At 71.9% G+C, this 47163-nt stretch carries 46 protein-coding genes and 1 tRNA gene (1 of these 47 only partly in view); 28 read left to right on the top strand and 19 right to left on the bottom strand.

Going from position 1 to position 47163, the window contains the following annotated elements:
- Nucleotides 1–315: 315 nt before the first annotated feature.
- The 6 genes from D9598_RS14420 to D9598_RS14395 all read right to left on the bottom strand — a co-directional run bounded on the left by D9598_RS14420 (nt 316) and on the right by D9598_RS14395 (nt 4546).
- Complete coding sequence (locus D9598_RS14420) at nt 316–1641, bottom strand: FAD/NAD(P)-binding protein (protein ID WP_198367218.1); 1326 nt, start codon at nt 1639–1641, stop codon at nt 316–318.
- The gene (locus tag D9598_RS14415) at nt 1638–2009 is read right to left on the bottom strand and encodes a gamma-butyrobetaine hydroxylase-like domain-containing protein (protein ID WP_198367217.1); all 372 of its coding nucleotides are present in this window, start codon (nt 2007–2009) and stop codon (nt 1638–1640) included. The genes D9598_RS14420 and D9598_RS14415 overlap by 4 nt, the downstream gene beginning before the upstream one ends.
- Entirely contained in the window at nt 2009–2236 is a 228-nt protein-coding gene (locus D9598_RS14410; protein ID WP_198367216.1) for a Trm112 family protein, read from the bottom strand. Before D9598_RS14410 ends, D9598_RS14415 begins: the two co-directional genes overlap by 1 nt.
- A gap of 51 nt (nt 2237–2287) precedes the next feature.
- Nucleotides 2288–2953, bottom strand: coding sequence for an LON peptidase substrate-binding domain-containing protein (locus tag D9598_RS14405; RefSeq protein ID WP_198367215.1), 666 nt, complete (start codon nt 2951–2953; stop codon nt 2288–2290).
- 17 nt (nt 2954–2970) lie between these two features.
- Nucleotides 2971–3909, bottom strand: a complete 939-nt coding sequence (locus D9598_RS14400; RefSeq protein ID WP_198367214.1) for a tetratricopeptide repeat protein — start codon at nt 3907–3909, stop codon at nt 2971–2973.
- A gap of 82 nt (nt 3910–3991) precedes the next feature.
- On the bottom strand, nt 3992–4546 hold the full coding sequence (locus D9598_RS14395) for a YbaK/EbsC family protein (RefSeq protein ID WP_198367213.1): 555 nt from the start codon (nt 4544–4546) through the stop codon (nt 3992–3994).
- A 168-nt stretch (nt 4547–4714) separates the two neighbouring features.
- On the opposite strand from D9598_RS14395, the gene D9598_RS14390 reads away from it, so the two are divergent.
- From D9598_RS14390 to D9598_RS14360, 7 genes are all read left to right on the top strand, one after another.
- A tRNA-Gly gene (locus tag D9598_RS14390) sits at nt 4715–4789 on the top strand.
- Between the two features lie 296 nt (nt 4790–5085).
- Nucleotides 5086–5274 (top strand): K(+)-transporting ATPase subunit F, encoded by a 189-nt coding sequence (kdpF, locus tag D9598_RS21655; protein WP_198367212.1) that lies wholly within the window; start codon nt 5086–5088, stop codon nt 5272–5274.
- Nucleotides 5275–5278: 4 nt separating this feature from the next.
- Nucleotides 5279–6976, top strand: a complete 1698-nt coding sequence (gene kdpA / locus D9598_RS14380; protein ID WP_198367211.1) for a potassium-transporting ATPase subunit KdpA — start codon at nt 5279–5281, stop codon at nt 6974–6976.
- Nucleotides 6977–6987: 11 nt separating this feature from the next.
- Nucleotides 6988–9012 carry a potassium-transporting ATPase subunit KdpB gene (kdpB, locus tag D9598_RS14375; protein WP_198367210.1) on the top strand — a complete coding sequence of 675 codons (2025 nt, stop codon included), beginning with the start codon at nt 6988–6990 and terminating at the stop codon, nt 9010–9012.
- A 3-nt stretch (nt 9013–9015) separates the two neighbouring features.
- Entirely contained in the window at nt 9016–9576 is a 561-nt protein-coding gene (gene kdpC / locus D9598_RS14370) for a potassium-transporting ATPase subunit KdpC (RefSeq protein WP_198367209.1), read from the top strand.
- A gap of 15 nt (nt 9577–9591) precedes the next feature.
- The gene (locus D9598_RS14365) at nt 9592–12246 is read left to right on the top strand and encodes a sensor histidine kinase KdpD (RefSeq protein WP_198367208.1); all 2655 of its coding nucleotides are present in this window, start codon (nt 9592–9594) and stop codon (nt 12244–12246) included.
- Entirely contained in the window at nt 12243–12935 is a 693-nt protein-coding gene (locus D9598_RS14360; RefSeq protein WP_198367207.1) for a response regulator, read from the top strand. Before D9598_RS14365 ends, D9598_RS14360 begins: the two co-directional genes overlap by 4 nt.
- A 10-nt stretch (nt 12936–12945) precedes the next feature.
- Here the strand turns inward: D9598_RS14360 and D9598_RS14355 are convergent, their stop codons facing one another.
- From D9598_RS14355 to D9598_RS14330, 6 genes are all read right to left on the bottom strand, one after another.
- Nucleotides 12946–14409 (bottom strand): GntP family permease, encoded by a 1464-nt coding sequence (locus D9598_RS14355; protein WP_198367206.1) that lies wholly within the window; start codon nt 14407–14409, stop codon nt 12946–12948.
- Between the two features lie 4 nt (nt 14410–14413).
- On the bottom strand, nt 14414–15535 hold the full coding sequence (locus D9598_RS14350; RefSeq protein WP_232477219.1) for a patatin-like phospholipase family protein: 1122 nt from the start codon (nt 15533–15535) through the stop codon (nt 14414–14416).
- Complete coding sequence (locus tag D9598_RS14345; protein ID WP_370592035.1) at nt 15532–18651, bottom strand: efflux RND transporter permease subunit; 3120 nt, start codon at nt 18649–18651, stop codon at nt 15532–15534. The genes D9598_RS14350 and D9598_RS14345 overlap by 4 nt, the downstream gene beginning before the upstream one ends.
- The gene (locus tag D9598_RS14340) at nt 18648–19790 is read right to left on the bottom strand and encodes an efflux RND transporter periplasmic adaptor subunit (protein WP_198367205.1); all 1143 of its coding nucleotides are present in this window, start codon (nt 19788–19790) and stop codon (nt 18648–18650) included. The genes D9598_RS14345 and D9598_RS14340 overlap by 4 nt, the downstream gene beginning before the upstream one ends.
- Before the next feature lie 346 nt (nt 19791–20136).
- Entirely contained in the window at nt 20137–20760 is a 624-nt protein-coding gene (locus D9598_RS14335; RefSeq protein ID WP_198367204.1) for an FMN-binding negative transcriptional regulator, read from the bottom strand.
- A 165-nt stretch (nt 20761–20925) separates the two neighbouring features.
- Complete coding sequence (locus tag D9598_RS14330) at nt 20926–21855, bottom strand: quinone oxidoreductase (protein WP_198367203.1); 930 nt, start codon at nt 21853–21855, stop codon at nt 20926–20928.
- 154 nt (nt 21856–22009) lie between these two features.
- Here D9598_RS14330 and D9598_RS14325 point away from each other — a divergent pair, with 154 nt between their 5' ends.
- Complete coding sequence (locus D9598_RS14325; protein WP_198367202.1) at nt 22010–22942, top strand: LysR family transcriptional regulator; 933 nt, start codon at nt 22010–22012, stop codon at nt 22940–22942.
- Nucleotides 22943–23054: 112 nt separating this feature from the next.
- Complete coding sequence (locus D9598_RS14320; RefSeq protein WP_198367201.1) at nt 23055–24059, top strand: aldo/keto reductase; 1005 nt, start codon at nt 23055–23057, stop codon at nt 24057–24059.
- Between the two features lie 81 nt (nt 24060–24140).
- Here the strand turns inward: D9598_RS14320 and D9598_RS14315 are convergent, their stop codons facing one another.
- On the bottom strand, nt 24141–24398 hold the full coding sequence (locus tag D9598_RS14315) for a hypothetical protein (RefSeq protein ID WP_198367200.1): 258 nt from the start codon (nt 24396–24398) through the stop codon (nt 24141–24143).
- A 272-nt stretch (nt 24399–24670) separates the two neighbouring features.
- On the opposite strand from D9598_RS14315, the gene D9598_RS14310 reads away from it, so the two are divergent.
- The 17 genes from D9598_RS14310 to ilvD all read left to right on the top strand — a co-directional run bounded on the left by D9598_RS14310 (nt 24671) and on the right by ilvD (nt 39105).
- Entirely contained in the window at nt 24671–24850 is a 180-nt protein-coding gene (locus D9598_RS14310; RefSeq protein ID WP_198367199.1) for a hypothetical protein, read from the top strand.
- 99 nt (nt 24851–24949) lie between these two features.
- Nucleotides 24950–25321, top strand: a complete 372-nt coding sequence (locus D9598_RS14305) for a hypothetical protein (RefSeq protein ID WP_198367198.1) — start codon at nt 24950–24952, stop codon at nt 25319–25321.
- 71 nt (nt 25322–25392) lie between these two features.
- A complete protein-coding gene (locus tag D9598_RS14300; protein WP_198367197.1) occupies nt 25393–25737 on the top strand; it encodes a DUF2934 domain-containing protein in 345 nt (114 codons plus the stop codon).
- A gap of 153 nt (nt 25738–25890) precedes the next feature.
- Entirely contained in the window at nt 25891–26316 is a 426-nt protein-coding gene (locus tag D9598_RS14295) for a Rap1a/Tai family immunity protein (protein WP_198367196.1), read from the top strand.
- Between the two features lie 19 nt (nt 26317–26335).
- Nucleotides 26336–26602, top strand: coding sequence for a glycine zipper domain-containing protein (locus D9598_RS14290; RefSeq protein WP_198367195.1), 267 nt, complete (start codon nt 26336–26338; stop codon nt 26600–26602).
- Between the two features lie 260 nt (nt 26603–26862).
- Entirely contained in the window at nt 26863–27771 is a 909-nt protein-coding gene (gene ltnD / locus D9598_RS14285; RefSeq protein ID WP_198367194.1) for an L-threonate dehydrogenase, read from the top strand.
- Nucleotides 27772–27773: 2 nt separating this feature from the next.
- Nucleotides 27774–29030: a 3-oxo-tetronate kinase gene (gene otnK / locus D9598_RS14280; protein WP_198367238.1), complete on the top strand. Its 1257-nt coding sequence runs from the start codon at nt 27774–27776 to the stop codon at nt 29028–29030.
- A gap of 18 nt (nt 29031–29048) precedes the next feature.
- Nucleotides 29049–29828, top strand: a complete 780-nt coding sequence (otnI, locus tag D9598_RS14275) for a 2-oxo-tetronate isomerase (protein WP_198367193.1) — start codon at nt 29049–29051, stop codon at nt 29826–29828.
- A gap of 10 nt (nt 29829–29838) precedes the next feature.
- Nucleotides 29839–30633 (top strand): DeoR/GlpR family DNA-binding transcription regulator, encoded by a 795-nt coding sequence (locus D9598_RS14270; RefSeq protein ID WP_198367192.1) that lies wholly within the window; start codon nt 29839–29841, stop codon nt 30631–30633.
- Nucleotides 30630–31586: a D-erythronate dehydrogenase gene (denD, locus tag D9598_RS14265; RefSeq protein ID WP_198367191.1), complete on the top strand. Its 957-nt coding sequence runs from the start codon at nt 30630–30632 to the stop codon at nt 31584–31586. Before D9598_RS14270 ends, denD begins: the two co-directional genes overlap by 4 nt.
- A gap of 53 nt (nt 31587–31639) precedes the next feature.
- Nucleotides 31640–33049: a GntP family permease gene (locus D9598_RS14260; RefSeq protein WP_198367190.1), complete on the top strand. Its 1410-nt coding sequence runs from the start codon at nt 31640–31642 to the stop codon at nt 33047–33049.
- Between the two features lie 71 nt (nt 33050–33120).
- Nucleotides 33121–33753, top strand: coding sequence for an aldolase (locus D9598_RS14255; RefSeq protein ID WP_198367189.1), 633 nt, complete (start codon nt 33121–33123; stop codon nt 33751–33753).
- Nucleotides 33754–33861: 108 nt separating this feature from the next.
- A complete protein-coding gene (locus D9598_RS14250; protein ID WP_232477217.1) occupies nt 33862–34392 on the top strand; it encodes a TIGR00645 family protein in 531 nt (176 codons plus the stop codon).
- A 17-nt stretch (nt 34393–34409) separates the two neighbouring features.
- On the top strand, nt 34410–34850 hold the full coding sequence (locus tag D9598_RS14245; protein ID WP_198367236.1) for a YqaA family protein: 441 nt from the start codon (nt 34410–34412) through the stop codon (nt 34848–34850).
- Nucleotides 34851–35014: 164 nt separating this feature from the next.
- Complete coding sequence (locus D9598_RS14240) at nt 35015–36025, top strand: NAD-dependent epimerase/dehydratase family protein (protein ID WP_232477216.1); 1011 nt, start codon at nt 35015–35017, stop codon at nt 36023–36025.
- Nucleotides 36026–36081: 56 nt separating this feature from the next.
- The gene (locus D9598_RS14235; protein WP_198367187.1) at nt 36082–37134 is read left to right on the top strand and encodes an alpha/beta fold hydrolase; all 1053 of its coding nucleotides are present in this window, start codon (nt 36082–36084) and stop codon (nt 37132–37134) included.
- 114 nt (nt 37135–37248) lie between these two features.
- The gene (gene ilvD / locus D9598_RS14230) at nt 37249–39105 is read left to right on the top strand and encodes a dihydroxy-acid dehydratase (RefSeq protein ID WP_198367186.1); all 1857 of its coding nucleotides are present in this window, start codon (nt 37249–37251) and stop codon (nt 39103–39105) included.
- A gap of 43 nt (nt 39106–39148) precedes the next feature.
- On the opposite strand, the gene D9598_RS14225 is transcribed toward ilvD, so the two are convergent.
- From D9598_RS14225 to D9598_RS14200, 6 genes are all read right to left on the bottom strand, one after another.
- The gene (locus tag D9598_RS14225; protein ID WP_198367185.1) at nt 39149–40120 is read right to left on the bottom strand and encodes a tripartite tricarboxylate transporter substrate binding protein; all 972 of its coding nucleotides are present in this window, start codon (nt 40118–40120) and stop codon (nt 39149–39151) included.
- A gap of 41 nt (nt 40121–40161) precedes the next feature.
- A complete protein-coding gene (locus D9598_RS14220; protein WP_198367184.1) occupies nt 40162–41127 on the bottom strand; it encodes a tripartite tricarboxylate transporter substrate binding protein in 966 nt (321 codons plus the stop codon).
- A gap of 74 nt (nt 41128–41201) precedes the next feature.
- Nucleotides 41202–42770: an acyl-CoA carboxylase subunit beta gene (locus tag D9598_RS14215; protein WP_198367183.1), complete on the bottom strand. Its 1569-nt coding sequence runs from the start codon at nt 42768–42770 to the stop codon at nt 41202–41204.
- Complete coding sequence (locus D9598_RS14210; protein WP_198367182.1) at nt 42767–43327, bottom strand: biotin transporter BioY; 561 nt, start codon at nt 43325–43327, stop codon at nt 42767–42769. Before D9598_RS14210 ends, D9598_RS14215 begins: the two co-directional genes overlap by 4 nt.
- A 14-nt stretch (nt 43328–43341) precedes the next feature.
- On the bottom strand, nt 43342–44778 hold the full coding sequence (locus D9598_RS14205; RefSeq protein WP_198367181.1) for a biotin carboxylase N-terminal domain-containing protein: 1437 nt from the start codon (nt 44776–44778) through the stop codon (nt 43342–43344).
- A gap of 1 nt (nt 44779) precedes the next feature.
- Nucleotides 44780–45001: a biotin/lipoyl-binding carrier protein gene (locus D9598_RS14200; RefSeq protein WP_198367235.1), complete on the bottom strand. Its 222-nt coding sequence runs from the start codon at nt 44999–45001 to the stop codon at nt 44780–44782.
- 97 nt (nt 45002–45098) lie between these two features.
- Here D9598_RS14200 and D9598_RS14195 point away from each other — a divergent pair, with 97 nt between their 5' ends.
- Both D9598_RS14195 and D9598_RS14190 read left to right on the top strand, forming a co-directional pair.
- Nucleotides 45099–45794: a GntR family transcriptional regulator gene (locus tag D9598_RS14195; RefSeq protein ID WP_198367180.1), complete on the top strand. Its 696-nt coding sequence runs from the start codon at nt 45099–45101 to the stop codon at nt 45792–45794.
- Between the two features lie 79 nt (nt 45795–45873).
- Nucleotides 45874–47163, top strand: partial view of a CoA transferase gene (locus D9598_RS14190; RefSeq protein ID WP_198367179.1) — the 5' portion only. Its footprint extends 1143 nt past the window's final position; 1290 of the gene's 2433 nt are visible here — the first part of the coding sequence; it begins with the start codon at nt 45874–45876; its stop codon lies beyond the right edge, outside the window.

The following is a 47163-nucleotide window of genomic DNA, read 5'->3' as shown; positions in this document are numbered from 1 at the left end:
TGACCTTAATAACCGGATCGACTTTCGAAGTAAAGCCGGTTTTTTCAGTCTTTCGCTTCGCCTTCCGAAACTTCGTCGGCGGTGAGTGCCTTCTAGCGAAATCTATTTCGCCGGTCAACACACCCGCCGAAGTTTTTCTTTCGGCGCCTCCCGCTGTCCCTCTGCTGTCACCAGCGCCGGGTCAGCGGCAGGGGGCGGCTTCTAGGCCCCGCCGCGAGGACTGTCAAACAGGATTCCGTGGCCAACGCGGATTCAGCCGCGCCTGCCGGACAGGGCTGCCATGACCGCTTCCGCTCCAGCGGAGCGGCAGGCTCTTCAGCTCGCCAGATGCCCGGCCAAAGCCAGGGCCTGCGCCCGGATCTCGGGCACGGCGGTGATCTCCCAAAGGGCGCCCCGCGTCAGCGGACCCATGGCGAACAGGCCGGGCACCGGCTGCCCCGACACCTCCAAAACCGCGCCGTCCGGCCGGACGGCCAGGCCCGCCCCCAGGGGGTCCAGCCGGGCCAGCCCCTGGCTCAGCAAAGCGGGGAAAGGGGCCGCCTCGCGCCAGGCATGGCTGCCCTCCGGGCCGGTGCAGAGGATGATCCGAGCCGCCCGGCGCGACACACCCTCCCCGCCACGCCGCCGAAGCCGGGCCACAACCTCTCCGCCCTCGACCTGCCAGCCCTCCAGGCGCGCCGCCTCGAAACGCAGGCGCCCCCGCCGCTCTTCCTCGGCCAGCCGCCGGGCCACCGCCGGCGCCAGGCGGTGCCGGTGCAGGTTCCAGACGGATCGGGCATGGCGCAGGAAGCGCGCCCGCTCTCCGGCATCCCAGCCCTGCCAGAGCGCCTGCACCTGCGGCCGGAGTCCGTCGATGACCGCCTGCCAGGGCTGGCCGGCCGCCGCGGCCCGGCGGACGTCCCGCCGCAGCAGGCGCATCACCTCCAGCACGCCGGCGCCCGCGGGAAGGCGCACGGGCCAGGGCGATGGAAAGGCGCCCGCGACATGCGATAGCGGGGGCCAGCCATGGCGTGACACGGCGGTTACCACCCCCTCATGCCCCCGGGCCCGCAGCGCCAGCACCATATCGGCCATGGTCAGGCCGGTGCCGAGCAGGAGCACGGGCGCATCCGGCGCCAATCCCTCCAGGGCCGCGGGGTCCCAGGGATTGCCATGGACATGCGGCGGCGCGCCGCCCCCGGAGGCGAAACCGCCCAGGGCCAGGACCAGCCGGTCCACCCTCTCCTCAAGGCCCGAGGCGCCGCGCAGCCGGAAGCCGCCCTTCTCCCCGGGCATCACCTCGGCCACCGCCTCGGAATGGTGGCGCAGCCGCCCCGCCGGATCGTCCAGGGCAGCGGTGAGGGCCTGCCGCAGATAGGCACCATAGAGGGCGCGAGGGGCGAAGACCGGCCCATCCTCCGTCCGGATCTCCGGCCGCCGCGCCGCCAGCCATTCGGAGAAGTCGCCCGGCCGGTCGGGGAACAGGCTCATCCCCGCCGCCGGCACGTTCAGCAGATGCTCCGGCTCCCGGGTTCCATAGGCCAGGCCGGGGCCGGGAGGGCCGGGCTCGAACAGCAGGACCTCGGGCGCCGGGCGCCGCGCCATCAGCTGGAGAGCCAGGGCCGTGCCCGAGAAGCCGGCGCCCAGGATGCCAATTCTCACGGTCCCCTCCGTCCCGGCGGATCGCGCGAGAGGCCACGCGCGGCCAGGGCCGCCTCATAGGCCGCCCACCGCGCGGCCTGCTCCTCGCCGAGCTGGCGCAGGTAGATCCAGGTGTAGATGCCGCTGTCATGCAGATCGTCGAAGACGAGCCGGATCGCGTAATGGCCGACAGGCTCCACGCTCAGGATACCGACGAACCGGCGCCCGGCGACGAGACGCTTCTCTTCCGGCCCGTGCCCCTGCACCTCGGCCGAGGGGCTCTCCACCCGGAGGTACTCGGCCGGAAGGGAGAAGGCGGCACCATCCCCGAACAGGATGTCCAGGCGCTTCTCCTCCCGGCGCAGCCGGATCTCGATGGGCGCCGCCATCAGGCGCCGAGCTGTCGTGCCTCGTCCGGCAGCATGATCGGAATGCCGTCGCGAATCGGGTAGGCCAGGCCGGCCTTCTCGCTGACCAGCTCGCCGCGCTCGCGGTCGTAGCGCAGCGGGCCCTTGGTCACCGGGCAGACCAGGATCTCCAGCAGGCGGGGATCGACGGGCCCGCCGGCGGGCTGGCCAGCGGGCGCGGAGGGGGCGGTGTCGTGCGCGTTGCTCATATCAGGCGATTCCTGCGCCGCGCCGCCGCCGCCGTCAACTCACGCCTCCACTCAGCTCGGCCGCGCGCCGGCGGCGGGGCCGGCCGCATCCATCCGCATCAGCGCCAGCAGCAGGGTGGCGCGCTCCCGCAGGTCCAGCGCCTCCAGCAGCGCCTGCTTCTCAGCGCCGCCGAAGGGGCAGATCATGCACAGCGTGGTGACGAGCACGGGCAGCGACAGGCCTTCCACCGCCTCCCAGTCCACCTCCATCCGCCGCGCCTGGAAATAGGTCCGCATCGCCGCCACCAGCCGTGGCCGGTCGATGCCCGCCGGCGATGCCTCCGCCGGGGCCAAATCGGCGGCATAGGCGCTGAAATCCGCGCTGACGGACCGGTAGCCGCGCGGGTGGACCGGCAGCTCCCGGCGGACCCGGAAGCGGATGAGGCCCAGCAGGGTGATCAGGTAGCGGCCATCCCCCGTCTCGGCGAAGGAGGCGATGCGCCCCAGGCAGCCGACGGAGAAGATCGTGGACTGCCCGTCGACGCGCGGATGCGCCGGGTCCGGCAGCATCATGCCGAAGAGACGCCCGCGGGCCAGGGCGGCCTCGGTCAGGGCCAGGAAGCGCGGCTCGAAGATGTTGAGCGGCAGGCGACCGCCCGGCAGCAGAAGGGCCCCGGCCAGGGGAAAGACCGGAAATTCCTCCGGCAGATCGGACAGCCGGGGATGGAAGGGATCCATGCCCCGGCTTTCCGGGTTCAGCGGAACAGCAGGGTCGAGAGCCCGCGCCGCGCCTTCACGGTGGCCGGGTCCATGGGCCCCCAGGCCTCGAAGAACTTCAGCAGCTGCTTGCGCGCCGCCTCCTCCCCCCAGGCGCGGTCGCGCCGGATCGCCTCCAGCAGGGCCTGCGCCGCCTCCGCCCGCTGCTCCATGGCATTCAGCGCCACGGCCAGCTCGATCCGCGCCGCGTGGTCGTCCGGATCGGCGGCCAGGCGGCTCTCGAACTCGGCGAGCCGCTCGCGCGCCTTGCGGCCCTCCGCCGCCAGCTCCAGCGCGCTCCTCACGCCGGCGATCTCGGCGTGGCCGCGCAGCTTCTCGGGCACGGCGTCGAGAACCTGAAGCGCACGCTCCTCCTCACCCATCGCCATCAGCGTGCGGGCCAGGCCGGCCAGGGCCTCGGCATTCTCCGGCTCCTGCTGCGCCAGGGCGGCGAAGAGTTCCAGCGCGGTTTGCTGATCGCCCGTCTCGGCCGCCTGCCTGGCCTCGGCCAGCAGATCCGCCGCCGGCATCTGGCCGCCGGCCAGCTTCAGCAGCGCCTCGATGAACTTCTTCAGCTCCGATTCGGGCAACGCACCCTGGAACAGGTCGGCGATCTGCCCCTGCCAGAAGGCCACCACCGTCGGCACCGACTGCAGCGGCAGCCCCATCTGGGACAGCTGCTGCACCAGGGCACGGTTCTGGTCGATGTCGATCTTGACCAGCCGCACCCGGCCCTGCGCGGCGCGCACCACCTTCTCCAGGGCGGGCGTCAGCTGCTTGCAGGGGCCGCACCAGGTGGCCCAGAAGTCCACCAGGACAGGCACCTCGCGGCTGGCATTGACCACGTCCTGCATGAAGGACTTGGAATCGCCATCCTTGATGACATCGCCACCCCCGCCGGGGGCAGGCGCCTTGTTGGGATCGAGGAAAGTATCCATGAGAGAGCACCAGTTCAGCAGTTCCTGCCCAGCATAGATGCGCCGGAAGCGGCGCGGCGCAAGGCGGCACGGACCCGGCCGGTCAATCCGGCGGCGGTTCCTGCCCATCCAGGGGCAGTTCCTCCGGCGCATGTCCCAGCGCGCGCAGGAAGCGCAGCAGGTCCGCCGCCGCCAGCGCCGTGGTGGCGGTGTTGGTCAGCGGATGCAGGTTCAGCGGCCCGTCGCCCCGCAGCAGGAGGGTGTCGATCGCGACCCGCACCCGGCCGGGCCGCGCATTGACCAGTCCCAGGGGCGAGACCGACCCGGGCGCCACCCCAAGTTCCGACCAGAGCTCGGCCGCCGTGGCGAAGCTCCCCCGCCCCGCCCCGAGCGCCCGCAGCAGGGCGTTGACCGAGACTTGGCGGTCCTCCTCCAGCACGAGGAGCAGGTAGGGGCCCGGCGCCCTCGGGCGCAGGAAGAGGTTCTTGACGTGAAGGCCCGGCAGGGCGCCGCGCAGCGCCTTGCTCTCGGCGACCGTGTGCAGCGGCGGATGCGTCACCGTCCGGGCCGGGATGCCCAGCCGGTCCAGGCGGGCGAGCAGTCCCTCCGGCGTCTCGGGCGCCAGGCCGGAGGAGAGAGGGGGGAGGGTTTCGGACATGCCAGGGCTTATGCCACAGCGCGCCGGTCCCGATGAGGCCCGCGCGCGGCCCCCCACCCTTCCCCGCGCGGCGGCGCACGCCATGCAGAATTTTTCTCGCCCGGCCGCGACGGGGACTTGCGGAGCCGCCGGACGCATGACATATCGCGCCCCACGCCGATACGGAGCGCGGGCGTAGCTCAGGGGTAGAGCACAACCTTGCCAAGGTTGGGGTCGAGGGTTCGAATCCCTTCGCCCGCTCCAGATTTCCTCAGGAAACACAGGCGTTTAGCAAGAGCTCGCTTCGGCGGGCCCTTTCTGCTTCCGGGGCCGCTGAGGCGGAACGCGCCACGAAGCCCCGTCGCGCGAACAGCGGCCCTTCCGGCCTTGCCCCCCGACACGATGGATCACCGGACTGGCTGACCATGCCCCGCGGCGATGCGGCAGACCGCCTGTGCGGACGGCGCGTCTTTATGCGTTCTTTATGTAGGGCGCCGCGAACCGGCATCGATCCTTTACGGTCCTCCCGCCTAGATCTGCGCTGACCCTTCGGTCGACGCATGAGGCACAAACGTGATCGATCTGCTCCTGCTGGCGCTGGGCGTCGGCATCCTCGCCCTGATGGCGGCCTACGCTGTCGCCTGCGAACGCGTCTAGCCGCCATGTCCGAGCTTCTCCTGGCAGGGATCGTCGCGGCTGGCCTGCTTCTCTATCTCGTATGGGCGCTGCTGCGCCCCGAGGACCTGTGATTCCATGACCTGGATCGGCTGGGCGCAGATCGCGCTCGTCCTCGCCTGCGTGATCGCCGCCGCGATCCCGCTCGGCCGCTACATCGACGCCGTCGCGGCCGGACGTGTCGCCTGGCTCGCGCCGCTGGAGCACGCCCTCTACCAAGCCGCCGGGATCGATCCCGCACGTGGCATGGGCTGGAAGGCCTATGTGCTGGCCATGCTGGCGGCGAATGCCGGCGGTTTCGTGCTGCTCTATGCGTTGTTGCGGCTGCAGGGCGCGCTGCCCCTGAACCCGCAGGGTTTCGGCGGGCTGTCGCCCTGGCTCGCCTTCAACACCGCGGTGAGCTTCGTGACCAACACCAACTGGCAGGCCTATAGCGGCGAGGCCGCGATGAGCCATCTCAGCCAGATGGCGGGGCTGACGGTGCAGAACTTCCTCTCCGCCGCCACCGGTATCGCGCTGGCGCTGGCGGTCTGCCGCGCCTTCGCGGCCGGTGGCGTGAAGAATCTCGGCAACTTCTGGGCCGATTTCCTCCGCATCACCCTGTATGTCCTGCTGCCCCTCAGCATCGTCGTCGGGCTTGTCTTTGTCGCCATGGGCATGCCGCAGACACTGGTCGGCGCGGCCGGGGCCACGACGCTGGAAGGCGGCACGCAGACCATCGCACTGGGGCCGGTGGCCTTCCAGGTCGCGATCAAGCACCTCGGCACCAATGGCGGCGGCTTCTTCGGGGTGAATGCGCTGCATCCCTTCGAAGGACCCTCGGCGCTGGCCACCGCGCTGCAGATCTGGGCGCAACAGGTGATCCCCTTCGCGCTGGCCCTCACCTTCGGCCATATCGTCGGCGACGTCCGCCAGGGCCGCGCGCTGCTCGGCGTGATGCTCGGCTACATCCTCATCGCCACGGCGCTGGTCTATGCGGCCGAGGCGGGCGGCAACCCGCTGCACCTGGCCGCCGGCGTCGATCCCGCCCAGGGCAACATGGAAGGCAAGGACCTGCGCTTCGGCATGGCGCTGGCGGCGCTGTTCACCGCTTCCACGACCGGCGCGTCCTGCGGCGCGGTCAACGCGATGCTCGACAGCTTCACGCCGCTCGGCGGCCTGGTGCCGATGGTCCTGATCCAGCTTGGCGAAGTGCTGCCGGGCGGCGTCGGCTCGGGCCTCTACGGCATGCTTGTCTTCGTGCTGCTCGCGGTGTTCGTGGCCGGGCTGATGGTCGGCCGGACGCCGGAATATCTCGGCAAAAAGGTGCAGGCGCGGGAGGTGAAGCTCGCCATGCTCGCCGTGCTGGTGCTGCCGGCCTCGATCCTGGGCTTCACCGCGGTGTCGCTGGTGCTGCCCTCGGCGGTCTCCTCCATCCAGGATGCCGGGCCGCATGGATTGAGCGAGATGCTCTACGCCTTCACCTCGGCCACTGGCAACAACGGCTCGGCCTTCGGCGGGCTGACCGCCGACACGCCCTGGCTGAACACCACGCTCGGCATCGCGATGCTGCTCGGCCGCTTCGCCTATGTCGTTCCCGTGATGGCGATCGCGGGATCGCTCGCCGCGAAGCCGAAGCTCGGAGCCTCCACCGGCACGTTCCCGACGCATGGTCCCCTCTTCGCCGGGCTGCTCGCCGGCGTGATCCTCATCCTGGGCGGGCTGCAGTTCATGCCCGCCCTCGCCCTTGGGCCGCTCGCCGAGCACTTCGTGCTGCTCGCCGGCAAGACCTTCTGAGGTCCCTGATCATGCAAACGACATCCGCCCTGGGCAGGCACGCGCTGCGGCGTGCCGGGACCGATGCCCTCCGCAAGCTCAATCCCCGCCATCTCGTGCGGAACCCGGTGATCTTCGTCACCGAGGTCATCTCCATCCTCGTGACGCTGCTGGCGATCCGCGCCGCCTTTCTCGGCGATGCCTGGAGCTTCCAGGCCGGCATCGCGCTCTGGCTCTGGCTCACCGCGCTGTTCGCGACCTTCGCCGAGGCGGTCGCCGAAGGCCGCGGCCGCGCCCGGGCGGAAAGCCTGCGCCGCGGCCGTGGCGAGGCGAGCGCCAGGGTGCTGCTGCGCGAGGACGACCGCAGCCTGTGGCAGAACCGACCGGCGACGGACCTCCGCGTCGGCGAGTTCGTGCTGGTCGAGGCCGGTGAGCTCATCCCCTCGGACGGGGAGGTCGTCCAGGGCATCGCCAGCGTGAACGAGGCCGCGATCACCGGCGAATCCGCGCCCGTCATCCGCGAGTCCGGCGGCGACCGCAGCGCGGTGACCGGCGGCACGCTGGTCGTCTCCGACTGGATCGTGGTGCGCATCACCGCCGCGGCGGGCGCCACCTTCCTCGACCGCATGATCGCCCTGGTGGAAGGCGCCAGCCGGCAGAAGACGCCGAACGAGATCGCACTCGACATCCTGCTGACCGGCATGACGATCATCTTCCTGATCGCCGTCGCCACGCTGGTCGGGCTGGCGAGCTGGAACGGCCGGCCGCCTTCCGTCGCCGTTCTGGCGGCGCTGCTCGTCACGCTGATTCCGACGACGATCGGCGGCCTGCTCTCGGCCATCGGCATCGCCGGCATGGACCGCCTGGTGCGCTTCAACGTGCTGGCGACCAGCGGCCGTGCGGTGGAGGCGGCGGGCGACGTGGATGTGCTGCTGCTCGACAAGACCGGCACCATCACGCTGGGCAACCGGCAAGCGGCCGCCTTCGTCCCGGCGCCCGGCGTGGGCGAGCACGAACTGGCCGAGGCCGCGATGCTGGCGAGCCTGGCGGATGAGACGCCGGAGGGGCGCTCCATCCTGGCCTTCGCGCGCGACCGCCACGGCGTTCTGGCCGATGGCCCGCCGCCCGGCGCCGTGGCCGTGCCCTTCACGGCGCAGACGCGCATCTCCGGCCTCGACCTGCCGCAGGGGCGCTACCGCAAGGGCGCGGTGGACGCGCTGGCGCGCAGCCTCGGCGTGGCGGTGCCGCCGCCGCTCGCCCAGGCGGTGGATCGCATCGCGCGCGCCGGCGGCACACCGCTGGCGGTGGCCCGGGACGCGACCCTGCTCGGCGCGATCGAGCTGAAGGACATCGTCAAGACCGGCATGCGGGAGCGCTTCGACGCGCTGCGCCGCATGGGCATCCGCACCGTCATGGTGACCGGCGACAACCGCCTGACGGCCGCCGCCATCGCCGCCGAAGCCGGGGTGGACGACTTCATCGCGGAGGCCACGCCGGAGGACAAGCTCACCTATATCCGCCGCGCGCAGGCGGAAGGCCGGCTCGTTGCGATGGCCGGCGACGGCACCAACGACGCGCCGGCGCTGGCGCAGGCCGATGTCGGGCTCGCCATGCAGACCGGCACGCAGGCGGCGCGCGAGGCCGGCAACATGGTCGATCTCGACAGCGATCCCACCAAGCTGATCGAGGTGGTGGAGATCGGCAAGCAGCTGCTGATCACGCGCGGCGCGCTGACCACCTTCTCCATCGCCAATGACGTGGCGAAGTACTTCGCGATCCTGCCGGCCATCTTCGTGGCGAGCTATCCGGAGCTGCAGGTGCTCAACGTGATGCACTTGGCGAGCCCGGAGAGCGCCATCCTGGCCGCGGTCATCTTCAACGCGCTGGTCATCGTGGCGCTGGTGCCGCTGGCGCTGCGCGGCGTGCGCTACGTGCCGGTGGGCGCCGCCGCGCTGCTGCGGCGGAACCTGCTGATCTACGGGCTTGGCGGCGTCGTCGCCCCGTTCCTCGGCATCAAGCTCATCGATCTGATCCTCCAGCTCCTGGGACTCGCCTGAACCATGACCGCCATCCTCCGTCCCGCCGTCGCGATGGTGCTGCTGCTGACGGCGCTGCTCGGCATCGCCATGCCGCTCGCCATGACCGGAATCGCCGGGCTGGTGTTTCCGGACCAGGCCGGTGGCAGCCTCATCCGGCGCGACGGGCGCGTCGTCGGCTCGGCGCTCATCGGCCAGGCCTTCACCGGGCCGCGCTACTTCCATCCGCGCCCCTCGGCGACCGCGCCGGAGCCCTACAACGCCGCCGCCGGCGCCGCGTCGCAGCTTGGCCCGACCTCGGCGGCGCTGCTCGACAGCGTGCGGCAGCGCGTCGCGGCGGTCGGCGGCCCCACGGTGCCGGCCGATGCCGCCACCGCGTCCGGCTCCGGCCTCGATCCGCATATCAGCCCGGAGAATGCCGCGCGGCAGATCGCCCGCGTCGCGCAGGCGCGTGGCCTGCCGGAGGACAGGCTGGCGGCCCTGGTGGCGCAGCACATCGAGGGCCGGGAACTCGGTCTGCTGGGGGAGCCGCGCGTGAATGTGCTGCGCCTCAACCTGGCGCTCGACGCGCTGGCCGGGACGTGATGCTATTCCCCGCCCATGCCGAGCGAGCCCGCCCGCCCTGATCCCGACGCGCTGCTCGCCCTGGCGCGAAAGGCGGAAGGCGGGCGCCTCAAGGTCTTTCTGGGTGCCGCGCCCGGTGTCGGCAAGACTATGGAGATGCTGGCCGAGGCGCGGCGCAGGCGGGCGGGCGGCGCGGATGTGCTGATCGGCCTCGTCGAGGCCCATGAACGTGCCGAGACCCAGGCCGCGATCGGCGAACTGCCTCTGCTGCCGCGCGCGCGCATCGCCTATCGCGGCCAGATGCTGGAGGAGTTCGACCTCGATGCCGCGCTGGCGCGGCGGCCGCAGATCCTGCTGCTGGACGAGCTGGCGCACAGCAACGCACCGGGCAGCCGCCATCCGAAGCGCTGGCAGGATGTCGAGGAGCTTCGCGCGGCGGGGATCGAGGTCTGGACCACGGTGAACGTCCAGCACCTGGAAAGCCTCTCGGAGGCGGTGGCGCGCATCACCGGCGTGCGCATCGCCGAGACGGTGCCGGACCGCGTCCTGGCCGAGGCCGATGCCATCGAGCTGATCGACATCCCGCCCGCCGAGCTGATCGAGCGCATGCGCCAGGGCCGCATCTACCGGCCCGACCAGGCCGACCGCGCGCTGAAGGGCTTCTTCCGCGAGGGCAATCTGGCCGCCTTGCGCGAGATGGCGCTGCGCCGCACGGCGGAGCGCGTCGATGCCGATGTCACCGGCTACATGCGGGCCAATGCCATCCCGGGTCCCTGGCCGGCGGGCGAGCGCGTCCTGGCGCTGGTCGGCGCCGATCCCGCCTCCGAGACGGTCGTGCGCGAGGCCCGGCGCATCGCCGACGCGCTGAAGGCGCCGCTGCTCGCGCTGCATGTCGAACGCCCCGCCGCCCCCGGTGCCGGCGATCCCGGCGCGATGCTGCGGCTGGCCGAGGAACTCGGCGCGACGGCGGAGACGGTGATCGCCGCGGATGTGCCGGCCGCCATCCTGCGCGAGGCACGGGCGCGCAACGTGACGCATCTGGTGATCGGCCGCGGCCGGCCCCCCTTCTGGCGCCTGGCCACGGGGCGCACCCTCTCCGGCCTCCTGCTGCGTCGGGCCGGGGATTTCACGCTGCACCTCGTGCCCACGCCCGCCGGGCCGCCGCGCCGCGTGGCGCCCGATCCGCGCGCCGTGCCCCCCTGGCTGGCCTGGGCGGCGGCCCCGCTGCTGGTGGCGCTGGCCACCGGCGTCGGGCTCGCGCTCGATCCCGAGGTGCCGGAGGCCGCGCTCGGCATGGTCTACCTGGTGCCGATCGTCGCGGCCGCGGTCGGCTTCGGTCCCGTCCAGGGCGGCGTGGCCGCGGTGCTGGCCTTCCTGTGCTGGAACTTCCTGTTCCTGCCGCCGCGCCACACCTTCGCCATCGCCGGCCCGCAGGATGTCCTCGGCGTCATCGTCTTCGCGCTGGTCGCGCTGCTGCTGGCGGGGACGACCGGCCGGCTCGGCCGCTCGGTCCGCGCGGCGCGGGCGCGCATGCTGGGGCTGCGCCGGCTCGTGGAGTTCAGCCGCCGCCTCGGTGTCCCGGGCGACAGGGCCGACATCGTGCAGGCGATCGCCGAGGAAGCCTCGCGCATCGCCGGCGCGCCGTCCTGCGTCCTGCTGCTGCTACCGCCGCTGCCCGGCGAGACCGCACCGGAGCCCGTGCTGCGCGCCGCCGTGCCGCTTGATGCCGAGCCGGACGAGGCGGCGATGGCCGCGGCGCGCTGGGCGGTGGCGAACCGCCGCGCGGCCGGTCGCGGCACCGACACGCTGCCATCGGTCGCGTGGCAGTTCCGCCCCATGCGCACGGCGCGCGGGTTGGCGGGGCTCGTCGGGCTGCGCGCGTCACAGGGCGGGCCGCTGGAGGCGGAGGCCGACCGCGCGCTGGATGCGCTGCTCGACCAGGCTGGCGTGGCGCTGGAGCGCGCCGAGCTGATGGAGGAGCGCGCGCGCGGCGAGGCGCGCGCGGAGACCGAGTCGCTGCGCAGCGCGCTGCTGACCTCGCTCGGCCATGACCTGAGGACGCCGCTGACCTCGATTCGCGGCGCGATCGCCACGCTGCGGACCGCCGGCCCCGTGCTGTCCGACGCGACACGCGCCGATCTGCTCGCCACGGCGGAGGAGGAAGCGGCACGCCTCTCGCGCTGGATCGCCAACATCCTCGACATGGTCAGGATCGAGCACGGCCAGATCGAGCCGCGCAGGGAGCCGGTCGATCTTGTCGAGGCGGTGGAGACGGCGGTCGCGCGGGCCATCCAGGCGCGGGGCAGGCCCATCTCCATCGAGGCGGAATCGCGGCCCGAGGCACCGCGGCTCGATCCGGTGCTGCTCGATCAGGTCCTGGCCAATCTGCTCGACAACGCGCTGAAGTTCTCCCCCGCGGGGAGCCGGGTCGCCGTGCAGGTCCGCCGCGAGGGCGCGGAGGCCGTCATCGCCGTGGAGGATGACGGGCCCGGCATCGATGCCGGCGATCTCTACCGCATCTTCGATCCGTTCTTCCGCGCGACGCGCACCGATCGCGTGGCGGCGGGCAGCGGGCTGGGCCTGGCGATCTGCCGCGGCCTGGTGCGGGCGATGGGTGGGCGCATCGCGGCGGAGAGCCCGGTCGCGGAGGCGCGCGGCACGCGCATCGTCATCCGGTTTCCCGCGACATGACGGAACCTTCGATCCTCGTCGTCGATGACGAACCGCAGATCCATCGCTTCCTCGCCGCCGCGCTGGAGGCGGCGGGCTACCGGCCGCTGCGCGCCGGGACCGTGGCCGAGGGCATGCGCATGGCCGCCGAGCGCGCGCCGGCGCTGGTGCTGCTGGACCTCGGCCTGCCGGATGGCGACGGGAAGGCGATGATCCCCCGGCTGCGCGCCTTCACGGAGGCGCCGATCCTCATTCTCTCGGCCCGCGATCACGAGGCGGAGAAGGTCGCCGCGCTGGATGCCGGGGCAGACGACTATATCGAGAAGCCCTTCGCGCTGGCCGAGCTGCTCGCCCGCATCCGTTCCGCGCTGCGCCGCACCGGCCAGCGCGCGCCGGAGGCCCAGGCCACGCTGCGGCGCGTCGGCGGGCTGGAGGTCGATCTGGCGCATCGCCTCGCCCGCCTCGACGGCGGCGACCCCCTGCATCTCACGCCCCGTGAATGGGATCTGCTCGCCGCTCTGGTGCGTGGCGGCGAGGGCCGCGTCCTGACGCACCGGCAGCTGCTCTCCTCGGTCTGGGGCCCGGCGCAGGCCGGGGAGGCGCAGTACCTCCGCGTCTATGTCGGCCATCTGCGGCAGAAGCTCGGACCCTGGGGGAAGCTGATCCGCACCGAGCCGGGCGTGGGGTATCGCTTCGGAGAGCCGCCGTGATCCCCCCGGATCAGAAGGAGCCGATCAGGCTGCCCAGCAGGATCACGACCACCAGCGCCACCAGGGCGCTGACGACGCTGGACATGAAGATATCCAGGTAGCTGTTCCGGTGATCGGAGCCGCAGACCGCGAGGAGCGTGACCACCGCGCCGTTGTGCGGCAGGGCATCCAGCGTGCCGGCGCCGATCACCGCGACGCGGTGCAGCAGGCCGGGATCGATCCCCTGCTCCGCGGCGATCCGGAGATAGGTCGGGCCCAGCGTGTCGAGCGCGATGGTCAGCCCGCCCGAGGCCGATCCCGTCAGCGCCGCCAGCACGTTCGTCGCCACCGCCAGGGAGACCAGAGGCCCGCCGCCGATGCCGAGCACCTGGTCGCGCACCATCCCGAAGGCCGGCAGGGAGGCCACCACCGCGCCGAAGCCGACCAGGCTGCCGACGCCCAGCACCGGCAGGACGGCGGAGTTCGCGCCCGCATCCAGCGTGGCGCGCAGGGAGGGCAGGTTGGCGCGGTTCAGCAGCACCACGGCCAGGCAGGCCGCGAAGAGCGCCAGGGCCACCGACCAGACGCCCGCGACCGCGCCGATCGTGGTGCCGCCCCAGCGCGGATCGGCCAGGAAGCCGGTATCCATGCGCGGCAGGACGACCGCCGTCATCAGCAGGTTGACCATCAGCACCACGCCGATCGGGGCCAGGGCGGTCCAGAAGCCCGGTTCGCTCCGGCCGTGCTCGCCATGCCGCATTTCGGCCGGATCGAATTCCGTGGAGATCGCGCCATGCTCGCGAACCACGGAATCGTCGAGGGCCCGCTCCGTGGCCTCCCGCCCGTCCGGATCGGACAGGCTGTAGCCTTCCCCGGCCTTGCGCGCCTGCTTCTCGCGATAGTCCAGCCACCAGAGGCCGAGGGCCGCCATGACGATCGCGGCGATGATGCCGAGCCCGGGTGCGGCCCAGGGTGACGTACCGAAGAAGGGCATCGGGATGGCGTTCTGGATGGCGGGCGTGCCCGGCAGCGCCGACATGGTGAAGGTCGAAGCGCCGAGCATGATTGCGCCCGGCATGAGCCTGTGCGGGATATCCGCCGCCCGGAACATCGCATGCGCCATCGGGGCGAGCACGAAGAAAGCGACGAAGAGACTCACGCCACCATAGGTGACGAGCGCGCCGGCCAGCACCACGGACAGGATGGCCCGCTTCGTGCCGAGCCGGGCCGTCATGCCGTTGGCGATAGCGGTGACCGACCCGCTGTCGTCCATCAGCTTGCCGAAGACCCCACCCAGCAGGAAAAGCGGAAAGAACTGCGCGATGAAGCCCGCGGCGCCACCCATGAAGGTCTGGGTCCAGCTCGCGAGCAGAGGTTCGCCGGCGAAGCCTGCCGCGATGAGGGCCGCGGCCGGCGCGAGGAGGAGCACGCTCCAGCCCCGGAAGGCCAGCCCCATGAGGAGTGCCAGTCCCAGAAGGATTCCGAGAAGTCCCATGGGATCACACGCCCTCCAGCAGCTTGTTCAGGTCGGCAGAGGAGCGGCGGCCGATATTCTCGCCGTTCTCGGCCAGGAAACGTTCCGCTGTCCGCCTGCCCTCGTCGCGCAGGAAGGTGAGGAACTCCCATTCCGCGTTCAGCTTGGAGGAATAGCCGAGATCGATCATCACGGGGCTGGAAAGGAGATGAACACGGAAGCTGGCCCAGCGCGCGCCCTCCACCTTGCTGCTGTCCAGCTTCGCGCCGCTCTCCGCGACGACTTGCTGCAGCAGGGCGATCATGCGGAGCTCCTTGATGATCGTGGCGTTGAAGGAGATCTCGTTCAGCCGGTTCTGGATCTCGGTCGCGGAGCGAGGCGTGCCGGGCCGTTCCACCGGGTTGATGGCCACCAGCAGGAGATCGTCGGCCGAACCGCCATCGCGGACGAGCGGGGTGATGGTGGGATTGCCGGCATAGCCGCCGTCCCAGTAGGCCTCGCCCTCGATCTCCACCGCCTGGAAGAGCGTGGGCAGGCAGGCCGAGGCCATCAGCGCCTCGGGCGTGACCTCGGCGTTGCGGAACACCCGGCCCCGTCCGGTGCGCACATTGGTCGCGGTGACGTAGAGGCGCTGCTCCGCCAACGCCAGGCGATCAAAGTCGATGGTCTCGGCGAGCACCGCGCTCAGCGGATTGCCGCCGACCATGTGGATGTCGTAGGGCGAGACCAGCCGGGCCATCATGTCCATCGCCAGGAAGGCCGGCGAACTGTCCAGCGACCAGCGGCCCAGCAGGATGTCGAGCGGGCCGCGCTTGAAGGGACTCAGCAGCGCCGCCCGTGCCACGGCGCTCCAGAAGCGCTCCAGCGCGGCCCTGGCGCCGTCGCGCCCGCCCTGATGGTAGCCCGCCACCAGGGCGGTGGCGTTCATGGCCCCGGCCGAGGTGCCGCTGATCGCATCGATCTCCAGCCAGGATTCCTCCAGCAGCCGGTCCAGCACGCCCCAGGTGAAGGCCCCGTGCGAGCCACCGCCCTGCAGGCCGAGATCGACGGCGACAGGATCGCGCGGGCGGGCTTCCGGCGCGGCGTCCTCGGACCGCCGCGCCGTTCGGCTCCGGGAGGGACCCTGCGTGCTGGATGTCTCGCTCATACTGGCTCCATGCTTCCTGTTGTGGAGGCGGGCCGTGCGGCCGGGGCCGGATCAGCCCGGCCGCGCCCTGCCCCGCCCCGCCCCTCGAGGCACGTCACGTACAGCACCGGCAGGAAGATCAACGTGAGGATCGTGGCGCCGAGGAGACCGCCCATGATGGCGAAGGCCATCGGCCCCCAGAACACCGTGGGCGTGATCGGGATCATGCCGAGCACCGTGGAGATGGCGGTCAGCATGATCGGCCGGAAGCGGGAGGTGCTGGCGTCCAGCGCCGCCTCGGCGACGCCGCGCCCCGCCGCGCGCTCGGCCTCGATCTGCGTCACCAGGATCACCGCGTTCTTGGCGATCATGCCCATCAGCGACAGCACGCCCAGGATGGCCACGAAGCCGAGCGGGCTGCCGGAGAGCAACAGGGCCGCCACCACGCCGATCAGACCCAGCGGCACCACGCTCAGCACGATGAAGAGCCGCGAGAAGCTCCTCAGGTGGAAGATCAGCACGGTGAGCATGATGAACAGCATCAGCGGCACGACCGCCGTCACCGAGGCCAGGGAGTCGGCGCTTTCCTCGACGATGCCGCCCGTCTCGATCCGGTATCCGGGCGGCAGCGCCGCCGCCGCCGCGGCGATCCCCGGCGCCAGGTCGTCCACCACGTCGTTCGGCAGCACGCCGCGCGGCAGATAGGCCTGGACCGTCAGCGTCGGGATGCGGTTCCGGCGCGTGATGATCGGATACTCCTGCTCGTAGTCGAAGGTGGCGAACTGGCTGAGCGACACCGTCCGGCCGCCGGGGATCGGAACCTGCAACGTCCGCAGGGCCTCGACCGACATCCGTTCGGCCTCGACCGCCCGCACCACCACATTGATCAGGTAGATGCCGTCACGCATCTGCGTCACGGTGGTGCCGGAGATCGCCGCGTTCAGGGCGCTGGCCACCGCCGCCGAGCTCAGCCCGAGGCGCCGGGCCTCGTCCTGGTCCACCCGGATACGGAGCTGGCGGGCGGGCTCCATCCAGTCGAAGCTGGTGCCGCGCGTGGCGGGATGCGCGGCCACAACTCCGGCCAGGTTCATCGCCAGATCGCGCACCTCGTCCGGATCGTCGCCGGAGACGCGGTACTGGATGGGCCAGCCGACCGGCGGGCCCAGCTCCAGCGGATAGACCCGGCCGACCACTTCGGGGAACTGCTCCAGCAGCACCTGCTCCAGCCGCGTCTCCAGCCGGTCGCGGGATTGCAGGCCCTTGGTGATCACCACGAGCTGGGCGAAGAAGTTGTTCGGCGGCTGCACGTCCAGCGGCAGGTAGAAGCGGATGGCGCCGCGGCCCACATTGGTGCTCCAGCGCTCGACATCCGGGTCCCGGGCCAGGATCGCCTCCAGCCGCGCCGCCGCCGCGTCGGTCGCATGGATCGAGGCGTTCTGCGGCAGGGTCAGGTCCACCATCAGCTCATAGCGGTCCGAGGACGGGAAGAACTGCTGGCTGACGAAGCGCATGCCGAAGACCGACAGGGCGAAGAGCCCCACCGTCGCGGTGATGGTCACCCAGCGCCAGCGGATCGCCGTGCCGAGGAAGGAGCGGTAGACCCGCACCAGGCGCCCGGGCTCGTTGGAGGTGCCGGGCCTGGGCGGCCGCAGGATCAGCACGCCGAGCAGCGGCGCGAAGATCACCGCCACCAGCCAGGACACCAGCAGGGCGATGGTGACGACCGCGAAGATGGAGAAGGTGTATTCGCCCGCCGAGCTGCGGGCGAAACCGACCGGGACGAAGCCGGCGATGGTCACCAGCGTGCCCGTCAGCATCGAGAAGGCGAGGGCACGGAAGGCGTAGGTGCCGGCGGCCTCCTTGCTGTCGCCGGCCGCGAGCCGGTTCATCATGGCGTCCACGGTGGTCATGGCGTCGTCCACCATGAGGGCGAGCGCGATGATCAGCGCCCCCAGCGAGATGCGCTGCAGGTCGATGCCAACGATCTGCATGATGGGAAAGACGATGGCGAGCGTCAGCGGGATGGCCAGGGCGACGATGGCGCCGGGCCGCACGCCGAGGCTGACGAAGCTCGCCACCAGGATGATCGCGATCGCCTGCCAGAGCGATCCCATGAAGTCGGCGATGGCCAGCGCGACGGTGCGCGGCTGCTCGGCCACCGCGCTCATCTCGATCCCCACCGGCGTGTCGGCCATGACGCGGCGCGCCGCCACGTCGATGTTGTGGCCGAGCTGCAGCACGTCGCCGCCATCGCGCATGGAGATGCCGAGGCCGATCGCCTCCCGCCCGTTCACGCGGAACATCGGCTGGGGCGGATCGGCGTAGCCGCGACGGACCTCCGCGATGTCGCTCAGGCGCAGGATGCGGCTGCCCTGGGCGGCGGGCATCGCGAAGTTCATCGCCCGGATGTCGCCCTCGGATTCGAAGGAGCCGGAGACGCGCAGCAGCAGCCGCTCCTGCCCGCCCTCGATGGTGCCGGTGGGCGAGATCAGGTTCTGCGCCTGCAGCGCGCCGATCAGCGCGTTGCGGTCGATGCCCAGCCCCGCCAGCTTCTCCATCGAGAACTCGATGAAGACCCGCTCGTCCTGCGCCCCGATGAGCTCGATCCGGGAGACATCGGGGACCTTCAGCAGCTCCGAGCGCATCTCCTCCACATGGTCGCGCAGTTCGCGATGGGTGAAGCCGTCCGCCGTGAAGCCGTAGACGATCCCGAAGGTGTCGCCGAAATCGTCGTTGAAGAAGGGGCCCTGGATGCCGGGCGGGAAGGTGTGGCGGATGTCGCCGATATTCTTGCGGACCTGATACCAGGTGTCCGTGACCTGAGCGTCCGGCGTGCTTCCCAGCAGGTCCACATAGATCAGGCTCTGGCCGGGCTGGGTGAAGCTGCGCAGCCGGTTCAGGTTGGGCGTCTCCTGCAGCCGGCGCTCCAGCCGCTCGGTGACCTGGTTCAGCGTGTCCTCCATGGAGCCGCCGGGCCAGTTGGCCTGGACGATCATGGTGCGGATCGTGAAGACCGGGTCCTCCGCCCGGCCCAGCCGCAGGAAGGAGAGGGTGCCGGCCAGCACCGCGACGATCATCAGGTAGACGACGACGGAGCGGTTGTTCAGCGCCCATTCGGAAAGGTTGAACGGCCTCACCGCGCGGCGCCCCCGGCCGTGCCCTGGGAGGCAGCCTGCGCGGCGCCGAGCACCCGGACCTGCTGGCCCGGCCGGAGGGTCTGCGCCCCCGCCGTCACCACCACCTCGCCGTCCCGCAACCCGCCGGCGATGATGGCGCGCGCGGCATCGTAGCGCACCACCTCGACGGGGCGCAGCGACACGGTGGAACCCTGTCCATCCACCACCCAGACCGCCGGACCCTGGTTGGCCCGGGTCAGGGCCGAGGCCGGAACCTCGATGCCGCTCACTCCGCCGATTCGGATGCCGCCATTGACGGTCGAGCCCAGCCGCATGGCCTCCGGCGGGTCGATCAACCCGACGCGCACCCGGAAGGTGCGCGTCACCGGATCGGCCTGCGGCGAGACCTCCCGCACCCGTCCGGTCGTCCGGACCGCGGGGTTGCCGCTCAGGGACACCGTGACCAGCGGGTCGGGCTCCGCCTGCTCCATCAGCCGGGCGGGCACGTCGAACACCGCGTCGCGTCCGCCCTCACGGGCCAGGGTCACGATGCGCTGGCCCGCCGCCACCACCTCGCCCGGCTCGGCGCCACGGGCCGTGACGACACCGTTCGAATCCGCCACGAGGTCGGTATAGGCGAGCGTCGTCTCGGCGATGTTCTCCTGCGCCAGGCTGGCATCCACCTGGGACTGCGCGGCCTGCAGCCGCCGGACCGCGTCGTCGTAACTGGCGCGGGTGGTGAAGCCGCTGCGCAGCAGCTGGTTCTGCCGGTCGTAGTGGTTGCGCGCCTGCACCAGCGCCGCCCGCGCCGCCGCGGTGGCCGCCCGGGCCGCGCGCAGATTGTCGCGCGGCGTGCTGTCCTCCAGCCGCGCGATGACCTGGCCGGCGCGGACCTGATCGCCGACGTTCACGCCGCGCTCGATCATCCGCCCGCCGATGCGGAAGGCCAGGCCGACTTCCTCGGCCGCCTCCACCTGTCCGGTCAGCGCCACCGTCTCGCCGCCCGGCTGCGACACCGCGACGCTGGCGCGGACCGGGCGCGGCGGTTCGGGCGGCGGCGGCTCGGCCGGGCCGCAGGCGGGAAGAGCCAGGAGGCCGGTGAGCACCACACCCCGCAGCATCAGTCTCGTCAGGATGGCGGGTCCAAGTGCTTGCGGCATCCCGAGGCGCCTCCGTTGCAAATGCCACAAGGGCACAGCGATTCCGTCGGCCGGCACCGGCCAGGCCGGCCGTCCTCCAAGGGAACAGGCGCCTCTGCCGGCACGCTCCGGAGCCGGCGATGCGACGCCGCGATACCATCGGCTGCGGAAGCTTAGCCACAGGAGTTCGAGGTGTGAACAATTCGAAATCAGAATAACCTAAATAAAATGTGTTGGCGTTGCTCTTTCGTGAAACAAACCTGAATGCACCGTCCCGATGGAAGCGGACGTGCGCAAGGTGCAGATTCCACCCGCCTGGCAGGCGCCGCCTCTGTTCCCCTGCCTCTCCGGTGAGGCGCCCCTCCGTTCAGCGGGGGATCAGCGCCCCGGCCGCGCGGTCGGCGGCCTGCTCGCTCGCCAGGAGGCCGGCGGCGACGCCCGCCCGGTCCTCGGCGCTCCGGTTCTGGCTCATCTTCCGCTTGCCCTCCAGCCGCGCGATCGGCAGCCGCAGGCCGACGATCCCCCGGAGCTGGGCGCGGATGAAGGCGTACGGCGCGTCGCTGACGGCCCAGGGCTCGGCCCGGCCTGCCTCCCGCTGCTCCGTCAGGCGGGTGACGACCTCGAGCAGGCGCTCCGCATCCTCGAAGAACTCGGCCGGGCCATAGGCATGGACGGCGACGTAGTTCCAGGTCGGCACGACCTTCCCATGCTCCCGCTTGGAGGCATACCAGGACGGGCTGACATAGGCGTCCGGCCCCATGAACACCGCCATCGCCTCCCCCGCCGGCGGCAGCTTCCATTGCGGGTTCGCACGCGCCAGATGGCCGTAGAGCGTGCCGTGAGGGCCTTCCCCTGGCACCAGGAACAGCGGCAGCGGCGTGGCGGCCAGGCCCTCGGAGGTGGCGGTCACGAGGGTCGCCAGGCGGGCTTCCCGGATCGTTCCATGCAGGGCGGCGAGATCATCCTCGCGGAAGGCGGGCGGGACATACATGCTGCGGGACCTCCAACGGGCTGGACGATGCCCGGTTTCCGGCCCGGAAGGAACATCCAGTTCCCGGGCTCCGCGAAAGGCCGGTTTCCGGAGATCCCGCCAGATCCGCGACAGCAACGGGACCGGATCGCCGCCTCCGGCGCGGGCGCGCCGGAGGCGGCGCCGTCAGGGCGTGATGAGGATCGCCCCCTCGGCACGGCGCTCCTCCGCCGCACGATGCACGTCCACGATCCGGTCGAGCGGGAAGCGTTGGCCGACATCCACCTTCACGTGCCCCTTCACGATCGCGTCGAAGAGATCGGCCGCATGCGCCCGCAAGGCCCCCTCCTCGGCATTGTGCGGGAAGACCGAGGGGCGTGTCAGGTACAGCCCGCCCTTCTGGCCCAGCAGTTCCGGATCGATGGCGGGCGCCGGCCCCGAGGCGTTGCCGTAGCTAACCACCAGCCCGAAGGGCGCGGCGCAGTCCAGCGACTTCAGCAGCGTGTCCTGGCCCACCGCGTCATAGACGACGCGCGCCTTCCGGCCGCCCGTCGCCACCAGGAAGGCTCGCGGCCAGTCCGGGTCGTTCAGGTCGATCACCGCCGCGCAGCCGGCCGCCAGGGCGGCCGGCGTCTTGTGCGGCGATCCAGTCGTGCCGATGACGGTCGCGCCCAGGGCAGTCGCCCAACGGGTCAGGATCTGGCCGACGCCGCCCGCCGCCGAATGCACCAGCAGCAGGTCACCCGGCGCGACGGCGTGGGTGGCGCGGAGCAGGTACTGCGCCGTCATCCCCTTGAAGAGCAGCGTGGCCGCCGCCTCGTCCCCCACTGCCTCCGGCAACTTCACGAGCTTCGCCGCCGGGACGTTCCGGCGATCGGCATAGGCGCCGACCCCGGCGTTCATGTAGGCGACCCGGTCGTCCGGCCCGATCCCGGACACGCCGGGGCCGACCGCCTCGACAACGCCGGCCGCCTCGAAGCCCAGGCCCGTCGGCAGGGGGAGTTTACGGATGCCTCTGCGCTGATAGATGTCGATGAAGTTGAAGCCGATGGCGCTGTGCCTCAGCCGCGCCTCGCCCGCCGCCGGGGGGGCCAGATCCTCCTCGACGATCGTCATGACCTCGGGCGGTCCGAACGCCCTGATTTCGACGCGACGACATCTCACCATCTCCGCCTCCCGGCCCGAGGCCATGCAGGGCCTCCTGTTGTCCTGGCCGCGCAGGGTAGGCTATGCGACAGGGGAGATAATGTGGCCGGTACGCAAATCATTCGTGCAGATCCCGCAGGAATTGCTCGAGCCCGGACGGCTCGAGGAGCTGGCCGCCTTCGTCGCCGTCGCCGAGGCCGGAAGCTTCACCGCGGCGGCCGGCCTGCTGGCCCGCGACGCCTCCGTCCTCTCCCGCCGGGTCAGCCAGCTTGAGCGGCGGCTCGGGGTCCGGCTGCTCTCCAGGACCACGCGGCGCGTCAGCCTGACCGAGGCCGGGGCGACCTATTGCCGCCGTGTGCAGAGCCTGCTCGACGAAATGGCCGACGCCAACCGGGAGGCCAGCGACCACGCCGCGAGCCCGCGGGGCACCGTCCGCGTCGCGCTGCCGGTGACCTTCGGGCAGCACTGGATCGCCCCGCTGCTTCCGGGCTTCCTGAGGCGGCATCCGCAGATCCGCATCGAGGCCCGCTTCTCCAACCACCTGGTCGACATCATCGCCGAGGGCTTCGACGTGGCAATCCGCGTCGTCGCCACGCCGCAGCGCGACAGTTCCCTGACCGTGCGGCACCTGGCCTCCTACCGGACCATCCTCGTCGCGGCACCGGATTATCTCGCCGGCCGTGGCGCGCCGCGGGTACCGGCCGAGCTGGTCCGTCATGCCTGCCTCGGTTTCACCGGCCACGCCGCATGGCCCGACTGGGTGCTGGTGAAGGACCGGCGGCGGCAGACCGTGCGTCCGCCCTACAGCCTCACGGCGGACTATTCCGAGGCCCTTCTGACAGCGGCCATCAGGGGCGCCGGCATCGCCTTCATCGCCAGTTGGCTGGCGGGGCCGGCGCTGAAGGCCGGCCAGCTGGTGGAGGTCCTGCCGGGCTGGAGCGGCCCCGAGGGCGGCGGTGTCCACGCCGTCCTGCCGCCCGGCCGCATGGTGCCGGCCAAGACGCGCCTGTTCGTGGAGGAGGTGGCGCGCGCCATCCGGCTGAGCTGGACGGGCTGACGCGGTGGCCGGGAAGGGCCCCGCCTCGCCCCTGGCGCCGGCCGTCGCATGGCGGCACCATGCCCTCCGCGACGGCGGCCATGACGAGCCGCGCGCCCGGGGAGGTTTCACGATGCGTATCGGCACACGTCCTTTCGGACCGGAAAGCCTGCCGGTCTCCCGCCTGGGCTTCGGCTGCGGCGGCGTCGGCGGCCTCATGGTGCGCGGCGCCGCGGCCGACCGGGAACGCGCCGTCGCCCGGGCGCTCGAGGCCGGCATCACCTATTTCGACACCGCCGTGCAATACGGCGACGGCGCCTCGGAGGAGAACCTCGGCGCCGCCCTGCACCGGCTGAAGGCGGGGTCGGCGCTGGTCGGCACCAAGGTCCGCCTGCGCTCGGCGGAGTTCGGCGCCATCGGCAGCGCCGTCGCCGCCTCCCTCGAGGGCAGCCTCAGGCGGCTGCGGCGCGACCATGCGGACATCTTCTACCTGCACAACGAGATCACCCTGGAAGGCGGCGGGGAGAATCTGAGCGTGCGCCAGGTGCTGGAGGAGGTCGTGCCGGCCTTCCGCGCGCTCCAGGAGGCGGGCAGGATCCGGGTGCCGGCGATGACCGCCGTCGGCGAGACCGCCGCCCTGCACCAGGTGATCGAGGCCGGCTTCTTCGGCGGCGCCCAGGTGATCTACAACATGCTGAACCCCTCGGCCGGCCACGCGCTTCCGGCCGGCTATCCGGCGCAGGATTACGGGCGGCTGCTCGACCGCATGCGGGCGCGGCGGATGGGTGCCGTCGGCATCCGCGTCCTGGCGGGTGGGGCGCTGAGCGGGTCCGCCGCGCGCCATCCGGTCGCCAGCCCGGCGCCCGCGCCGATGGGCTCCGGCGAATCCTACGAGGCCGATCTCGCCCGGGCTGCGGAGTTGATGCCCCTGGTCACCGAGGGCTTCGCCGCCTCCCTGCCGGAGGCCGCCATCCGCTTCGCCGTGGCCCAGCCCGGGCTGGAGACCATCCTGGTCGGCATGGCCAGCCTGGAGGAATTCGAGGGAGCCCTCGCCGCCGTGCTGAAGGGACCGCTTCCGGAGGGGGCCCTGCGCCGCGTGGCCGACATCTCCGCCGGCTTCGCGCGGGCGCCGGGCTGAGTCGCGGGCGGCGGGCACCGGCACGGCCGGCGGACCCCCGGCGCGGGCCGGGGGCATTGGCGGCCGGTCGTCAGCCGGCCCTCAGGCCACGGCCAGCATGACATTGAGCCGGAACTTCGCCGCCACGGTGGGCGGCATGATGAGGCGGCCGTGGTAGGTGCCATGGCGCAGATCCTCGGGCAGCAGCATGGCAAAGCCGTCCCGCCAGCTCATGCGGTCCGCGGGCTCCGGCCAGTCCTGGCCGCGCCAGAGGAGGGGGCGCAGGCCATCCCCGTCCTCGATCCAGTGCCAGTCGCTCCGCTCCGGAGAGTCAGGCCATCCGTTCCACAATGCAACCATTGCGCTATCCTACTGCCAATCCCCTCACCATGAAGGGCAATTTTCAGCCTCGGCCACATCACAAAGCCTGAGCTCGTCATTGAGCTTCCCGAGCGCGGAGCGAAGAAATCATCCGCCCGGCCGTCCGCAGGGAATACAATGCCGTCCATGCCCCGGGACAGGCGAAAGGACATGGCCTGCGTGATGCACTGCCTTGAGGAAAGCCGACTTGACAGCCCGCCGCCGCGCCAGGGCACCGCCGGTCCGTGAGGGCGCCTCGCGCGGGGCTTCTGATGCTGCTGTCCCTTCTCGCCTATGATGCCGCCACCATCGTCCCCGCCGTCGGTGGACTCTATGTCGTCAAGCGGAAGCTGCACTACGACACGGTGCCGGGCGTGGACATGCTGCCGGACGAGACCATCCGCGCCCTGGCCCTGCGGGCGCGCCGCCTGCTGGGGAAGATCGCCGCCTGAGGGCCCTTCCCGCCTTCACGTCAGCGTTACCTGACGCCACAACCCGAAATGGCCAAAGTCGCTGATGACACACCCCTGGCCATCGGCATGGAGCGCAGAATGTCCCGCACCGAATCCCGCACCATGTTCGACCGCCCTTATGAACGACCGGCGACGAACCCGCTCCTGCGCGGCCTGGCCACCCTGGCGCGCGCCCTCGCCGGCTTCGCCCTGACCTTCATCGAGCTGCTCGCGGAGTTCCTGGCGCCGCTGCTGCTGCTGGCCGGCGGCATCTGGTGGCTGGCGCTCCAGCTGGCGGGAGGCCTGACCCTGGAGCCGGAGCTGCAGCAGTATCTGCAGTACCTGCCACGCCAGTTGCAGATCGGCGGCGAATGGCTGACGCCGGGCGGGCTGATCCGCCAGGGCCTGCTGCTGATGGCCGTGGTCGCCGCCTGCCGCACGCTCAACCGCCTCATCGGGCGAGAACTCTGACCCGGCCGCCGCTTGATCCCGCAACCCTGCTGGACGAACCTTGTTACCAGCGATCCATAAAGGAGAGTCGCATGAGCGGCGAGGATCAGGAAGCCCGCATCCGACAACGGGCCTATGAGCTTTGGGAGGCAGCCGGACGTCCCGAGGGCCAGGCCGACTCCTTCTGGTATCAGGCCAGCACCGAGGTCACGGGCCAGGCGCGGGCCCTCTCGGACGAGCTGGACCAGCAACTGGCGGACACCTTCCCGGCCAGCGACCCGCCTTCCGTGACCATGCCGGGCGAGCGCGAGGACAAGCCGAAGGCCCCGGAAGACGAACCCCTCCCCGCGCGCTCCGCCACGCTCGAGGAGCTTCCCGACAAGAAGTCCGGCGCGAAGGCGGCGCCGAAGAAGGCGCGCAAGCGCAAGTCGGAATGACTCCCGCCCACTGTGACCCGCGGTGGCGCTCCGCCCCAATTTCGCCACCGTCAGCCGGACAGTGATGGAAAGCCCGGCCGCCCCCGCCCCCGTGGAAGCGGGAAGGGCGCGGCTGGGGCCGGACGTTCGTCGCAACCGCAAGGATGACACGATATGCGGACTATGCTCACGGCCATGGCCCTGATCGGCGCCTCGGCGCTGGCGGTGCCGGCCATCGCCCAGACCGCCACCCCCTCCGCCGTCACCGAGGTCCGCACCGTCGCCGACCTCGCCGCCATCTGCGACCCCCCGGCGAACAGCCCGCTGCGGCTGGAAGCCATCGCCTACTGCCAGGGCTATGTGACCGCGGCCGGCCAGTACCATACGGCGCTTCATCCGGCCGGCGGTCGGCGCCCGCCCCTCTTCTGCCTGCCGGACCCGGCGCCGACCGTGGCGCAGACCGGTCTCGGCTTCGCCGCCTGGGCGCGGCAGAACCCGCAGCACGCCGCGGAGCCGGCGCTGGACGGCCTGTTCCGCTGGGCCCAGGCCACCTATCCCTGCCCGACACCGGCGCGCCCGGCGCGCGGCGCGGCCCGCTGAGACGAGGAGGAACGCCATCATGATCCGACCCCTGCGCCTCGCCCTGCCGCTGGCCGCCATCCTCTCGCTCGGCGCCTGCGCCGACATGAACCCGTCCACCCGCAACGTCGTCGGCGGCACGGCCGGCGGCGCCGCGCTGGGCGGCGTCATCGGCTCCTTCAGCGGCAATGCCGGCTGGGGCGCGCTGCTCGGTGCCGGTGCCGGTGCCGGTGCCGGCTACCTGTACGACCAGTCGCAGCAGCGCTCCTACCGCGACGGCTACCGCGACGGGCGCTCGCGCCGATAGAGCAGATCCCGATCAGGTGGAATTGCCTGATCGGGTGAAGATGCTGGCAAAAACAAATGCTGCAGGCCGCCGCCTGCGCCTGGCCCGTCCGCCCCGGGAAGCACGCCTTCCCGGGGTTTTTCATGCCCGGCCTGCGCCAGAACGCGACTTTTCGTGAAATCTCTGGAAATCGTGTGATTTTTTGATCTTCCTTGTCGCGCGCCCAGAGCCTAGAAGGGCGCCGATCACGGATGCCATCATAATTTCACAGAGAGGCCGGGATGATCGCCAACAGCTACACGGTCTGCGTCGTCGGGCTCGGCTCGATGGGCATGGGGGCCGCGCAATCCTGCCTGCGCGCCGGCCTTCGCACCTATGGCGCCGATCTCAATCCCGCGGCCCGTGCGGCCCTGACCGAGGGCGGCGCGGCGGGGGCCGGTGAGAACGCCCTGCCCTTCGCGGAGGAACTCGACGCCGTGCTCCTGCTGGTGGTCAACGCCGCCCAGTGCAAGGCCGTGCTCTTCGGCGAGGACGGCCTGGCCGCGCGGCTCCGCCCCGGCACCGGCGTCATGGTCTCGGCCACCATCTCCGCCGCCGACGCGAAGGAGATCGCCGCCGGGCTCGAGGCGCGCGGCCTGCTGCCGCTCGACGCGCCCGTCTCGGGCGGCGCCGCCAGGGCCGCCGCCGGCGAGATGACGGTCATGGCCTCGGGCTCCCGCGCCGCGTTCGACCGGCTGCGCCCGGTGCTCGATGCGGTGGCGGGCAAGGTCTACGAGATCGGCGAGGAGATCGGCCTCGGCGCCACGGTCAAGATCGTGCATCAGCTCCTCGCCGGCGTGCATATCGCCGCCGGGGCGGAGGCCATGGCGCTGGCCGCCCGCGCCGGCATCCCGCTCGGCACCATGTACGAGGTGGTCACCAACGCCGCCGGCAACAGCTGGATGTTCGAGAACCGCATGAAGCATGTGGTGGATGGCGATTACACGCCGAAATCGGCGGTCGACATCTTCGTCAAGGATCTCCGGCTGGTGACCGAGACGGCGCTGTCGCTGAACTTCCCGCTGCCGCTGGCCAGCACCGCCTACACCATGTTCGCCAACGCCTCGAACGCGGGCTTCGGCAAGGAGGACGACGCGGCGGTGATCAAGACCTTCGCCGGCATCGCCCTGCCCGGCAGGAAGGGGGAATGACCATGCGCCTCGGCGTCATCGCGGACGACTTCACCGGCGCCACCGACATCGCCGGCTTCCTGGTCGCCAACGGCCTGCGCACCGTGCAGCTCAACGACGTGCCGGCGGCCGACCTCCAGGTGGAGGCGGATGCCGTCGTCATCAGCCTCAAGACCCGCTCCTGCCCGGTGGCCGAGGCGGTGGCGCAGAGCCTCGACGCGCTGCGCTGGCTGCAGGCGCGCGATTGCCCGCAGTTCTTCTTCAAGTACTGCTCCACCTTCGACAGCACGCCGCGCGGCAATATCGGCCCGGTGACGGATGCACTGCTGGATGCCCTGGGCGAGGACTTCACCGTGATCTGCCCGGTGCTGCCCGTGAACGGCCGCACCATCTACCACGGCTATCTCTTCGTGAACGGCATCCCGCTGGCGGAATCCGGCATGCGCCACCACCCGGTGACGCCGATGACCGACAGCAACCTGATGCGGCTGATGGACGCGCAGGCGCGCGGCCGGACCGGCAACGTCCCGCACACCGTGCTCGACCAGGGCCCCGGGGCGACGCGCGCGGCGCTGGAGACGCTGCGGCGGGACGGCTTCCGCTACGCCGTGCTGGACGCGCTGAACGACGCGCATCTCGTCGTCATGGGCGAGGCCGTGGCGGGCATGAGGCTCGTCACCGGTGGCTCGGGCCTGGCCGATGGCATGGCGCGCGCCTGGAGCGACACCGGCGCGGCGGCCACAGCCGCCGAGGCCGGCCGGCCGCGCGGGGCGCGCGCCATCGTGCTCTCCGGCTCCTGCTCGCAGATGACCAATGCCCAGGTCGCTGCCTATCGCGACGCGGCGCCCGCCGTCTTCGTCGAGGCGGAGCGCGCCCTGGCCGATGCCGAGGGCTATGCCGCCGAACTGGCGGACTGGGTGCTGGCGCAGGCGCCGGATGGGCCGGCGCCGCTGGTCTATGCCACGGTCGGGCCGGAGCAGCTGCGCGAGATCCAGCAACGCCTGGGTGGCGAGGCGGCGAGCGCCGCCGTCGAGCGCGTCTTCGGCGGCCTGGCGCGGCGGCTCGAGGCGGCGGGCTTCGACCGCTTCATCGTCGCCGGCGGCGAGACCTCGGGGACGGTGACGCAGTCGCTCGGCATCCGGGGCTTCCACATCGGGCCGCAGATCGCCCCCGGCGTGCCCTGGGTGCGCGCCGTGGAGAAGCCGCTCTCGCTGGCCCTGAAGTCGGGCAATTTCGGCCAGGAGCGCTTCTTCTTCGACGCGCAGAACCCGGCCGGCTGACAACAGGAGGACACCGACATGCCGCGCTTCGCCGCCAATCTCTCGATGATGTTCACCGAGGTCCCGTTCCTCGACCGCTTCGCCGCCGCCGCGAAGGCCGGCTTCCAGGCGGTCGAGTTCCTCTTCCCCTACGAGCATCCGCCCGAGGTCGTCGCGGCGAAGCTGCGGGAGGCGGGGCTGACCCAGGCGCTGTTCAACATGCCGCCGGGCGACTGGGCGGCGGGCGAGCGCGGCATGGCCGCCATTCCGGGGCGCGAGCAGGAGTTCCGCGACAATGTCGCGACGGCGCTGCGCTATGCGAAGGCGCTCGGCTGCAGGACGCTGCACGCCATGTCCGGCCTCACCGAGGGGCTGGACCGCGCCGCCTGCGAGGCCACCTTCGTCGAGAACTTCCGCTATGCCGCCGATGCGCTGGCGCCCGAGGGCATCACCCTGCTGGTCGAGCCGATCAACAGCCGCAACATGCCCGGCTACTTCATCGCGCACCAGATGGAGGCGGTGAAGCTCGTCGAGCGCGTGGCGCGGCCGAATGTCGCCGTGCAGCTCGACCTCTACCACGCGCAGATCATGGACGGCGACCTGACCAAGCTCATCGAGAAGATGGCCGGCCGGTTCGCGCATGTGCAGATCGCCTCCGTGCCCGAGCGGCACGAGCCGGACGAGGGCGAGCTGAACTATCCGCATCTCTACGCCGTCCTGGACCGCGCCGGATACACCGGCTGGATCGGCTGCGAGTACAATCCGCGCGGCGAGACCACCGCGGGCCTCGGCTGGTTCCAGCCCTACAAGGCGGGCTGAGCCGGGCCGCATGATCCCCGCCGAGCGGCAGAACCTGATCCTCGCGCGGCTCACCGGCCGCGGGGTGCTCAGCATCGCCGAGCTGACCGGGCTGCTGGGCGTCTCGCACATGACGGTGCGGCGCGATATCCAGCAGCTCGAGCGGGCGGGGCGGGTCATGTCGGTCGCCGGCGGCATCTGCCTGCCGGAGCGGATCTCCTTCGAGCCCTCGCATGCCGTCAAGGCCACCGTGGCGCATGCCGAGAAGGCGGCGATCGGGCGGGTGGCGGCGGCGATGGTGCCCGAGGGCGCGGTGGTCTACCTCGATGCCGGCACGACGACTCTGGAGATCGCGCAGCACATAGCGCCCCGCGACGACATCGCCGTGGTCACGAACGATTTCGTCATCGGCGCGCTGCTGACGCGGGAGTCGCGCTGCCGCCTGTACCATACCGGGGGCCAGGTGGAGCGGGAGAACCAGTCCTGCGTCGGCGAGCCGGCGGCGGAGGCGATCCGCCGCTTCAACTTCGACATCGCCTTCATCTCCACCTCCTCCTTCGGGCTGCGCGGCGTCTCCACGCCGTCCGAGAACAAGGTGGCGGTGAAGCGCGCCATCGCGCAGAGCGCGACGCGCAGCATCCTCGTCACCGACAGCAGCAAGTACGGCCTCGTCGGCACCTTCAACGCCGTGCCGCTGGAGGCGCTCTCCGCGATCGTCACCGATGCCGGCCTGCCGGAGAGCGTGCGCGCCGAGATCGGCAAGCGGGGCATCGCGCTGCACATCGCCGCGCCGGCGCCGGACCAACAGGGAGTTTCACCCGCATGAAGATCATCGTCACCGGCGGCGCCGGTTTCCTCGGCAGCCGGGTCATCCGCGCGCTGCTGTCGGATGGCGCGGCGCGCGGCGTTCCGGCCTTCGACAGCATCGTCTCCGTGGACCTCGCGCCCTGTCCGGTCGAGGATGCGCGCGTCCGCTCCGTCACCGGCGACATCGCCGATCCCGCTTTCATCCGCTCGCTGGTTGATGCCGAGACCGTCGGCATCTATCATCTCGCGGCGGTGCTGAGCGGGCAGTCGGAAGAGGATTTCGACCTCAGCCTGCGCGTCAACGTGGACGGCACGCGCGCCCTGCTGGAGGCCGCGCGCGCCACCGGGCGGCGCCCGCGCTTCGTCTTCGCCAGCTCGCTCGCCGTCTTCGGCGGCGCCATGCCGGAGGTGGTGCCGGAGACCATGGCGCTGATGCCCGCCTCCTCCTACGGCGCGCAGAAGGCGATCGGCGAGATCCTGGTCAACGACTATTCCCGCAAGGGCTTTGTCGATGGCCGCGTCTGCCGCCTGCCGACCATCGTGGTGCGGCCGGGCAAGCCCAACTCCGCCGCCTCCTCCTTCGCCAGCGGCATCATCCGCGAACCGCTGAACGGCGTCGCCTCGAACTGCCCGGTGCCGCCGGAGACGCGGATGTGGCTCTCCTCGCCCGATACGGTGGTGAGCAACCTGGTGCATGCCCTGGCCGTCGATGGTGCCGCGATCGGGCCCTGGCGGGTGCTGAACCTGCCGGGCATCTGCGTCACCGTGGCCGAGATGCTGGCGAGCCTGGAGCGGGTCGGCGGCGCCGCGCCGCGCGCGCTCGTCACCCAGCGTCCGGAGCAGCGCGTCATCGACATCGTCTGCTCCTGGCCGGGCGATTTCGACGTCAGCCGGCCGCTGGCCCTCGGCTTCACCCGCGATGGCGACTTTGACGCCGTGGTGAGGCAGTACAAGGACGAATTCGTCCGCTGACATGCACTCCGGGGCGCCGGGCCCCGGGGTTCTCCCGACGCTTGGAGAGTACAATGAACGCTGCCGCATCCGCGGTGGGACCTGAGGCCATCATCGGCCTCGTCTTCGCCATCGCCTTGCTGATCTTCCTGGTTCTGCGGACCAAGATCCATGCCATCGTGGCGCTCGTGATCGCCGCCTCCATCGCCGGCCTGTCCGCTGGCATGGCGCCCGCCAGCGTGGTGCGGTCGATCACCACCGGCTTCGGCGCGACGCTCTCGACCATCGGCCTGGTGATCGGCTTCGGCGTGATGATGGGCCGTATCCTCGAGATCTCGGGCGCCGCCGAGCGGCTGGCCGTGACGCTGGTCCGCTGGCTGGGCGAGAAGCGCGAGGACTGGGCCATGATGGTGACAGGCTACATCGTCTCCATCCCCATCTTCTGCGACAGCGCCTTCGTCATCCTCAATCCGCTGGTCCGTGCCCTGGCGCGCAACACCGGCCGCTCGATCCTGACGCTTGGCATCGCCCTCGCCGGCGGCCTGATGCTGACCCACCATGCCGTGCCGCCCACTCCGGGCCCGCTGGGCGCTGCCGGCATCTTCAATGTCGACATCGGCCTGATGATCTTCTGGGGCGTGGTGCTGACCCTTCCCGGCATGTTCACCATCATCCTCTATGCCCGCGCCATGGGGCCGCGCATCGAGGCGATGATCCGGAACGAGACCGGTGAGAGCCTGACTGCCGCGGAGGCCTTCCAGGAATTCAAGCGCAACGCGGCGGAGCGGGAGAAGGAGCTGCCGCCGCTGTGGCTCTCGATGCTGCCGATCCTGGTGCCGATCCTGCTGATCTTCCTCAACACCGTCGTCGCCGGCATCGTCTCGGCCAGCGGCAACCCGGCGCTCGCCGACAGCGTGCCGGTGCAGATCTGCGCCTTCATCGGTAACCCGGTCATCGCCGTCGGCCTCGGCGTCGTCATCGCCGTCTATGGCCTGGCCGGCAAGCTGAACCGGCACGACACCGCGGCCGAGCTCGAGAAGGGCATCGAGGCGGCCGGCATCATCCTGCTGGTGACCGGCGCCGGCGGCGCGCTGGGCGCGGTGCTGCGCGACAGCGGCACCGGGACCTATATCGGCGAGTGGGTGGCGACCCTGCCGCTGCCCGCCGTGCTCATCCCCTTCGTCATCGCCACGCTGGTTCGCCTCATCCAGGGTAGCGGCACGGTGGCCATGATCACGGGCGCCTCGATCTCCGCACCGATCCTGGCGCAGATCCCGGACGTGAACATGGTCTTCGCGGCCCAGGCGGCCTGCATCGGCTCGATGGTCTTCGGCTACTTCAACGACAGCTACTTCTGGGTGATCAACCGCATCCTCGGCGTGAAGAACGCCAAGCACCAGATGCTGACCTGGTCGCTGCCGAGCACGGTCGGCTGGGCCACCAGCCTGGTCGCCCTGCTGATCGTGAACGCCCTCTTCGGCTGACCGGCGGGTTCGGCCGACCAGCGGGGTGCCACAAGGGCGCCCCGCTTTCCTCTCCTGCCAGGAGCGATCCCATGACCGAGCCCGAACTGCGCGACCTTCTCGTCGAACTCGGCGCCAGCCTCTTCGCGCGCGGCTATTCCGTCGGCAGCGCCGGCAATATCAGCGTCCGCCTGCCGGACGGCTACCTGATGACGCCGACCAATTCCTCGCTCGGCCGCCTCAGCGCCGGGCGCATCAGCAAGCTGGACCTCGCCTGGAACCATGTCGGCGGCGACAGGCCGTCGAAGGAGGTCTTCATGCATCGCGCGGTGCTGACGGCGCGGCCCGAGGCGGGGGCGGTGGTGCACCTGCATTCCACCCACGCCACCGCCATCGGCTGCCTGGCCGGGCCCGGCGATGCCATGCCCATCCCGCCGCTCACGCCCTATTTCGTCATGCGCGTCGGCCGCAGCCTGCCGGTGATCCGCTACTACCGCCCGGGCGACGCGGCGATGGAGCGGGACATCCACGAGGCCGCCAGGGGCGCCCGCGCCATGCTGCTGGCCAATCATGGCCCCGTCGTCTCCGGCGCGACCCTGACCGATGCCGTCTACGCCGCCGAGGAGCTGGAGGAATCCGCCCGGCTGGCCCTGCTGCTGCATGGCCGCTCCCCCCGCGCGCTGACCGCCGCGCAGATCGACGATCTCCTGGCCACCTACGGCTGAGCCGCAGCCGGGCCCGGCACGACGGCGATTGCGCGAGACGGCGCGGTCAGGGCAGAAGCCGGTGGGCCCGGAATGGCCGGGCCCTGTCGGGAAGGAGTTTGGCGCGGGATGTCTCTGGACAGAAGGATGTCGCTGGGCAGGGCGGTGGAGCGGCGGATCGAGGCCGCGCTCTTCGGCATGCGCTGGATCATGGCGCCGGTCTACCTGGCGCTGATGGCGGTGCTGGTGCTGATCGCGGCCCGCTTCGCCGTCGAGTTCTGGACCGGCCTCACCGCCATCGGCGGCATGAAGACCGACGACCTGGTGATGCTGGTGCTCACCCTGATCGACCTGACGCTGGCCGCCAACCTGCTCGTCATCGTCGTCATGGCGGGCTATGAGAACTTCGTCTCGCGGCTGGAGGTGGCGGAGCACGAGGACCGGCCGCAATGGCTCGGCCATGTCGACTTCTCGGCGCTCAAGCTGAAGCTGATCGCCTCCATCGTCGCCATCTCCGGCATCCATCTGCTCAAGACCTTCCTCGACATCCACAACCAGCCGATGCAGGACGTCCTGCTGCAACTGGCCGTGCATCTCGGCTTCTGCCTGACCGGCGTGCTGCTGGCCTGGATGGACCGGCTCTCGGGCGAGGGGCACTGAGGCCGCAGGGGGCCGCCCTGGAGCCTCTCCTGGCCTATGGCGGCCTCTTCGCCGCCGCCTTCCTGGCCGCCACCCTGCTGCCGGCGCAGTCCGAGGCGGTGCTGGCCGGCCTGCTGCTCTCGGGCGAGCACGCGGTGCCGCTGCTGCTCCTGGTCGCCAGCGCGGGCAATATCGGCGGATCGGTGGTCAACTGGCTGCTCGGCCGCTGGGCCGCGCGGTTCCGCGACCGCCGCTGGTTTCCCGTGAAACCGGCGGCGCTGGCCCGGGCGGAGCGCTGGTATGGCCGCCTCGGCCACTGGTCGCTGCTGCTGAGCTGGCTGCCGGTGGTCGGCGACCCGCTCACCTTCGTCGCCGGGGTGCTGCGGGTCCCGCTGGCCTGGTTCCTCCTCCTGGTCAGCATCGGCAAGGCCGGCCGGTACATCGCCCTGGCGGCGGCGCTGCGGGGCTGGAGCGGCTGAGCGGAAACCGGGGGAGAAGGGCGGCTTTCCCGCCCTGCCCGGTTGCCGGAACCGCGGGAGACGCTATGTGACGATCCGGCGATGGAACGCTGCCCCTTGCCGCGGCGCCACCCGTCATGTCAGGGAAGGCGAATGTTTCGAGCCAAGAAAAACGACGCGCCGGGATGAAGCGCATTCTCGTGACCGGCGCGGCCGGCTTCATCGGCCATGCCGTCGCCCACCAGCTGCTGCGCAGCGGCTGCGCCGTTCTTGGCCTCGACAGCCTCACCTCCTACTACGACGTCCGCCTGAAGCAGGCCCGCCTCGAGACGCTGCACGACCAGCCGCATTTCGCCTTCCAGCGCCTGGACCTGTCGCATGCGGCCGCGACCCGCGCCGCCTTCGCCGCCTTCCGGCCGGAGGCGGTGGTGCATCTCGCCGCCCAGGCCGGGGTGCGCTACTCGCTGGAGAACCCGGCGGCCTACACCTCCTCCAACATCGACGGCTTCCTCTCGGTGCTGGAGGCCTGCCGCGCCCATCCGGTGCAGCACCTGGTCTATGCCTCCTCCTCCTCGGTCTACGGCGCCAACACCAAGCTGCCCTTCGCCGAATCCGATCCGGTGAACCGCCCGGTCTCGCTCTATGCCGCGACCAAGCGCGCCAATGAGTTGATGGCCCAGAGCTACAGCCACCTCTACCGCATCCCCGCCTCGGGACTGCGCTTCTTCACCGTCTACGGACCCTGGGGCCGCCCCGACATGGCCTATTACAAGTTCACCGACGCCATCTACGCGGGCCAGCCGATCGACATCTACAACCAGGGCGACATGGCCCGCGACTTCACCTATGTCGACGAGGTGGTGGAGGCGATCCAGCGACTGGTGGCCCGCCCGCCCGCCGACACCGCGGCGTCGGACGAGGAGCCCGGGCGGATCGACCCCGGCGTGCCGCACCGGCTGTTCAACATCGGCAACCACACGCCGGTGCCGCTGCGGCACATGGTGGAGGTGCTGGCGCAGCTGACGGGCCGCAAGGTCCGCTGCCGCCTGCTGCCGATGCAGCCGGGCGACGTCGAGCGGACCTATGCCGACGTCACGGCCCTGCGCGAGGCGGTGGGCTTCACGCCGCGCACGCCGATCGAGGAGGGGCTGGCGCGCTTCGTGGACTGGTACAGGGCCTATCATCGCTGCGGCTGAGGAGGCCGCCTTTCGCTGGCCCTGACGCGGCGCGCGGGCCATGCTGCGCCGCACCGATGATCCGTCTGGTCCTCCCCCTGGTCCTCCCCTGGGTCCTCCCCTGGGTCCTCCCCCTGCTCCTGGCCGTGCTGTCCGGCCTTGCCGCCTGCGCGCCGCGCACGATTCCGGCCGGCCCGCCCCTGGCGGCGCCGGCCCTGCGGGAGGAGGCGCTGGTCATGCCCGACGGCGCCCGCCTGCCGCTGCACATCTGGCGGCCGGAGGGACCGCCGCGCGCCGTGCTGCTCGGCCTGCACGGCTTCGGCGATACCGCCGGCAACGCCTTCCGGCGCGCCGCCGAGCCCTTCCTGGCCGCCGGCGTCCTCGTCTATGCCTATGACCAGCGCGGCTTCGGCGCCGCCCCGCATCGCGGCGTCTGGGCCGGCGCCGAAGCCCTGGCCGCCGATGCGGCGGCGGCGGCGCGGCTGCTGCGGCAGCGCCATCCCGGCCTGCCCTTCTTCCTGCTCGGCGAGAGCATGGGCGGCGCCGTGGCGATGCTGGCGGCGAGCGGCGCGGAACCCCTGCCGGTCGATGGGCTGATCCTCGTCGCCCCGGCCCTGGAAGGGCGCGCCGACATGTCCTGGCTGACCCGGCAGGTGCTCGAGCTGGCGGCGCACACCGTGCCGCTGCTCGAGTTCCGCAACGCGGCCCCCGGCTTCGCGCCCACCGACAACGAGGAGGCGATGCGGGGCTGGAGCCGCGACCCACTGACCTACAAGGAGGTGCGGGTGGACACGCTCTATGGCCTGATCGGGCTGATGGACGCGGCCAAGGCGGCGGCCCCGCGGCTCGGGGCCCCGCTGCTGGTGCTCTACGGCGCCAGGGACCGCATCATCTCCCCCGGCCCGGTGCGCGGGCTGCTGCGCGCCCTGCCGCCCGCCCCGGAGGGCGCCCCCGAGGGCGCCGCCAGGCACCGCGCGGGCTATTACGCCACCGGCTACCACATGCTGCTGCGCGACAAGGGGCGGGATGCCGTCGCCGCCGATGTGCTGGCCTGGATGGCCGATCCCGCCGCCCCCCTGCCCTCCGGCGCCGACCGCGCGGCCGAGGCCTGGATGGGCCGGGACCGCTGACCCGCCCCCTCCAGGCCTCGGCGCCGCCGCCGATGGACTCGCCCGGCCGGCTGCGATACCTCCAACACCCCCCGCGCCCCGATGGGGACAAGAACGCCGTCCAGGACCCTGCCGATGCCCGCTTACCGCTCCCGCACCACCACCCATGGCCGCAACATGGCCGGCGCGCGCAGCCTCTGGCGCGCCACCGGCATGAAGGACGGCGATTTCGGCAAGCCGATCATCGCCATCGCGAATTCCTTCACCCAGTTCGTGCCCGGCCATGTGCACCTGAAGGACCTCGGCCAGCTGGTCGCGCGCGAGGTCGAGGCGGCGGGCGGCGTGGCCAAGGAGTTCAACACCATCGCCGTCGATGACGGCATCGCCATGGGCCATGACGGGATGCTCTACAGCCTCCCCTCGCGCGAGCTGATCGCCGACGCGGTCGAGTACATGGTCAACGCCCATTGCGCCGACGCGCTGGTCTGCATCAGCAACTGCGACAAGATCACGCCCGGCATGCTGATGGCGGCGATGCGGCTGAACATCCCGACCGTCTTCGTCTCGGGCGGGCCGATGGAGGCGGGGCGGCCGAGCGGCGGCGCCACCCAGCGATCCGACCTGATCACCGCCATGGTCTCCGCCGCCAACCCGAATGTCAGCGACGCCGAGGCGGAGCGGCTGGAGCGCTCGGCCTGTCCGACCTGCGGCTCCTGCTCCGGCATGTTCACCGCCAATTCGATGAACTGCCTGACCGAGGCGCTGGGCCTCGCCCTGCCCGGCAACGGCAGCATCGTCGCGACCCATGCCGACCGCCGCAAGCTCTTCGTCGAGGCCGGCTGGCTGATCGTCGACCTGGCGCGCCGCTGGTACGAGCAGGAGGACGCCACCGCCCTGCCGCGCGGCATCGCCACCTTCGAGGCCTTCGAGAACGCCATGTCGCTCGACATCGCCATGGGCGGCTCGACCAACACGGTGCTGCACCTGCTGGCGGCGGCGGAGGAGGGCGGCATCCCCTTCCGCATGGCCGACATCGACCGGCTGTCGCGCCGCGTGCCGAACCTCTGCAAGGTCGCGCCCAACATCGCCGATGTCTACATGGAGGACGTGCACCGCGCCGGCGGCATCATGGGCATCCTGGGCGAACTGGACCGCGCCGGCCTGCTGCACCGCGAGCTGCCGATGGTGCATGCGCCGAGCCTCGCCGCCGCGCTGGAGAAGTGGGACATCAAGGCGCCCGGCCGGCAGCAGGGCGATGACGCCACCACCCTCTACGGCGCGGCGCCCGGCGGCGTCCGCACCACCGAGGCCTTCAGCCAGGCCGAGCGCTACCGGACGCTCGACGCCGACCGCGCCGGCGGCGTGGTGCGCGACATCGGGCACGCCTTCAGCCGCGACGGCGGGCTGGCCGTGCTCTACGGCAACATCGCGCTGGACGGCGCCATCGTGAAGACCGCCGGGGTGGATGCGAAGCTGCTGACCTTCTCCGGCCCCGCGGTGATCTTCGAGAGCCAGGAGGCGGCGGTCTCGGCCATCCTCGGCAACAGGGTGAAGCCGGGCGACGTGGTGCTGATCCGCTACGAGGGGCCGAAGGGCGGGCCCGGCATGCAGGAGATGCTCTACCCGACGAGCTACCTGAAGTCGAAGGGCCTCGCCTCCTCCTGCGCGCTCATCACCGACGGCCGCTTCTCCGGCGGCAGCTCCGGCCTCTCCATCGGCCATATCTCGCCCGAGGCGGCGGAAGGCGGCGCCATCGGCCTGGTCGAGAGCGGCGACACCATCGTCATCGACATCCCGAACCGCGTGCTGCGCGTCGACCTCTCCGACGAAGAGCTCGCCGCGCGCCGCGCCGCCATGGAGGCGAAGGGCGAGGCGGCCTGGCAGCCGGACCGCCAGCGCAAGGTGTCGATGGCGCTGCAGGCCTATGGCGCGCTGACCACCAGCGCGGCGCGCGGCGCGGTGCGCGACGTCAGCCAGCTGCGGCGGCGCTGAGAGCCCTTCCGGGCGGGGCGGCGGGCCCCGCCCGGCACGGACCTCAATCCGCCCGGATGCCCGCCGCGCGGATCGTCTCGCCCCAGAGCCTGCGGTCGCGCGCCATGCGCGCGCCGAAGGCCGCCTGGTCCTCGAAGAGCGGCGTCAGCCCGTTGCCCAGCAGCTTCTTCCGCAGCTCCGGATTCTCCAGCGCCGTCCTCACCGCGCCGGACCAGCGCGCCACCGCCTCCGGCGCCATGCCACGCGGCCCGCAGAAGCCGAACCAGCCGACCACCTCCAGCCCCGGCACGACCTCCGGCAGCTTGGCAAGGCCCGGATAGCCTTCCAGCTCGCCACTGTCGCCCACCGCCAGCAGGCGCAGCTCGCCGCCCTCCACCTGGCGGATCATGTCGCCGAGATTGCTGATGATGAGGTCCGCCCGGCCGGCGATCACGTCCAGCATGGCGGGCGCAGCGCCGCGATAGGGCACGTGCAGCAGCTGCAGCCCGGCCATCCGGCTCAGCCGCTCGCCCGAGAGGTGCTGCGCCGAGCCGCCGCCGGCCGAGGCATAGCTCAGCGCCCCCGGCCGCTTCCGCCCCTCGGCCAGGACGTCCTGCAGGCTGCGGTAGGGGCTGCGCGCGCCCACCGCCACGCCGTAGCGGGAGAGGGTGGCATTGGCGACCGGGATCAGGTCCTGGCCCGGATCGACCGGCAGCGTCAGGCCGGGCAGCTCGGGGCTGATGGTCATGGTGCCCATCGGGCACTGGAAGACCACGCTGCCATCCACCGGGCCGCGCGCCACCGCCTCGGCGGCGATGAAGCCATTGGCGCCGGTGCGGTTCTCGACCAGCACCCGCTGGCCGAGGACGGGCGCCATGGCTTCCGCCATCAGCCGCGCCATGATGTCGCTGGTGCCGCCGGGCGAGAAGCCGGCGATGATGCGGAGCGTCTCCCCGGCGGGCGGGGCGGCCTGCCCCAGGGCGATGCCCGGCAGCAATCCGGCGCCCAGCAGCGCCAGTCCCAGAAGCCTTCTCATTCCGTGTTTCCTTCCCCAGGCGGATCTTGTTCGGCCTGTACTCATTCGGCCCGGATGCCGGCGGCGCGGATCACCTCGCCCCAGCCCTGCCGGTCCGCCGCGACGGTGCGGGCGAAGGCCGCGCTGTCCTCCAGCCGCAGCACCAGCCCGTTCTCGTCCAGGCGCCGCCGCAGCGCGGGATCGTCGAAGCCGCTGCGCAGCGCCTCGAACCAGCGCGCGGCCAGCGCCGGCGGCAGGCCGCGCGGACCACACAGGCCGAACCAGCCGCTCACCGCATAGCCCGGCAGGGTGTCCGAGACCTGCGGCACGCCGGCGAAGCGCGGCGAGCCAATGCCATCGGCGAAGGCGAGCAGGCGCAGCCCCTCGCCCAGCTGCGCCACCACGTCGCCGAGATTGGTGATGATGGTGTCGGCGCGCCCGGCCGCCACGTCCAGCACGCCCGGCGCCGCCCCACGATAGGGGACATGAACCAGCTCCAGCGCCGCGACCCGCGCGAGACGGGCGCCGGAGAGATGGGAGACCGAGCCGATGCCGGCGCTGGCGAAGGTCAGGCGGCCGGGCCGCTCGCGCGCCGCTGCGACGAATTCGGCCACGCTGCGATAGGGCGAGCGGGCCGAGACCACCATCACCTGGCTGGAATGCGCGACATTGGCGATCGGCACGAGGTCCCGCGCCGGATCGATCGGGATCTGCGCGCCCGGCAGTTGCGGGCTGATGGTGAGCAGGCCGGTGGAGCACTGCACGACGGTCAGCCCGTCCGGCGCGCCACGTGCCGCCTCGGCGGCCGCGATGAAGCCGTTGGCGCCGGTCCGCACCTCCACGACCGGGCGCTGGCCGAAGTCCGGCGCCACCGCCTCGGCGATCAGCCGGTTGACGATGTCGCTGGTGCCGCCCGCCGCGAAGCCGCCCAGGATGCGGGGCGGATGCTCCGGGAAGCCCTGGGCCTGTGGCGCGGAGCAGAACAGCAGGGCCGCCAGACCCGCCGACATGCCATGGAGCCGCCGCATCGCCATGATCCGTCCCCTTCCCATTGCTTCCCCATGGTCGCGCCGCCGGGCGGCCCGCGCCCGGCGGGGTTGCCTCACGGCCGCATGCGCAGCCCCGAGGGGCGCGGCTCCAGCAGCGGCCGGGCCAGATGCGCGAACTCGCAGAGCAGGCGGCGGGTGTCGCGCGGGTCGATGATCTCCTCGACCCAGAAGGCCTCGGCGGTGCGGAAGGGCGAGCGGAGCTGCTCCAGCCGCTGCTCGATCTCGGCGAGCTTCGCCTTCGGGTCCGCCGCCTCGTCCAGCTCGGCGCGGTAGGCCGCCTCGATGCCGCCTTCCAGCGGCAGCGAGCCCCAGCGCGCCGAGAGCCAGGCATAGCGCAGCGAGAGCCGCCCGGCCGGCTGGTGCGCCACCCCCGCGACGCCGAAGGCGTTGCGCAGGATCATGGTGCAGAAGGGCACCGTCGTCTGGTTCAGCGCCGCCATGGCACGCACGCCGAGGCGGATGGTCGCCGCCTTCTCCGCCTCCAGCCCGATCATGAAGCCCGGGCAGTCCATCAGATAGACCACGGGCAGGTGGAAGGTCTCGGCGAGGTCGAGGAAGCGGATCACCTTCTGGCAGGTGTCGGCGGTCCAGGAGCCGCCGTAGAAGAAGGGATCGCTCGCCATCACCGCCACCGGATGCCCGTCGAGCCGCGCCAGGCCGGTGACGATGGAGCGGCCGAACATCTTCCCCATCTCGAAGAAGCTGCCCTGGTCCACGACGGATTCGATGATCGGGCGGATCTTGTAGACCTGCCGGCGGTCGCGCGGGATGGCGGTGAAGAGCTTCTCGTCACGCCGCGCCGGATCGTCCTTCGGATCCCCGGGCGCCGCCAGCGGCGGCAGTTCATGGACCGAGGAGGGCAGGTAGGAGAGGAAGCGCCGGGCGCAGGCGAAGGCCTCCGCCTCGGTATCGACGGCGTGGTCGATGGCGCCGCTGCGCGTCTGGATCTCCCAGCCGCCCAGCGCCTTCTTCTCCAGCGTCTGGCCCAGCCGCGCCACCACGGGCGGGCCGGCCACGAACATCGAGGCGGTCTCCTTGGTCATGACCGAGAAATGGGTCGAGGCCAGCCGCGCGGCGCCGAGACCGGCGACCGAGCCGAGCCCCAGCCCCACCACCGGCACGACGCTGAGATTCTCCGTGGTGTAATGGTAGAGCCAGCCGCCGCCGATGCCGCCCGGCAGGTTGGCGCGCCCGGTGGTCTCGATGGTGCGCACCGAGCCGCCGCCACCCGAGCCCTCGATCATGCGGATCAGCGGCAGACGGAAGTCGTGCGCCAGCCGCTCGGCCATGATCGGCTTCTCGCGGATCGTGGCATCGGCCGAGCCGCCGCGCACCGTGAAGTCGTCGCCGACCACGACGACCGGGCGGCCGTTCAGCTCGGCGCGGCCGAAGACGCAGTTGGAGGGCTGGAAGCCGCTGAGCCGGCCCGCCTCGTCGTACTGCGCCTTGCCGGCGATGGCCCCGGTCTCGCGGAAGCTGCCGGCATCGACCAGCCCCTCCACCCGCTCGCGCACGGTCAGCCGCCCGGCATCGTGCTGGCGGCGCACCTTGTCGGCGCCGCCCAGCTCGCGCGCCATCGCCTCGCGGGCGCGCAGCTCGTCCAGTTCGGGCTGCCAGCTCATCGGCCGGCCTCCGCGCCACGCCGCCGCAACGCGGCGAGCAGCGTCGCGCCCAGCGCCACCTTCACCGCCGTGCCCGGCAGGAAGGGCAGCAGCCCGGCGCTGACGGCCACCGCCGGCCCCGCCAGCACCGCCAGCCAGGAGACGCCGGCGGCCAGGATCACCGCATGGCCCAGCGCCAGGGTGGCGGCGCCGCGCGCCCAGCCCTGGCCCCAGCCGCGCGCGGCCAGCGCGCCGGCCAGGGCGGCGGCGGGCAGGAAGCCCAGCAGGTAGCCTCCGGTCGGGCCCAGCAGCGCCGCCGGCCCGGCCTTGAAGCCGGCGAAGACCGGCAGGCCGACCAGCCCCTCGGCCAGGTAGAGCGCCAGGGTGGCGGCGCCGAGCCGTGGCCCGTAGGCCATGCCGACCAGCAGCACGACGAGGCTCTGCAGCGTCATCGGCACGGGCTGCAGCGGCACCTGCACCTGGGCCGAGGCGGCGATGGCCAGGCTGCCGCCCAGCGCCAGCAGCGCGGCGCGCAACGGCCGGGCCGCGGGGCGGGAGAGGGAAATGGCGTTCAGCATCGGGAGCCTTTCGGTCAGGCCGCGCGCGGCGGCGTCAGGCGGGGACGGAGGCGCTCGGCGAGGCCGGTGTCGATGGCCGCCTCCCGCATCTCCGGCGTGTCGAGCAGATCGGCCAGGAAGCCGGCATTCCAGCGGATGCCCTCGACCCGCGCTCGGCGCAGCGCGGCGGCGAGGCCGGCCAGCGCCGCGGCGCGGTCCGGCGCGTGCACGATCACCTTGGCCAGCATCGGATCGTAGAAGGGCGTCACCTTGTCGCCGGCGCGGATGCCGGCATCGACGCGCAGCCCTCCCCCCGGCTCCGGCAGGGCGAGCGCCGCCAGGGTGCCGGGCGAGGGCAGGAAGTTGCGCGCCGGGTCCTCGGCGCAGAGCCGCGCCTCCACGGCATGGCCCTCGAGGCGGATCTCCTCCTGCCGCAGCGGCAGCGGCGCGCCGGCGGCGATGCGAAGCTGCCACTCCACCAGATCGAGGCCGGTGACCATCTCCGTCACCGGATGCTCGACCTGCAGCCGCGTGTTCATCTCGATGAACCAGACGCGGTCGGCGGCCAGCGCCCCGGCATCGGCACCATCCTCCGCGCCGGCATCGGCGACGAACTCCACCGTGCCGGCGCCGCGATACCCGACGGCGCGCGCCAGCGCCACGGCACGCCGGCCAAGCTCCTCGCGCAGCGCCGCCGTCATCCCCGGCGCGGGGGATTCCTCCACCAGCTTCTGGTTGCGCCGCTGCAGGCTGCAGTCCCGCTCGCCCAGATGCACCACATGACCATGGGCATCGGCGAAGACCTGCACCTCGATGTGCCGCGCGCGGGAGACGAGCTTCTCCAGCAGCAGCCGCGTGTCGCCGAAGGCGGCGGCCTCGCGCCGGGCGCCCTCCAGCGCGGCGGCGAAATCGCCGGGTCGCGCCACGCGCCGCATGCCGCGTCCGCCGCCTCCGGCCACCGCCTTGATCATCACGGGATAGCCGATGGCCTCCGCCTCCGCGGCGAGGCGCTCGTCCGACTGATCCTCGCCGTCATAGCCCGGCACGGCGGGCACGCCGGCCCGGCGCGCCACCGCCTTGGCCGCCGCCTTGCCGCCCATGGCGCGGATCGCTTCGGCCGGGGGCCCGATGAAGACCAGGCCGGCGGCCTCGCAGGCGGCGGCGAAGTCGGCGTTCTCGCTGAGGAAGCCATAGCCCGGATGCACCGACCGGGCGCCGGAGCGCCGCGCCGCCGCCAGGATGGCCTCGATGTTCAGGTAGGACTCGCGCGGCGCGGCCGGCCCGATGCGCTCCGCCCGGTCGGCGGCGGCGACATGCAGGGCCCCGGCATCGGCATCCGAATACACCGCCACGCTGGGCAGGCCGAGGCGGCGGCAGGTGGCCGCGACGCGGCAGGCGATCTCGCCGCGATTGGCGATCAGCACGGGGGCCAGGGACGCCTCCAGGGGAGCCTCCGGGGAGGGGGAGGCCATCTCAGGCCTCCAGCGTCGCGACGGCCTGCTCCTCCTCCACCGCCTGCCCCTCCTGCACCAGGATGGCGGTGACGCGGCCGGCCGAGGGCGCCGTGACCGGGATCTCCATCTTCATGGACTCCAGGATCATCAGCACGTCGCCCTCCTCCACCCGGTCCCCCGGCCCGGCCTGGATCTTCCAGACGGACGCCGCGATTTCGGATGTCACGCTCACCTCGGCCATGCCCTGGCGCTCCCTCGTCATATTTGTTATCACAAAATCCACCCAGGGGCCGGGGGCGTCAACCCTTCTTGCCGCATCGGGAGGTGGGAGAGCGGCGATGGACGAGGAACAGGGGGTGATCCAGGCGGAGAATGTCGGCGCCAAGGTCTATCAGCGGCTGCGGCTGGACCTGATGCGCAGCCGCTTCCGCCCGGGCGAGAAGCTGAAGCTGCGCGACCTCGCCGCCGGCCTCGGCGTGAGCCCGACGCCGGTGCGCGAGGCGCTGGCGCGGCTGGTGAGCGAGAACGGGCTGCAGCAGCTCGATCACCGCTCCGTCCGCGTGCCGGTGCTGACCGAGGCGCGCTGCCGCGAGATCCTGGAGCTGCGCGCCGAGCTGGAGGGCCGCGCCGCCGCCCGCGCCGCCGAGCACAGCGGGCCGGCCGGGGCGGAGATGCTGCTCGCCATCCATGAGCGGATGATGGCGGCGGTGCGCGAGCGCCGGCTGGACGACCTGCTGGCCGAGAACGAGCGCTTCCACATGACGCTCTGCGGCCTGGCGCGGCAGCCGGTGCTGCTGCGGATCATCGAGGGGCTGTGGCTGCAATGCGGCCCGTTGCAGGCCGGGCTGACGCAGATCCGCATGAAGCACCCGCGCGACCAGCATCCGCATCTGGAGGTGATCCGCGGCCTGCGCGAGGGCGATCCGAGCCTGGCGCGCCTCGCCGTGCAGCGCGATGTCAGCCTCTATGGCGATGAGTTGCTGCGCCGCCTGCCGCAGCTCAACGGCCCGCTCTCCGCCGAGGCGCCGGCTTGACGCCGGGCCGGGCGGCCGATCTTATATAACAAATCACAAATGGACGGCCGCGCCGCCGTCCGGGGAGGAAACGCCGACCATGCCCGCCGAGCCCCCGCGCGCCCTGCCCCTCGCACCCTTCCGCGTCCTGGAGATCGGCGGCGGCGTCGCCCTGGCCTATGCCGGCAAGCTCTTCGCGGACTTCGGCGCCGAGGTGTTCAAGCTGGAGCCGCCCGGCGGCGATCCGCTGCGCCGCGAGCCGCCGCTGGTCGAGACCGGCGCCGGGCGGGACTCCGCCCTTTTCGCCTGGCTCAACAGCAACAAGCGCGGCCAGACGGCGACGCCGGAGCGACAGGCCGCCCTGGCCGCCGCCTGCGACGTGGTGCTCGACGCCCGCCCCCGCGCCGAGCGCGAGGCCGCGCCCCTCGGCGCCCCCGGCGCGGTGCGGACCGCCATCTCCTGGTTCGGCGACAGCGGCCCCTATCGCGACTTCGCGGCCACCGACATCACCGCCCGCGCCCTGGCCGGCGTCTTCGCCTGCACCGGCCCGGCCGAGGGCCCGCCCGCCATGCTGGGAGGCATCGCCGGCGAGGTGGTCGGCGGCATCGCCGCCTTCAACGCCACGGCCGCGCATCTGCTGGGCGGCGGCGCGGCGCGGCTCGAGGTGAGCATCCACGAGGCCAATATCAGCGTCGCCGAATATCAGGCGACGCAGGGCGTGACCAATCCGGAGGTCGAGCGGCGCTACGGCGTCAACCGCTTCGCCCCCACCAGCCCGCTCGGCGTCTATCGCTGCAAGGAGGGCTGGCTCGGGGTCACCGTGGTCACGCCGCAGCAGTTCCGTGCCTTCTGCGAGATGCTGGACCTGCCCGGCCTGGCCGACGACCCGGAGCACATCGTCGCCCTCGACCGGCTGCGCCATGCCGACCGGCTGGAGGCGGTCTTCGCGCCGCGCCTGCTGCAGCGCACGGCGCAGGAATGGTTCGAGGAGGCGCTGCGCCGCCGCCTGCCCTTCGCCGTGGTGCCGGAGATGGCGAGGCTGCTGGAGACGCCGACCCACCGCGCCCGCGACGCCTTCGCGGCGATCACCCTGGGCGCGGCGCGCTTCGAGGGCCCGACCCTGCCGCAGCGCCTGGAGCGCACGCCCCCGCTGGCCGCCGGCCGCGCGCCCCTGGCGGGCGAGGACGATGCCCTGCCGCCACCGCCGCCCCGCCCCTTGGGGGAGCATCCCCTCGGAAAGCATCCCGTGGGAAAGCATCTTCCGGGGGAGCCAGGCCTGCCGCTCGCGGGGCTGCGGATCATCGACCTGTCGATGGGCTGGGCCGGGCCGCTCTGCACGCGGCAGCTGGCCGATCTCGGCGCCGAGGTCATCAAGGTCGAGGCCTGCCAG

The sequence above is a fragment of the Roseomonas sp. KE0001 genome, from assembly GCF_016107285.1.
Lineage (GTDB): Bacteria > Pseudomonadota > Alphaproteobacteria > Acetobacterales > Acetobacteraceae > Pseudoroseomonas.
This window is presented reverse-complemented; position numbering and strand designations above follow the sequence as displayed.

Bases quoted from the DNA above. Each gene is read 5' to 3' on its own strand.
- D9598_RS14330 (WP_198367203.1), bottom strand. From the start codon at position 21,855: ATGACGATCGTCGAGGAGGATCTGGCCCCCCCGGCGGCGGGCGAGGCG.
- D9598_RS14255 (WP_198367189.1), top strand. From the start codon at position 33,121: ATGACCGAGCCCGAACTGCGCGACCTTCTCGTCGAACTCGGCGCCAGC.
- D9598_RS14335 (WP_198367204.1), bottom strand. From the start codon at position 20,760: ATGTATGTCCCGCCCGCCTTCCGCGAGGATGATCTCGCCGCCCTGCAT.
- D9598_RS14360 (WP_198367207.1), top strand. From the start codon at position 12,243: ATGACGGAACCTTCGATCCTCGTCGTCGATGACGAACCGCAGATCCAT.
- D9598_RS14315 (WP_198367200.1), bottom strand. From the start codon at position 24,398: ATGGTTGCATTGTGGAACGGATGGCCTGACTCTCCGGAGCGGAGCGAC.
- kdpC (WP_198367209.1), top strand. From the start codon at position 9,016: ATGACCGCCATCCTCCGTCCCGCCGTCGCGATGGTGCTGCTGCTGACG.
- D9598_RS14210 (WP_198367182.1), bottom strand. From the start codon at position 43,327: ATGCTGAACGCCATTTCCCTCTCCCGCCCCGCGGCCCGGCCGTTGCGC.
- D9598_RS14270 (WP_198367192.1), top strand. From the start codon at position 29,839: ATGATCCCCGCCGAGCGGCAGAACCTGATCCTCGCGCGGCTCACCGGC.
- D9598_RS14215 (WP_198367183.1), bottom strand. From the start codon at position 42,770: ATGAGCTGGCAGCCCGAACTGGACGAGCTGCGCGCCCGCGAGGCGATG.
- D9598_RS14410 (WP_198367216.1), bottom strand. From the start codon at position 2,236: ATGAGCAACGCGCACGACACCGCCCCCTCCGCGCCCGCTGGCCAGCCC.
- D9598_RS14240 (WP_232477216.1), top strand. From the start codon at position 35,015: ATGAAGCGCATTCTCGTGACCGGCGCGGCCGGCTTCATCGGCCATGCC.
- D9598_RS14195 (WP_198367180.1), top strand. From the start codon at position 45,099: ATGGACGAGGAACAGGGGGTGATCCAGGCGGAGAATGTCGGCGCCAAG.
- D9598_RS14260 (WP_198367190.1), top strand. From the start codon at position 31,640: ATGAACGCTGCCGCATCCGCGGTGGGACCTGAGGCCATCATCGGCCTC.
- D9598_RS14365 (WP_198367208.1), top strand. From the start codon at position 9,592: ATGCCGAGCGAGCCCGCCCGCCCTGATCCCGACGCGCTGCTCGCCCTG.
- D9598_RS14300 (WP_198367197.1), top strand. From the start codon at position 25,393: ATGAGCGGCGAGGATCAGGAAGCCCGCATCCGACAACGGGCCTATGAG.
- D9598_RS14310 (WP_198367199.1), top strand. From the start codon at position 24,671: ATGCTGCTGTCCCTTCTCGCCTATGATGCCGCCACCATCGTCCCCGCC.
- otnI (WP_198367193.1), top strand. From the start codon at position 29,049: ATGCCGCGCTTCGCCGCCAATCTCTCGATGATGTTCACCGAGGTCCCG.
- D9598_RS14220 (WP_198367184.1), bottom strand. From the start codon at position 41,127: ATGCGGCGGCTCCATGGCATGTCGGCGGGTCTGGCGGCCCTGCTGTTC.
- D9598_RS14290 (WP_198367195.1), top strand. From the start codon at position 26,336: ATGATCCGACCCCTGCGCCTCGCCCTGCCGCTGGCCGCCATCCTCTCG.
- D9598_RS14205 (WP_198367181.1), bottom strand. From the start codon at position 44,778: ATGGCCTCCCCCTCCCCGGAGGCTCCCCTGGAGGCGTCCCTGGCCCCC.
- denD (WP_198367191.1), top strand. From the start codon at position 30,630: ATGAAGATCATCGTCACCGGCGGCGCCGGTTTCCTCGGCAGCCGGGTC.
- D9598_RS14395 (WP_198367213.1), bottom strand. From the start codon at position 4,546: ATGTCCGAAACCCTCCCCCCTCTCTCCTCCGGCCTGGCGCCCGAGACG.
- D9598_RS14200 (WP_198367235.1), bottom strand. From the start codon at position 45,001: ATGGCCGAGGTGAGCGTGACATCCGAAATCGCGGCGTCCGTCTGGAAG.
- ltnD (WP_198367194.1), top strand. From the start codon at position 26,863: ATGATCGCCAACAGCTACACGGTCTGCGTCGTCGGGCTCGGCTCGATG.
- otnK (WP_198367238.1), top strand. From the start codon at position 27,774: ATGCGCCTCGGCGTCATCGCGGACGACTTCACCGGCGCCACCGACATC.
- D9598_RS14340 (WP_198367205.1), bottom strand. From the start codon at position 19,790: ATGCCGCAAGCACTTGGACCCGCCATCCTGACGAGACTGATGCTGCGG.
- D9598_RS14250 (WP_232477217.1), top strand. From the start codon at position 33,862: ATGTCTCTGGACAGAAGGATGTCGCTGGGCAGGGCGGTGGAGCGGCGG.
- D9598_RS14320 (WP_198367201.1), top strand. From the start codon at position 23,055: ATGCGTATCGGCACACGTCCTTTCGGACCGGAAAGCCTGCCGGTCTCC.
- kdpB (WP_198367210.1), top strand. From the start codon at position 6,988: ATGCAAACGACATCCGCCCTGGGCAGGCACGCGCTGCGGCGTGCCGGG.
- D9598_RS14295 (WP_198367196.1), top strand. From the start codon at position 25,891: ATGCGGACTATGCTCACGGCCATGGCCCTGATCGGCGCCTCGGCGCTG.
- ilvD (WP_198367186.1), top strand. From the start codon at position 37,249: ATGCCCGCTTACCGCTCCCGCACCACCACCCATGGCCGCAACATGGCC.
- kdpA (WP_198367211.1), top strand. From the start codon at position 5,279: ATGACCTGGATCGGCTGGGCGCAGATCGCGCTCGTCCTCGCCTGCGTG.
- D9598_RS14415 (WP_198367217.1), bottom strand. From the start codon at position 2,009: ATGGCGGCGCCCATCGAGATCCGGCTGCGCCGGGAGGAGAAGCGCCTG.
- D9598_RS14355 (WP_198367206.1), bottom strand. From the start codon at position 14,409: ATGGGACTTCTCGGAATCCTTCTGGGACTGGCACTCCTCATGGGGCTG.
- D9598_RS14305 (WP_198367198.1), top strand. From the start codon at position 24,950: ATGTCCCGCACCGAATCCCGCACCATGTTCGACCGCCCTTATGAACGA.
- D9598_RS14350 (WP_232477219.1), bottom strand. From the start codon at position 15,535: ATGAGCGAGACATCCAGCACGCAGGGTCCCTCCCGGAGCCGAACGGCG.
- D9598_RS14400 (WP_198367214.1), bottom strand. From the start codon at position 3,909: ATGGATACTTTCCTCGATCCCAACAAGGCGCCTGCCCCCGGCGGGGGT.
- D9598_RS14405 (WP_198367215.1), bottom strand. From the start codon at position 2,953: ATGGATCCCTTCCATCCCCGGCTGTCCGATCTGCCGGAGGAATTTCCG.
- kdpF (WP_198367212.1), top strand. From the start codon at position 5,086: ATGAGGCACAAACGTGATCGATCTGCTCCTGCTGGCGCTGGGCGTCGG.
- D9598_RS14225 (WP_198367185.1), bottom strand. From the start codon at position 40,120: ATGAGAAGGCTTCTGGGACTGGCGCTGCTGGGCGCCGGATTGCTGCCG.
- D9598_RS14235 (WP_198367187.1), top strand. From the start codon at position 36,082: ATGATCCGTCTGGTCCTCCCCCTGGTCCTCCCCTGGGTCCTCCCCTGG.